The 57,671-nt window shown below is 37.5% G+C and carries 47 protein-coding genes and 2 rRNA genes (2 of these 49 running past the window's edge); 26 read left to right on the forward strand and 23 right to left on the reverse strand.

The window, feature by feature from the left end; translation table 11 throughout:
- The 3 genes from IPJ80_08050 to IPJ80_08060 form a co-directional block, all read left to right on the forward strand.
- A 23S ribosomal RNA gene (locus IPJ80_08050) occupies positions 1 to 2,337 on the forward strand; it begins 554 nt to the left of the window's first position.
- A gap of 74 nt (positions 2,338 to 2,411) precedes the next feature.
- A 5S ribosomal RNA gene (gene rrf, locus IPJ80_08055) occupies positions 2,412 to 2,524 on the forward strand.
- Positions 2,525 to 3,058: 534 nt separating this feature from the next.
- Positions 3,059 to 4,612 (forward strand): SulP family inorganic anion transporter, encoded by a 1,554-nt coding sequence (locus IPJ80_08060; GenBank protein MBK7913439.1) that lies wholly within the window; start codon positions 3,059 to 3,061, stop codon positions 4,610 to 4,612.
- Between the two features lie 14 nt (positions 4,613 to 4,626).
- On the opposite strand, the gene IPJ80_08065 is transcribed toward IPJ80_08060, so the two are convergent.
- Positions 4,627 to 5,769, reverse strand: a complete 1,143-nt coding sequence (locus tag IPJ80_08065; GenBank protein MBK7913440.1) for a T9SS type A sorting domain-containing protein — start codon at positions 5,767 to 5,769, stop codon at positions 4,627 to 4,629.
- 79 nt (positions 5,770 to 5,848) lie between these two features.
- Here IPJ80_08065 and IPJ80_08070 point away from each other — a divergent pair, with 79 nt between their 5' ends.
- From IPJ80_08070 to IPJ80_08080, 3 genes are all read left to right on the forward strand, one after another.
- Positions 5,849 to 6,877, forward strand: coding sequence for an alkane 1-monooxygenase (locus IPJ80_08070; GenBank protein MBK7913441.1), 1,029 nt, complete (start codon positions 5,849 to 5,851; stop codon positions 6,875 to 6,877).
- A 115-nt stretch (positions 6,878 to 6,992) separates the two neighbouring features.
- The gene (locus tag IPJ80_08075; protein ID MBK7913442.1) at positions 6,993 to 8,306 is read left to right on the forward strand and encodes an adenosylhomocysteinase; all 1,314 of its coding nucleotides are present in this window, start codon (positions 6,993 to 6,995) and stop codon (positions 8,304 to 8,306) included.
- Between the two features lie 26 nt (positions 8,307 to 8,332).
- Positions 8,333 to 9,328, forward strand: coding sequence for a DUF2279 domain-containing protein (locus tag IPJ80_08080; protein ID MBK7913443.1), 996 nt, complete (start codon positions 8,333 to 8,335; stop codon positions 9,326 to 9,328).
- A gap of 42 nt (positions 9,329 to 9,370) precedes the next feature.
- Here the strand turns inward: IPJ80_08080 and IPJ80_08085 are convergent, their stop codons facing one another.
- The 3 genes from IPJ80_08085 to metF form a co-directional block, all read right to left on the reverse strand.
- Positions 9,371 to 9,658, reverse strand: coding sequence for a hypothetical protein (locus tag IPJ80_08085; protein ID MBK7913444.1), 288 nt, complete (start codon positions 9,656 to 9,658; stop codon positions 9,371 to 9,373).
- 113 nt (positions 9,659 to 9,771) lie between these two features.
- Positions 9,772 to 11,034, reverse strand: coding sequence for a fumarylacetoacetase (fahA, locus tag IPJ80_08090; GenBank protein ID MBK7913445.1), 1,263 nt, complete (start codon positions 11,032 to 11,034; stop codon positions 9,772 to 9,774).
- 18 nt (positions 11,035 to 11,052) lie between these two features.
- Entirely contained in the window at positions 11,053 to 12,009 is a 957-nt protein-coding gene (gene metF, locus IPJ80_08095) for a methylenetetrahydrofolate reductase [NAD(P)H] (GenBank protein ID MBK7913446.1), read from the reverse strand.
- Between the two features lie 263 nt (positions 12,010 to 12,272).
- Between metF and IPJ80_08100 the strand changes: the two genes are divergently transcribed.
- Positions 12,273 to 14,537, forward strand: coding sequence for a CotH kinase family protein (locus IPJ80_08100; protein ID MBK7913447.1), 2,265 nt, complete (start codon positions 12,273 to 12,275; stop codon positions 14,535 to 14,537).
- 3 nt (positions 14,538 to 14,540) lie between these two features.
- Here IPJ80_08100 and IPJ80_08105 read toward each other — a convergent pair whose 3' ends face one another.
- Entirely contained in the window at positions 14,541 to 15,176 is a 636-nt protein-coding gene (locus tag IPJ80_08105) for a carboxypeptidase-like regulatory domain-containing protein (protein ID MBK7913448.1), read from the reverse strand.
- A 121-nt stretch (positions 15,177 to 15,297) separates the two neighbouring features.
- Between IPJ80_08105 and IPJ80_08110 the strand changes: the two genes are divergently transcribed.
- A complete protein-coding gene (locus IPJ80_08110) occupies positions 15,298 to 16,650 on the forward strand; it encodes an alkaline phosphatase family protein (GenBank protein ID MBK7913449.1) in 1,353 nt (450 codons plus the stop codon).
- Positions 16,651 to 16,668: 18 nt separating this feature from the next.
- On the opposite strand, the gene IPJ80_08115 is transcribed toward IPJ80_08110, so the two are convergent.
- The 6 genes from IPJ80_08115 to IPJ80_08140 form a co-directional block, all read right to left on the reverse strand.
- Entirely contained in the window at positions 16,669 to 17,205 is a 537-nt protein-coding gene (locus IPJ80_08115) for an inorganic diphosphatase (protein MBK7913450.1), read from the reverse strand.
- Positions 17,206 to 17,480: 275 nt separating this feature from the next.
- Entirely contained in the window at positions 17,481 to 18,260 is a 780-nt protein-coding gene (locus IPJ80_08120; GenBank protein MBK7913451.1) for a sterol desaturase family protein, read from the reverse strand.
- A gap of 250 nt (positions 18,261 to 18,510) precedes the next feature.
- Positions 18,511 to 19,053: a GNAT family N-acetyltransferase gene (locus IPJ80_08125; protein MBK7913452.1), complete on the reverse strand. Its 543-nt coding sequence runs from the start codon at positions 19,051 to 19,053 to the stop codon at positions 18,511 to 18,513.
- Positions 19,054 to 19,090: 37 nt separating this feature from the next.
- The gene (locus tag IPJ80_08130; GenBank protein MBK7913453.1) at positions 19,091 to 20,983 is read right to left on the reverse strand and encodes a type IIA DNA topoisomerase subunit B; all 1,893 of its coding nucleotides are present in this window, start codon (positions 20,981 to 20,983) and stop codon (positions 19,091 to 19,093) included.
- Between the two features lie 249 nt (positions 20,984 to 21,232).
- On the reverse strand, positions 21,233 to 21,829 hold the full coding sequence (locus tag IPJ80_08135; GenBank protein ID MBK7913454.1) for a hypothetical protein: 597 nt from the start codon (positions 21,827 to 21,829) through the stop codon (positions 21,233 to 21,235).
- Positions 21,830 to 21,835: 6 nt separating this feature from the next.
- Positions 21,836 to 22,252 carry a BrxA/BrxB family bacilliredoxin gene (locus IPJ80_08140; protein MBK7913455.1) on the reverse strand — a complete coding sequence of 139 codons (417 nt, stop codon included), beginning with the start codon at positions 22,250 to 22,252 and terminating at the stop codon, positions 21,836 to 21,838.
- A gap of 193 nt (positions 22,253 to 22,445) precedes the next feature.
- Between IPJ80_08140 and IPJ80_08145 the strand changes: the two genes are divergently transcribed.
- The 3 genes from IPJ80_08145 to IPJ80_08155 all read left to right on the forward strand — a co-directional run bounded on the left by IPJ80_08145 (position 22,446) and on the right by IPJ80_08155 (position 26,656).
- Positions 22,446 to 23,705: a DUF5103 domain-containing protein gene (locus tag IPJ80_08145; GenBank protein MBK7913456.1), complete on the forward strand. Its 1,260-nt coding sequence runs from the start codon at positions 22,446 to 22,448 to the stop codon at positions 23,703 to 23,705.
- Positions 23,706 to 23,814: 109 nt separating this feature from the next.
- Positions 23,815 to 25,236: a TolC family protein gene (locus IPJ80_08150; protein ID MBK7913457.1), complete on the forward strand. Its 1,422-nt coding sequence runs from the start codon at positions 23,815 to 23,817 to the stop codon at positions 25,234 to 25,236.
- A gap of 4 nt (positions 25,237 to 25,240) precedes the next feature.
- Positions 25,241 to 26,656 (forward strand): efflux RND transporter periplasmic adaptor subunit, encoded by a 1,416-nt coding sequence (locus IPJ80_08155; GenBank protein ID MBK7913458.1) that lies wholly within the window; start codon positions 25,241 to 25,243, stop codon positions 26,654 to 26,656.
- A gap of 41 nt (positions 26,657 to 26,697) precedes the next feature.
- Here IPJ80_08155 and IPJ80_08160 read toward each other — a convergent pair whose 3' ends face one another.
- The 8 genes from IPJ80_08160 to IPJ80_08195 all read right to left on the reverse strand — a co-directional run bounded on the left by IPJ80_08160 (position 26,698) and on the right by IPJ80_08195 (position 35,620).
- Positions 26,698 to 28,212, reverse strand: a complete 1,515-nt coding sequence (locus IPJ80_08160) for a GH3 auxin-responsive promoter family protein (protein ID MBK7913459.1) — start codon at positions 28,210 to 28,212, stop codon at positions 26,698 to 26,700.
- A gap of 508 nt (positions 28,213 to 28,720) precedes the next feature.
- Entirely contained in the window at positions 28,721 to 29,635 is a 915-nt protein-coding gene (locus IPJ80_08165) for a lytic transglycosylase domain-containing protein (GenBank protein MBK7913460.1), read from the reverse strand.
- Between the two features lie 46 nt (positions 29,636 to 29,681).
- The gene (locus IPJ80_08170; protein ID MBK7913461.1) at positions 29,682 to 31,496 is read right to left on the reverse strand and encodes a M2 family metallopeptidase; all 1,815 of its coding nucleotides are present in this window, start codon (positions 31,494 to 31,496) and stop codon (positions 29,682 to 29,684) included.
- Between the two features lie 186 nt (positions 31,497 to 31,682).
- A complete protein-coding gene (locus tag IPJ80_08175) occupies positions 31,683 to 32,441 on the reverse strand; it encodes an ATP-binding cassette domain-containing protein (GenBank protein MBK7913462.1) in 759 nt (252 codons plus the stop codon).
- Positions 32,438 to 33,181, reverse strand: a complete 744-nt coding sequence (locus tag IPJ80_08180; protein ID MBK7913463.1) for an ABC transporter permease — start codon at positions 33,179 to 33,181, stop codon at positions 32,438 to 32,440. The genes IPJ80_08175 and IPJ80_08180 overlap by 4 nt, the downstream gene beginning before the upstream one ends.
- Positions 33,181 to 34,638: an aldehyde dehydrogenase gene (locus IPJ80_08185; protein ID MBK7913464.1), complete on the reverse strand. Its 1,458-nt coding sequence runs from the start codon at positions 34,636 to 34,638 to the stop codon at positions 33,181 to 33,183. The genes IPJ80_08180 and IPJ80_08185 overlap by 1 nt, the downstream gene beginning before the upstream one ends.
- Before the next feature lie 15 nt (positions 34,639 to 34,653).
- Positions 34,654 to 35,283 (reverse strand): PspC domain-containing protein, encoded by a 630-nt coding sequence (locus tag IPJ80_08190; protein ID MBK7913465.1) that lies wholly within the window; start codon positions 35,281 to 35,283, stop codon positions 34,654 to 34,656.
- Positions 35,267 to 35,620, reverse strand: a complete 354-nt coding sequence (locus IPJ80_08195) for a PadR family transcriptional regulator (GenBank protein MBK7913466.1) — start codon at positions 35,618 to 35,620, stop codon at positions 35,267 to 35,269. Before IPJ80_08195 ends, IPJ80_08190 begins: the two co-directional genes overlap by 17 nt.
- A gap of 260 nt (positions 35,621 to 35,880) precedes the next feature.
- Between IPJ80_08195 and IPJ80_08200 the strand changes: the two genes are divergently transcribed.
- Together IPJ80_08200 and IPJ80_08205 are read left to right on the forward strand one after the other, a co-directional pair.
- Positions 35,881 to 36,747 carry a hypothetical protein gene (locus tag IPJ80_08200; GenBank protein MBK7913467.1) on the forward strand — a complete coding sequence of 289 codons (867 nt, stop codon included), beginning with the start codon at positions 35,881 to 35,883 and terminating at the stop codon, positions 36,745 to 36,747.
- Positions 36,748 to 36,750: 3 nt separating this feature from the next.
- Positions 36,751 to 37,653 carry an ROK family protein gene (locus IPJ80_08205; protein ID MBK7913468.1) on the forward strand — a complete coding sequence of 301 codons (903 nt, stop codon included), beginning with the start codon at positions 36,751 to 36,753 and terminating at the stop codon, positions 37,651 to 37,653.
- A gap of 485 nt (positions 37,654 to 38,138) precedes the next feature.
- Here IPJ80_08205 and IPJ80_08210 read toward each other — a convergent pair whose 3' ends face one another.
- Together IPJ80_08210 and IPJ80_08215 are read right to left on the reverse strand one after the other, a co-directional pair.
- Positions 38,139 to 40,424, reverse strand: a complete 2,286-nt coding sequence (locus IPJ80_08210; GenBank protein MBK7913469.1) for a CotH kinase family protein — start codon at positions 40,422 to 40,424, stop codon at positions 38,139 to 38,141.
- Positions 40,425 to 40,632: 208 nt separating this feature from the next.
- Positions 40,633 to 41,211 carry a nitroreductase gene (locus IPJ80_08215; protein ID MBK7913470.1) on the reverse strand — a complete coding sequence of 193 codons (579 nt, stop codon included), beginning with the start codon at positions 41,209 to 41,211 and terminating at the stop codon, positions 40,633 to 40,635.
- 61 nt (positions 41,212 to 41,272) lie between these two features.
- Here IPJ80_08215 and IPJ80_08220 point away from each other — a divergent pair, with 61 nt between their 5' ends.
- The 7 genes from IPJ80_08220 (at position 41,273) to IPJ80_08250 (ending at position 52,081) form a co-directional block, all read left to right on the forward strand.
- Positions 41,273 to 41,935 (forward strand): metal-dependent transcriptional regulator, encoded by a 663-nt coding sequence (locus tag IPJ80_08220; GenBank protein MBK7913471.1) that lies wholly within the window; start codon positions 41,273 to 41,275, stop codon positions 41,933 to 41,935.
- 13 nt (positions 41,936 to 41,948) lie between these two features.
- Positions 41,949 to 42,941 carry a zinc ABC transporter substrate-binding protein gene (locus IPJ80_08225; GenBank protein ID MBK7913472.1) on the forward strand — a complete coding sequence of 331 codons (993 nt, stop codon included), beginning with the start codon at positions 41,949 to 41,951 and terminating at the stop codon, positions 42,939 to 42,941.
- Positions 42,941 to 43,678, forward strand: coding sequence for a metal ABC transporter ATP-binding protein (locus tag IPJ80_08230; protein ID MBK7913473.1), 738 nt, complete (start codon positions 42,941 to 42,943; stop codon positions 43,676 to 43,678). Before IPJ80_08225 ends, IPJ80_08230 begins: the two co-directional genes overlap by 1 nt.
- A gap of 140 nt (positions 43,679 to 43,818) precedes the next feature.
- Complete coding sequence (locus IPJ80_08235; protein ID MBK7913474.1) at positions 43,819 to 44,847, forward strand: PorP/SprF family type IX secretion system membrane protein; 1,029 nt, start codon at positions 43,819 to 43,821, stop codon at positions 44,845 to 44,847.
- A gap of 21 nt (positions 44,848 to 44,868) precedes the next feature.
- Positions 44,869 to 46,971: an OmpA family protein gene (locus IPJ80_08240; GenBank protein MBK7913475.1), complete on the forward strand. Its 2,103-nt coding sequence runs from the start codon at positions 44,869 to 44,871 to the stop codon at positions 46,969 to 46,971.
- Positions 46,972 to 47,427: 456 nt separating this feature from the next.
- Complete coding sequence (locus tag IPJ80_08245) at positions 47,428 to 50,601, forward strand: SusC/RagA family TonB-linked outer membrane protein (protein MBK7913476.1); 3,174 nt, start codon at positions 47,428 to 47,430, stop codon at positions 50,599 to 50,601.
- Positions 50,602 to 50,620: 19 nt separating this feature from the next.
- Complete coding sequence (locus IPJ80_08250; GenBank protein ID MBK7913477.1) at positions 50,621 to 52,081, forward strand: RagB/SusD family nutrient uptake outer membrane protein; 1,461 nt, start codon at positions 50,621 to 50,623, stop codon at positions 52,079 to 52,081.
- A gap of 22 nt (positions 52,082 to 52,103) precedes the next feature.
- On the opposite strand, the gene IPJ80_08255 is transcribed toward IPJ80_08250, so the two are convergent.
- The gene (locus tag IPJ80_08255) at positions 52,104 to 52,520 is read right to left on the reverse strand and encodes an SET domain-containing protein-lysine N-methyltransferase (protein MBK7913478.1); all 417 of its coding nucleotides are present in this window, start codon (positions 52,518 to 52,520) and stop codon (positions 52,104 to 52,106) included.
- A gap of 54 nt (positions 52,521 to 52,574) precedes the next feature.
- On the opposite strand from IPJ80_08255, the gene IPJ80_08260 reads away from it, so the two are divergent.
- Positions 52,575 to 53,507, forward strand: a complete 933-nt coding sequence (locus tag IPJ80_08260; GenBank protein MBK7913479.1) for a ribose-phosphate pyrophosphokinase — start codon at positions 52,575 to 52,577, stop codon at positions 53,505 to 53,507.
- Between the two features lie 73 nt (positions 53,508 to 53,580).
- Here the strand turns inward: IPJ80_08260 and IPJ80_08265 are convergent, their stop codons facing one another.
- Positions 53,581 to 53,946: a four helix bundle protein gene (locus IPJ80_08265; GenBank protein ID MBK7913480.1), complete on the reverse strand. Its 366-nt coding sequence runs from the start codon at positions 53,944 to 53,946 to the stop codon at positions 53,581 to 53,583.
- 309 nt (positions 53,947 to 54,255) lie between these two features.
- Between IPJ80_08265 and IPJ80_08270 the strand changes: the two genes are divergently transcribed.
- The 5 genes from IPJ80_08270 to obgE form a co-directional block, all read left to right on the forward strand.
- A complete protein-coding gene (locus IPJ80_08270; GenBank protein ID MBK7913481.1) occupies positions 54,256 to 54,924 on the forward strand; it encodes a 50S ribosomal protein L25 in 669 nt (222 codons plus the stop codon).
- A 73-nt stretch (positions 54,925 to 54,997) separates the two neighbouring features.
- The gene (locus tag IPJ80_08275; protein ID MBK7913482.1) at positions 54,998 to 55,774 is read left to right on the forward strand and encodes an amidohydrolase; all 777 of its coding nucleotides are present in this window, start codon (positions 54,998 to 55,000) and stop codon (positions 55,772 to 55,774) included.
- 122 nt (positions 55,775 to 55,896) lie between these two features.
- The gene (locus tag IPJ80_08280; GenBank protein ID MBK7913483.1) at positions 55,897 to 56,448 is read left to right on the forward strand and encodes a C40 family peptidase; all 552 of its coding nucleotides are present in this window, start codon (positions 55,897 to 55,899) and stop codon (positions 56,446 to 56,448) included.
- 32 nt (positions 56,449 to 56,480) lie between these two features.
- Positions 56,481 to 57,059, forward strand: a complete 579-nt coding sequence (locus tag IPJ80_08285; protein ID MBK7913484.1) for an adenylate kinase — start codon at positions 56,481 to 56,483, stop codon at positions 57,057 to 57,059.
- Between the two features lie 5 nt (positions 57,060 to 57,064).
- On the forward strand, positions 57,065 to 57,671 hold the 5' portion of the coding sequence (gene obgE, locus IPJ80_08290) for a GTPase ObgE (protein MBK7913485.1). It continues 395 nt past the right edge of the window; only the first 607 of its 1,002 coding nucleotides appear in the window; the start codon lies at positions 57,065 to 57,067; its stop codon lies off the right edge, out of view.

The following is a 57,671-nucleotide window of genomic DNA, read 5'->3' on the forward strand; positions in this document are numbered from 1 at the left end:
GTAGGAGTAGCGCCTCGGCGCTATGACTGCGTGCCTTTTGCATAATGAGCCTACGAGTTGCTCCTCACTAGCAAGTTTAATCCGCTAAGCGGAGAAGGCGTAGCGAAAGCGAGTCTTAACAGGGCAAATAGCTAGTGGGGGCAGACGCGAAACCGTGTGATCTACCCATGAGCAGGTTGAAGGGGCGATAATCTCGCCCTGGAGGACCGAACTAGTTGACGTTGAAAAGTCTTTGGATGACTTGTGGGTAGGGGTGAAAGGCTAATCAAACTCGGAGATAGCTCGTACTCCCCGAAATGCATTTAGGTGCAGCGTTGGAGTGGAGTGTCACGGAGGTAGAGCTACCGATAGGGCTAGGGGGTTTCATCACCTACCAACCCCTGACGAACTCCGAATGCCGTGACATATATCCAGCAGTGAGGCGGTGGGTGCTAAGGTCCATCGCCGAGAGGGGAACAACCCAGACCATCAGCTAAGGTCCCTAAATATACGTTAAGTTGAATTAAACGAAGTGGAGATGCTATGACAGCTAGGATGTTGGCTTGGAAGCAGCCATTCATTTAAAGAGTGCGTAACAGCTCACTAGTCGAGCGTTTCTGCGCGGAAAATGATCGGGCATCAAACGTATTACCGAAGCTATGGATTGATATCGTAAGATACCACTGGTAGGGGAGCATTCCAGCGACAGTGAAGCTATATCGTGAGATGTGGTGGAGTTTCTGGAAAAGAAAATGTAGGCATAAGTAACGATTATCACGCTGAGAAAGCGTGACGCCGTAAGAATCAGGTTTCCTCGATCTATGCTAATCAGATCAGGGTTAGTCGGGTCCTAAGGTATAGCTGAAAAGCGAAGCCGATGGAAAGCCGGTTAATATTCCGGCACTTGTATAAATTGCGATGGGGTGACGGAGAAGCGTAAAGCCCGCCAACTTACGGAATAGTTGGTTGAAGTGCGTAGGTGTTGATCCGGTAGGTAAATCCGCCGGTGAACTGAAACACGATAGTACACGGATCTCCTCGGAGTGAAGTGATAGTGGCTCCAAGCATACTTCCAAGAAAAACCTCTAAGCTTCAGATTTGTACAACCCGTACCGCAAACCGACACAGGTATTCGAGGAGAATATCCTCAGGCGCTCGAGTGAGTCATGGCTAAGGAACTAGGCAAATTAGTCTCGTAACTTCGGGAAAAGAGACTCCCACTGAAAAGTGGGACGCAGAGAAATGGCCCAGGCGACTGTTTAACAAAAACACAGGACTCTGCAAAATCGAAAGATGACGTATAGGGTCTGACACCTGCCCGGTGCTGGAAGGTTAAGGAAGGAGCTCAGCGCAAGCAAAGGTTCTGACTGAAGCCCCAGTAAACGGCGGCCGTAACTATAACGGTCCTAAGGTAGCGAAATTCCTTGTCGGGTAAGTTCCGACCTGCACGAATGGTGTAACGATCTGGGCACTGTCTCAGCCATGAGCTCGGTGAAATTGAAGTATCGGTGAAGATGCCGGTTACCCGCCACGGGACGAAAAGACCCCGTGCACCTTTACTACAACTTCACATTGTGCTTGAATATAAGATGTGTAGGATAGGTGGGAGACTTTGAAGCGGTCACGCTAGTGATCGTGGAGTCGACGTTGAAATACCACCCTTTTTATATTTAGGTTCTAACCCTGTAACAACAGGGGACAGTGTGTGGTGGGTAGTTTGACTGGGGTGGTCGCCTCCTAAAGAGTAACGGAGGCTTGCAAAGGTGCCCTCAGCATGGTCGGTAATCATGCGTAGAGCGTATTAGTATAAGGGCGCTTGACTGAGAGATCGACGGATCGACCAGGAACGAAAGTTGGCTAAAGTGATCCGGTGGTTCCGCATGGAAGGGCCATCGCTCAAAGGATAAAAGGTACGCCGGGGATAACAGGCTGATCTCCCCCAAGAGCTCATATCGACGGGGAGGTTTGGCACCTCGATGTCGGTTCGTCACATCCTGGGGCTGGAGAAGGTCCCAAGGGTTCGGCTGTTCGCCGATTAAAGTGGCACGTGAACTGGGTTCAGAACGTCGCAAGACAGTTCGGTCTCTATCTGTGGTGGGCGTTGTAACATTGAAGGGAGCTGACTCTAGTACGAGAGGACCGAGTCGGACGTACCGCTAGTGTATCTGTTGTGCCGCCAGGTGCAGCGCAGAGTAGCTATGTACGGACTAGATAAGCGCTGAAAGCATCTAAGCGCGAAGCTATCCTTAAGATGAGTGTTACATGGGGTCGTAGAAGACGACTACGTTGATAGGCTATAGGTGAAATCGTAGTAATACGTTCAGCCGAGTAGTACTAATTACCCCTAAACTTCCTTTTTTTTTCAAAATCTTCTGCTCTTTTTCTCTTCCAACCTTTTTTTTAAAAAATATCCCGCATCGCGGGAAAAAGTTTTAGGTGGCTATAGCGAGGGGGTTCCACCTCTTCCCATTCCGAACAGAGAAGTTAAGCCCTTCTGCGCCGATGGTACTAGACGCAAATCTGGGAGAGTAGGACGCTGCCGTTTTTTTTCAAAAGCCCTGCACTTTGGTGTCAGGGCTTTTTTTATTTTATGCCTTATCCAAAATATATGATTCCCACTCTTTGAATCATCATTGCCTCCTTGGAAATTCTTTTGCATTCCATTTCAAATTTCTGACGAAACGTATTGTCTATAACGTTCTCTTAAACTCAAACTTTTTTTGTTGACAATACCAGTGTTATTAAATAATCTTAACTGAATTTCTTCCACCCGGATTTTTGTTTGCAGTTTGCTGAACAACTAATCTTAATGGACAACACATAAGTCTTTCTACATTCAAATTCCTTGAAGTAGTTTCTTACTTAATTGAATAAATTCAATTAAGATCTCATCCAAGGCTTTAATCAATCATTAAATCATTTCTTTCTTAAACATCATACTTTATAATCAAAAACTAAAATAGTTCGTCAAGCGATTTAATTTCTCCTAATCTACCGATCCTGCATTCAAACTCAGCTCGTCTAATTCTTTTCGCATTCAATCATTCTTAACTTTGCGTAATCTGTAAAGCTTCTTTGTATGAAAAAAGCTATTAAATACTATAAGATCATGTGGTTTAAACACGATCTGCCTGCAGGGCTTTCTGTGTTTCTGGTTGCACTCCCACTTTGCCTGGGGATAGCATTGGCCAGCGGAGCCCCACTCTATGCCGGATTGCTCTCTGGAATTATTGGCGGGATGGTTGTACCACTAATTAGTAATTCTCAGTTGGCTGTTTCCGGTCCTGCCGCAGGACTCACGACTTTGGTTGCAGCTTCCATTGCATCCATGGGGGATTATAAACTATTCTTATTGACCGTTGTCATCGCAGGCGCTTTTCAAATCGTGCTTGGCGTATTAAAACTTGGATTGATTGCAAACTATTTTCCTTCTTCTGTAATTAAAGGAATGTTAGCCGCTATTGGAATTATCCTTATCATGAAACAAATTCCACTGGCAATTGGCTATGACCAACCCGATTTCTGGACCAGCGGATTCTTAAATTTATTTACGTCCAATCATTTTTTAGGTAATATTCAAAATTTTTACAATCACAGTACACGTGCTGCTGTATTAATCGCCCTAAGCGGTATTGGTATCTTGCTATTTTTTCAACATCCCAAAGTAAAAAAATGGAAAGTAATTCCTGCTCCTCTGGTTGTTGTGTTGCTTGGAATATTAATCAACAGCTTTCTAAATGATTATATTCAAACGCATGCTTTAAAGCAAACTCAATTGGTTCAGATTTCTAATAATCTATTTGAAAGCATCTTATTTCCTGATTTTTCAAAATTGTTTGACTCGCTTCAAATTTGGAAAGATGGAATCCTGATCGGATTATTGGCAAGCCTGGAAACGCTGTTATGCATTGAAGCAATTGATAAGTTGGATAAAAAGAATCGTATTACACCGATCAATCAGGAATTACTGGCTCAAGGTGTTGGAAATATAGCCTGTGGTTGTTTAGGGGCTTTGCCAATAACAGCTGTCGTGGTACGGGGTGCAGCCAATGTTGATGCAGGCGCGCGAACAAAAATGGCTGCATTTACTCATGGCTTGTTTTTATTGTTAGCAGTCTTGTTGATTCCATTTGTTTTGAATAAGATACCTTATGCATCGCTATCGGCTATCTTGTTGGTAACAGGATTAAATTTAACTAAACCAAAATTGTATCGCAACATGGGGAGTTTAGGTTGGAAGCAATTCATTCCTTTTAGCATCACGATTTTAGTAATCTTGTCTACTGATTTACTTATTGGAGTAAGCATTGGATTACTTCTATCAATTTATTTTATAATTCAAAATAATTTTAAAGCAGAATATAAAATTACCAGAAAAACAATAAACGGAATTGAATCTGAATACATCAAACTAAATACAAATGTCAGCTTTTTAAATAAAGTTAAATTACGCCAGGTACTAGATGAAGTCCCAGAATATTGCGTTCTGACTATCGATGGTGGGGAATGCAATTTTATTGACTACGATATATTGGAAATCATTTCTGAATTTGAAAATAAAGCACACGACCGCCACATTGAATTGCATTTAATCGGGATTGAAAAAGTCAATGTAACTGCACTTCATGGTTAATATGAATCAAAATATTATTGTTTAATAAATCGCCTGGTTTGTTTAGTTGATCCTTGTATAAAATTTATAAAATAAATTCCTGGAGGCAAATTCGTTATTTGTAATTCATACGGAGAAGTATTTAAGCATTTTGAAAGATAACTCTGTCCGACGCTGTTAATCAGTTCGACTTTCATCGGTAAATTTGAATTGCTTTGTGTAGAAATCAATATCTTATCATTAGCCGGGTTTGGAAACAACTCAATATTAAAATTGCTTGCATGTTTAGTTGAAACCAGACTTCGTTTGTACTTGCTAAAAAATTTCCAAATTTCGAGACTCGCATTGATGTCTTGACACGTTGTACCAATTACAAAAGGGGAACCGGGCCAGGTATGCGCACCGTTTATTATTTTGTAATGTTGAACTTCATTCGTTCCAGGATAAATGTATAATTCTGCAGTTGCTCCATCTGTTTTGTTGATATCCGGAACCGATGTTTTAATTAATTTTTGTTTGTCCAAACCATTTTTTTGAATCCAAAAATCCAATACTTCAGGGATAGCCAAAACTCCGGTTGTTCCATTATAGTTGACAACTGCATCGGCATCTCCATGAATCTCCATAACGGGAATGGGTTGCGCATTTTTGCAAAGTGCCTGTGTCAACAAAGTCATAGAACCGGTTACAGATGCAATGGCAGCAAAGCGATTGCTGACACATGCCAAATGATAACTCATAAACCCCCCATTTGACATCCCGGTACTAAAGATTCGATCCGGGTCAATGGAATAAACCTTTGAGAGGGTATCAATGATCGCATGAATAAATCCAACATCATCTACATTGCTGTTGCCAACTAATCCAACATTCCAGAATTGCTGGGTGGTTTGTGGAAATACAGTACCATTTGGATGAACTAATATAAAACCAGCGGTATCCGCTATTTTTCGAAAATCTCCGTAAAATTCTTGTTGATCTCCATTGGATCCGTATCCATGTAAATTGAATACAAGGGGATATAATTTTGATTGATTAAAATTTGCCGGCAAATAGTAGGAATAAGTTCGGGTAAGGCCATCATGCAGCAAATTAGTGCGAATTGTTTGTTGCGATTGAAGCTGTAGGCTGAGATGTTGCAATACCAAGCATAAAATAAAACAAGTAACTTTGTTCATACGTATTAATTAAGATTAAATAAAGATAGTTTATTTTATCAGGATATTTATACCTTCCAAACGAATTAATCCATATTAATTGAAATACCTATTTGCAATTTTTATTCCAATACTAGGGTTCACGGGCCTTTGGTTTCAATCCTGGTTGGCACCGGGTAGCTTTTATCTTGGATTTGTATTTATTCCAATACTTGAATTCTTTTTACCAATTAATTCAACGAATGAAACTGCAAACATCCGAAAACAACAAAACAATGCGATCTATTTTGATATCCTGTTGTACTTAAACCTTCCATTGCTTTATTTCCTTAATTTTTACTTTTTATTCATGTTGCAATCACAGCAACTTGATTTTTGGATTTGGATTTTGCTGGTATTAAATTTGGGAATATGTACGGGTGTTATGGGGATTAATGTAGCACATGAATTAGGGCATAGACCCGGGTTGATCAATAAACTCTTTTCCCAGGCATTATTATTACCGGCTTTGTATATGCATTTTACTGTCGAACACAATTTCTGGCATCATAAGTATGTAGCAACTTCCAAAGACCCTTCTTCAGCCAGATTCAATGAATCCCTTTTTCATTTTTGGATTCGGAGCATTACAGGTGTATATAAAAAATCAATCTTTCTGGAATCGAGAAGACTTACACAATGTCAACTACCATTTTTTCATTGGAAAAATCAGTTGCTTGGCCAACTGGTGTTGCAGTTTTGTTATTTGGGTGTCTGCTATTTAATAGCAGGTCTGTTGGGTCTGGTCACAGCTTTGGGAATTGCGCTTATTGCAATCCTATTATTAGAAGCCATCAATTATATAGAGCATTATGGACTTCAACGAACCCTTTTGGACAATCATCAATTTGAACGTGTTTCGAATTTTCACTCATGGAATTCAGACCATGTTTTAGGACGTATATTCTTATATGAATTGACCCGCCATCCGCACCATCATGAAAAAGCAGATGTTAAATATCAGCATTTGGAAAGCAAGCTTCAGAGTCCACAATTGCCTTTTGGTTATCCGGCCAGTATTTTAATTGCCTTGATTCCACCGCTTTGGTTTAATTTAATGAATCCCCGAATTGACCCCTATATTCGATAATATTTTGTACAACAATATTCAGCAAAAGCTGTTATTAAATAGCCATTAACACGCAAGGAGTCAAGTTCTTATTTTATAAGAAATTTATTAATAACTTTGCGCAAAATTTGAATATATGGAGCAAGTAGCAACACATTTAAAGTATCGGGTTAAAGACATAAGTTTAGCAGACTGGGGTCGTAAAGAAATTGAGTTGGCTGAAGCAGAAATGCCAGGACTCATGTCCCTTCGTACTGAATTTGGCCCATCCAAACCATTAAAAGGAGCACGCATAGCAGGATGCCTGCATATGACCATTCAAACGGCCGTTTTAATTGAAACCTTGATTGAATTAGGAGCTGAAGTAAGTTGGTCATCCTGTAATATTTTCTCAACACAGGATCATGCAGCAGCAGCAATCGCTGCTAGAAACATTCCAGTCTTTGCTTGGAAAGGAATGAATGAAGAGGAATTTGAATGGTGTATCGAACAAACATTATTTGCATTTAAAGATGGTCAGCCATTAAATATGATTTTAGATGATGGAGGAGACTTAACCAATATGGTTTTGGATCATTATCCAGAGCTTATCGGCGGCATTCGTGGAATTTCTGAAGAAACAACAACCGGAGTATTGCGATTATATGACCGTATGAAAAACGGCAACCTTCCTTTACCATGTATTAATGTAAATGATTCAGTTACAAAATCTAAGTTTGACAATAAATACGGCTGTAAAGAATCCTGTGTTGATGCCATTCGCCGTGCAACAGATATCATGATGGCTGGTAAAGTTGCTGTTGTTGCCGGTTACGGAGATGTTGGAAAGGGATCAGCTGCTTCTTTACGCGGTGCAGGTTGCCGGGTAATCGTAACTGAGATTGATCCGATTTGTGCGTTACAAGCAGCCATGGATGGATTTCAGGTATTAAAAATGGAAAATGCAGTTAAATTGGCAAATATTGTCGTGACTGCTACAGGCAATTGTGATATCATTTCTGAAAAACATTTCAGGTTGATGAAAGACAAAACCATCGTATGCAACATTGGACATTTTGATAATGAAATTGATGTGGCCTGGTTAAAAAATACCTATGGAAAAACACATGTCGAAATAAAACCTCAGGTTGATAAATATACAATAGATGGAAAGGATATTATTTTATTGGCAGAAGGTCGCTTAGTCAATTTAGGTTGTGCTACAGGACATCCATCTTTTGTAATGAGTAATTCATTTACCAATCAATGCATGGCTCAATTGGAATTATGGCAACATGCAGATCGTTACGAAAACCAGGTATACACCTTACCAAAAAGCCTGGATGAAAAAGTGGCCCGTTTGCATTTAGCACAAATTGGTGTAGAATTAGAAGAATTAAATACCAAACAAAGCGATTACATCGGAGTTAAAAAAGAAGGTCCATACAAAGCGGAATATTATCGCTACTAATTGCGAGTCGTATTGACATAAATTATATGAATATTACAACCAGACTTAAACAGAGCGCTTTAAGTCTGGTTTTTTTTTGTGGAATACTAACTTCTATTCAAGCTCAATCTGGTTTTCAAAATTTTTTTACTCCATCTGATACGTTTAACAAACGTCGGGTATTGCTTGCAAGTGGATTTACTGCTGCAACGTATTCTGCATTTTCAATCGGTTTATTTAAAGCCTGGTATTCGAAATCGGAACAAACTTCATTTCATACCTTCAATGATTTTGGTGAATGGAATCAAATGGATAAAGTAGCGCATGGTTTTGATAGCTATTTCCAAACTGCTTTGTGTTATCAAGGCGCACGGTGGACTGGACTCAGTAAAAAGAATAGCTTGATTTTGGGAAGTTCAATTGCAATGTTATTTCAAACCACAATTGAAGTTTTGGATGGCTTTAGTCCTGAATACGGGTTTAGTTTGCCTGATGTTTGTTTTAATGTGATAGGTTCCGGACTATTTGTTGGTCAACAAGTGCTTTGGGATGATCAAAAATTTAAATTAAAGCTTTCAGCATATCCAAAAAAATACTCAGACCAGGAAATTATTGGAAAGTCTGGTCACACGACCAGCTATCAATCTCGAGCCAGGGATTTATATGGTAGCGGGTATTTCAATAGTGTGTTAAAAGATTATAATGCTCAGACTTTTTGGTTATCGTTCAATCCGGGCTTGTTTTCACATAAAGTCCGTTCTGTTTGGCCAGCATATTTGAATGTCGCTATTGGCTATGGATCCGATAATTTATATGGTGGATTTAAAAATGAATGGGTAACTCCGAATGATCACTACATTTTAGAATCAGAAAAACGAATCCGGCAATACTATCTTTCTTTGGATTTGGATTTGAGTAAGCTAAAAGTTAAGAATCATTTTCTTAAGACCGGATTAAGCATTTTCAATATTATTAAAATACCAGCTCCAAGCCTGGAAATAAATTCAAAAGGAAAAGTAAAAGGCCATTGGTTGTTTTTTTAAAATCGCTTATTTATAATCCCAAATCGGAGCTACAAGAAAATATTAATTTACGGTAATTGATTTTGTTCTTACACAAGCATTTCCATCTGTAACGGTAACGCTATACAATCCTGGCTTAATCACATCAATTGAATTACCAGACGCACCAGTTGACCAAACAATTTTAAATGGCCCCAATCCATTAAATGTTTGGACCGTTAGTAAATTGTCCTGAGTATCGTGTGTAACTTCAATATAGAAATGAGCACATAATGGACTTTCTTCTTTTTTACAGGTAAATGAACTTATAAAAAAGTAAATAAGCAATACAGAGATTATTTTAATTTTCATAGCTCAGATTTTGAACTGGTAGATTTAGGAATAGTAATAAAATTCAAAGCGACATGAACGCCAATCAAATATAGTGCGTATTTAAATAAAAACAAAATGCACGACCTGTTGTCTTAGGCTACGATCCGGCCTGAAACTTCACCAAAACCAATGCGATACTGGGCATGTTGTGCAAATCCCTTAATAACTATGGTATCCCCATCTTGCAAAAAACTTCGGGTAGTGCCATCTTTCATCAACAAGGGTTTTGTTCCTTTCCATGCAAGTTCTAACAGGGAACCATAAGATTCCGGAGTCGGACCTGAAATTGTTCCTGATGCACAAATATCACCTATTTGCATATTACAGCCATTAATGGTGTGATGTGCCAACTGCTGGGACATGCTCCAGTATAAATACTTCGAATTTGATTTACAAATCAGATTTTCTGTACCGTCCGGAGTGATTAAGTAAACAGCTAATTCGATGTTGAAATTCGATGGCTTATCAATTTTTAAATAGTCTAATAAGGGGACTGTTGGCTCAGGTCCATTGGTGCGGAAAGGCTCTAAAGCATCTAAATCAACCAACCACGGGGAAATGCTGGAAGCAAAATTCTTGGCTAAAAAAGGACCCAATGGTACATATTCCCAACGTTGAATGTCGCGAGCAGACCAATCATTAAATAAAAGTAAGCCTTGAATGTGTTGTTCTGCATAAGCTACTGGGATGGAATCACCCAATTTATTTCCTTTGCCAATTACAAAAGCCATTTCCAACTCAATATCTAATTGTCGGGTTGCATCCAGGATGGGAGCTTCTCCGTCTTTTAATAGGATCTGTCCTTTAGGACGTTTAATGTCTGTTCCGGAAACAACAATAGAAGAAGCACGACCATGATAACCAACCGGTAAATTTAACCAGTTTGGGAAAAGGGCATTCGCCGGATCGCGAAACATCATTCCAACATTAGTGGCATGTTCGCGACTGCTGTAAAAATCGGTGTAGTCACCTGCTTTTACCGGTAAATGCAATTTGACTGAATCTTTAGGATATAAATGGTTTTTAATTAGAGATTGGTCTTTTGTATTTGCTTCTGAAAAAAGTTGAACCAAATCCTTTCGAATTTCGCGGATGCTACTTTTTCCTTTTTCTAATAATTTATTCAGAGAATCACTTGCTAAATCAGAAATTTCCAATCCTGGACATTGGATGAATCCATCAGAATACAAACCAAATAAATCGATAATCTGGTCACCGATAATTGAGCAAACTTTTGGGATTCCATCTGATATTGAAAATATTCCAAGCGGTAAATTTTGAATGGGAAAATCTGAATCTTGTGGATAAGGTATCCAGGATTTTAATAAAGGATCAATGACTAGCGGTGAATTCATTCATTTATTTTTTATTATTTAAATAACGCGTTCCACAATTTTGCGAACGGTTTGACTGTCTCCCATAGTATAAAAATGGATACAGGGTGCGCCATTTTTAATCAATTCTTTACATTGATGAATGCACCATTCAATCCCAGCTTCCTTAACTGCTAAATCGGTTTGTGCTTTATTTATTTCTTTAACCAAATCATCGGGGATGTTGATGTAAAAATTTCTTGGAATTGAACCTAATTGGTAACGTTTTGTAAGTGGTTTAATTCCCGGGATGATTGGAATATCGATTCCTTCTTTACGACATTGACTTACATAATCAAAATATTTTTGATTATCAAAAAACATTTGAGTCACAATATAATCTGCACCCGCTTCCATTTTTTTACGGGTATATTTCAGATCTGATTTCATATTGGGTGCTTCAAAATGTTTTTCAGGATAGCCTGCAATCCCGACACAAAAATCAGTTCGGGATCCATTTTCAATGGAAGGATCTAAATAGACGCCTTGGTTCATTCTGCCAACCTGTTGAACTAAATCAAGCGCGTATTCATTTCCTCCAGGTTCCGGAATAAATTTTTCATCAAATTTTCGAGCATCTCCCCGTAAGGCCAACACATTGTGAATATTTAAAAAATGCAATTCAATGAGGGCATTCTCTGTATCCTCCTTGCTAAAACCTCCACATATTAAGTGTGGAACTGCTTCAACACCATAATGGTGCATAATGGCTGAACAGATTCCAACGGTACCAGGCCGTTTCCGGATAGCTATTTTTTGATAGTATCCACTGGGTTGGATGTTGTATAAAAACTCTTCCCTGTGATACGTAACATCAATAAAGGGTGGTTTAAAATCCATTAAGGGATCCAGACTTTGAAAAATAGCATTAATACTCCCTCCTTTTAAGGGCGGCAATACCTCAAATGATATCAAGGTTTTGCCATTAGCTTGTTTAAGGTAATCTGTAACTTTCATATAAAGAATATCGGCAAAAGTAATACCATTTTAATTATAAAAAACCCTGGATTGTTTATTCCTAAATTATTGAATGTCAAATGATTCAATTGTTGTATAGCTCGATTGAAATTCTTTGTTGCAGCCAGATAAATTAAATCAAAAGGGGAATGCAATTGTGCCGGTAACCAACCGGTAACCGCATAATTTCGTAAGAGAATGGTATATTTGTAAGCTCGATTAGGCACTTCCTTATTTAATTAAGTTTTCTAAGTTTTGTTGAAATGAAACCAGTACAATTTGTTTTACTAAGCATCTTTTGCCTTTTTTTACCCCATACCCTACCGGCACAGGATGACTTTTATAATGTGGAGAAAGTCCAGGAGATATCCTTGTTTTTTGGTTACAGCAATTGGGATTATCGATTGGATACAGCCAAGGCAGGTAAGGAAAATTACATTCTAGCTGATTATTGCATGATTAACGGGGTTCGATATGATAGTGTCGGCGTTAAATACAAAGGAAACAGCAGTTACAATGCAGGTCGGATAAAAAATCCACTGCATATAAAATTGGACTTTGTAAAAAATCAGGATTATCAAAACTATGAAAGTATAAAATTGGGGAATAATTTTTCTGATCCTTCTGCAATACGTGAAGTCATTTCGTATCAGATTTTATCTCAGTACATGGATTGTTCGGTTGCAAATTTTGCGCGAGTCTATATTAATGGATCTTTAATGGGATTATATACCAACGTTGAAACCGTCAATAAAAAATTTTGCAGCGAACATTTTGGATCTTCCGATCATGTATTTGTAAAAGGCAATCCGGATCGACCCGGAAATAACTCAACCAGTAATTTGAAATTCAATACCTATGACAGCAGCAAATATTTGATTTATTATGGCATGGAAAATACAGTGGGTTGGTATAAACTCATTGCATTGATGGATAGTCTTCGGATTAAAACCAGTAACATTCCAAAAATTGTTGATGTAGATCGAAGTTTATGGATGCATGCGTTTAATAACGTTATGAGTAACTACGACAGTTACACGGGTTCCTTTTCACAAAATTATTATTTGTATGAAGACGATTACGGTCGCTTTTTACCGGTTATCTGGGATCTCAACATGTCCTTTGGAGGTTTTCCGGGAAGTGGTGGTTCTGTCGATAAATTGTCAATCTTATATCAGTCGACCAATGCAGATCGTCCACTGATTTCAAGTTTGTTGAGTAATGCTACATACAAACGGATGTATCTGGCCCATTTAAAAACGATAGCAGAGGAAAATTTTACAGGAAATGGGTTTGAAACAAATGCTAAGTATTTGCAGTCCATCGTTGACACGCTGGTAAAAAATGATCCCAATAGTCTTACAAGCTACACCCAATTTCAAAGCTCACTGACTGCAGCAATTTCAAGTGGTGGCGGACCAGGAAGCGGATCGCCAGGACTTCTTACCTTGCAAGCTGCCAGACTTGCTTATTATAAAACCACTCCGGAATACAATTACATCCCACCAGTCATTGGTAATTATACGGCCGACATTCAAAATCGATTTGTTGGAGATTCAATTTGGGTTTCAGTAAAACTTTCAAATCAAAACAATGCGTTTGTTGGTTATAGAAAAAATAAATTCAGCCCTTTTGTTTATCAAACCTTATACGACGATGGACTCCACCAGGATGGGATTGCCGGCGACAGTATTTATGGTACATATATTATTGCACAAACCCGTAAAACACAATTTTATATTTATGCAGAAAATAATTCCATTGGTTTGTTTTCACCTCGCAGAGCAGAATTTGAATATCATACCTTGGAAGTAAATGAAAAATTAACGGATATTCAAAAGGGCGATGTGGTTATCAATGAATTTATGAGTTCAAATCAATCGACTGTATTAGATACTACGGATGATAAATACGAAGATTGGATTGAATTGTATAACAACACAAATCAAACTGTTGACTTAAGCAAATTGTTTCTGACAGATGATGATTCCAATATGGAAAAATTTGAATTTCCATCAGGCATTTCGATTCCGTCTAAAGGAAGACTCATTGTTTGGTGTGACGAAGACAGTCAAACACCTAATGGCGTTCATGCAAATTTTAAATTGTCTGCCAGTGGAGAAAAATTAATATTTACCCGGCAGGATGGCTTGGTTATAGACAGTGTCAGTTTTGGAGCAATACCTACAGATCAATCCATGGAGCGATGTCCGGATGGTACCGGTTTATTTAAAATTACTTCTAAACCGACCTTCAATTTACCAAATTGTGGCATTGTCGCCAATGAAGATGTTAAGCATTTGTCTCCATTATATATCGCCCCTAATCCTGCACATCACTATTTTGAAATTGTAAATCCGGATGACATTCCAATTAGAGAAATTAAAATTTACAACCAGTTAGGACAGACGGTAGCAAGCACAGTTGGAAATAAAGTCGATGTTTCCAATTGGCAAGCAGGCATTTACTTTATTGTTATAGTGGATTCTTCCTTAAAAAGTTACAATCTGAAATTGATAAAAGAGTAAAGATTATTTCTTTTTCTTTTTAAAGTCGCCCCGTTTGAGCGCTTTAAAAAATTCAATCCAGGCAATCGGACTGAAAATTTTCTGCGGCTGGAATTGACCATCGTAATAGGCTTTTTGAGCTTCCTGAGCCATGTAAAGACTCATATGCGCCCGAGGGTCTGAAGGAACACCGGGTTCGATTTTAGCCAATACATCGGATGCAATATTTTTCTGTGCTATTTCTTTCATTTTATTACTTACATCCATTTCCAAAAACTCTTGTTTAAAATGTTGTTTTGATGGAATTGGAAATACTATGGCTCGTTCTAATTGAAAGGTATCCGGTTGTAAAGTAAGCTCTAAATAAATTTGATTCTCCTCGAAATCTACGGGTATAGATCGCAACACTTTTTTATATCCAACATAATTAAATTGAATGGTATCGCCTCTTTGTACTGCAATTGAAAAAAAACCTTTATCATCGGTAAATCCACCCCGTCGGGTTCTTAATATTCCAACGCCAACATAAGGCAATGGCAGAAGTGCTTGTTTGTATTCTGAAAATACCCGCCCTGAAAATTGGATCAAACTTTGATCTTGCGCTACCAGTTTAATGGGTACAAACAAACCCAGTAAGCTGAATGCCAATGCAAATTTCAAAAAGTTAGAACATTTTGTATTTAGGGATGCGGTATTCACTGAGTGGCTAAGATAAATATTGATTAGTTAAAATGGCTTGTTAAAATGAAGTCTATCTTTGTTCTATAATGACCCGATTCTAATGAAAAAGTTGCATTTTTTATTGTTTATATGTTTTATTTCCTCAGAAATAAGGAGTCAATTGATCAGCGGACCGATGCTGGGTCCGGTAGAATTGCGAACCGCCTCCATCTGGTGCGAATCTAAGCCGGGAAGTATTTTAAAACTAGAATATTGGCCCGAAGATGCTTTGGAACAAAAGAGAAGTCTCTCCCCGGAATCTTTTGTAAGGTTTAAGCACCAGATTGATAAATTTAGTCTGATTGAATTGCAACCTGGGACAAACTATCGCTATCAGTTGATTGTAAACAATAAAACAAGACCTGCCAACGCTTCAGGACGTTTTAAAACCCAGATCCTGTGGAATTACAGGTTTCCCGCACCCGATTTTAGTTTTTTAGCCGGCAGTTGTGCCTACACCAATGAAACGGTCTATGATCGTCCGGGTAAACCCTACGGAGGGGATTCGAGTATTTTTAATCAAATGGCTAAGGAGGACGCTGCATTTATGCTGTGGCTTGGAGACAATTGGTATTATCGTGAAGTGGATTATGGCAGTAACTGGGGTTTGTGGTATCGCGCGTCCAGGGATCGAAGCAGACCTGCCCTGCAGCCTTTCTTAAAAAAGATGGCGCACTATGCGATTTGGGATGATCACGATTACGGACTCAACAATGACAATCAATCATTTATTTATAAAGAGGAAACGCGTATGGTGTTTGATCAATATTGGTGCAATCCTCAGGTAGCAGACCAGGGAGGGATTTATACCCGGTTTAGTTACAATGATGTAGATTTTTTCTTAATGGATGACAGGAGTTTCAGGACTTCGGATTACATGAAGGACAGTATCAACGGGCAACCAAATCCAAATAAACAGATGTGGGGAAAAGAACAGTTGAATTGGCTTAAAAATCAATTGTTGACCAGCAGAGCGCCTTTTAAGATAATTGCAAATGGTACACCAATTCTGAATCAATACAACAACCATGATTGCATGGTCCATTTCGTTTTGGAACAACAGGAATTATTACAATTTATTGAAGACGAACAAATCAATGGAGTGATTTTTATAACCGGTGACAGGCATCATAGCGAAATTTCCAGGAAAAAATTGAAAAATGGATATTACTTGTATGATATTGTCAATTCTTCCCTTACTGCTGGTCTGCATATTTTAAGCGAAAGGGAAATTAATAATCCGGATTTATTAGCTGATAAAACGGTCAATCAAAATAACTATACCCGTTTTCTTATAAATGGAAAACCAAATGAACGAACTTTAAAATTAGAATTTAAAGACCTTAATGGAAATGTATTAAAAGATTGGCTTGTAAATGAAAATGAATTAAAATTTATTACTGAATCTAAATAATTTAAATTGTGTATTTTATTACATAGCCTGAGGAAATTTTTCCTGATACATAATAAAACTATCCAGGATAATTTGTTTTGCCAGGGTATGGTCAAGAAAATCTTCTACCAAAACTGTTTTATGTTCTAATTTCTTATAGTCTTCAAAAAAATTGCGCAATTCAGAAATAAAATGTTTTGGCAATTCAGAAATGTCGTTGATGTGATTTACACTGGGATCCCCTGCACATACTGCAATTATTTTATCATCGGCATCGCCCTGATCCACCATGCGCATGACTCCGATTACTTTTGCTGAAACCAAACATAGTGGCACAAATTCTAATTGTGAAAGTACCAATATATCTAAAGGATCTTTGTCTTCACACAAGGTCCTGGGTATAAATCCATAATTAGCAGGATAATATACCGAGGAATACAATACACGGTCTAATTTTAATAGCCCGCTGACTTTATCTATTTCATATTTTGCGCGAGTCCCTTTAGGGATTTCGATGATTCCATTTACAAGTTCAGGCGTATGATCACCGGGACTGACGTCGTGCCAAGGGTTCATGTTTTAATTACGAATTACAAATTACAAATTACGAATTCGTGTAATGATACAAATTTATAGTGATTTCTTAATAATTAAATTTCTTAAATTCAATTACGAATTACGATATAAGGAGTCTGTTTGATTTAGCATAAAATATAAAGCAAAAGCTAAACTCCAAATTTTCTATTCTTAAAAAGCTCATTTCGTAATTCGTTCCACGAGCACGCGGGATGTCCGCTGCGCTGCCATAATTCGTAATTTGAAATTCGTAATTCGTAATTTTTGATTTGTAATTATTTCTTAAAAGGGAGCATCATCTGGTAGCCAATGCTTTGTTTAGAATCTTCTTTTAATTCACTCAAACCATATTGGATGTCTTCGGGTCTGGTTGGTTTCCAGGTGCCGAATATGCGATCCCAGAATGTAAAAACATCTCCAAAGTGTGAATCCGTTAATGGTCGTTCGTCACTGTGGTGAATTTTATGCCAGCCGGGAGTAGCAAAAATATAGCGTGCCGGTTGTTCGATCCAATCCGGCCATTTAACATTGCTGTGCTGTAAAATAATTAGGGGCAGTGCAATGCTTCCATAAACTATAAAGGTGGTCATAGATATGCCAAAAACAGCGACTGCCGCTGCTTGATAGATGCCTTGGGTTAATACAACTTCAAACGGATGAAATCGCAGCGAACTGGTAGCATTTAAATTGGGATCGGAATGATGGACCCGGTGAAATCTCCACAACAAGGGGATTCGATGGGAAAGATTGTGCACGCCATAACTCCCAAGATCAATCAGAAGCAACCCAATCAGGACCTCTGTCCAATTCGGTAAATTGACTTGATTTAATAAGCCGAATTGATGACTGGCTGTCCATTCCACACTGGCCAAAACGCCCAGGCCGAGTAAACCATTTACAACAAAACTAATCAGGGTCATTCCTGCATTTCGGAGGTCGTGTTGTTTTTGATTTGGTGCTTTTTGTAAATATGGCCATATGTTTTCGACACCATACATCAGGATCAACATGCCAATTAAAATTACAGGCTGTAGGTTTGCAAGTAGCTCTATCATATTATTTGTTTAATAGACAAACTTACGAAGCAAAGTTTTTTTTGGATTTAACCCAGATTTTTTTTAACTTTCTATTACGAGCCAAAACTCCTTCAAACTCAAGTGCTTACTCATATTTTTATCCTCAACATAAAATTGATTATGCCTGCGGTAAAAATATACTGTGAGCACTTGATTTTATTGGACTTTTGACTCTCACTACGAAACTTAAAGAAAAATCTGGGTTTAACCGAGATTTAAAATCCCATTTTTATGGGATGCGATCGAGCCATTGTGCTTGGGTGATTTGATACCAGTTTTCCAAAACTTCATTTTCAAAGTATTGATTTATTAATTTCAAACCACATTTTTGAAGTACTTTGTTGGAAGCGATGTTTTCAGCTTGAGCAGCGGCGCAAATGGATTCTAAATTCATTTTACCAAATCCATAGCTAAGGGAAGCTTGTGCAGATTCAGTGGCATATCCTTGACCCCAATATTTTTGTATGAGGCGATAACCAACATCATAATAATTATTCTGTTGATTTCTGGTTTCTTTGACGAGTTTTAATCCTGACCAGCCTATAAATGCGTTGGTTTTTTTCTCGATGACGGCCCAGCGACCAATGCCATTTTCTTCATATTGCTGACGGACAAACTGGATGATTGGTGGGATCTGATTTATTTCTTTGATTGGATTGTTTCCTAAATAACGATGCACTTCCGGATTGGAATCCAATTCATACATCCCTTCCACATCCGATTCCAAAAAATCACGGAGGATGAGGCGATCGGTTTCAATATAAAATATCATTGCCTGTTTGTCAGCTTGAAATTGATCCGCTGCGGGATTATGCGATGAGTTCTTCTTCGGTAGCCATTTCAGTATCAGCACTGATTTTATCCAGATCGACTCGAAGATTTTCGATTATAAAATCCTGCCGATCTCCGGTATTTTTACCCATATAATATTCCAATATTTTTTCAATGTGTGAATCTTCATGAATGATAACCGGTTCTAAACGTATGTTTGAACCAATAAATCCTGAAAATTCATCCGGACTGATTTCTCCTAATCCTTTAAATCGGGTAATTTCTGCTTTACCCCGAAGGGCATTGATAGCATCAGATTTTTCCTTCTCAGAATAACAGTAAAAGGTTTGTTTTTTATCCCGCACCCGAAATAAAGGCGTATCTAAAATAAATAAATGTCCATTGCGTACCAATTCTGGGAAAAATTGTAAAAAGAACGTCAGCAACAGCAAACGAATGTGCATTCCATCCACATCCGCATCAGTTGAAATCACTACTTTATTGTAACGGAGATTTTCAATTCCGTCTTCAATGTCCAGGGCATGTTGCAATAAATTAAGCTCTTCGTTTTCATAAACGATTTTCTTGGTCATTCCAAAACAATTCAAGGGCTTACCGCGTAAACTAAACACTGCTTGTAATTCCGGATTTCTGGATTTGGTAATCGAACCACTGGCTGAATCTCCTTCTGTAATAAACAAGGTGGTGTTTTCAGCAAGTTCAGGTTTTAATTTAGTATCTGTCAGATGGTATTTACAATCGCGTAATTTTTTATTGTGCAAATTGGCTTTTTTTGCACGTTGGTTAGCCAATTTTTTAATTCCGGCTATTTCTTTGCGCTCGCGTTCGGATTGTAATATTTTACTGAGTAGTTCTTTAGCGGTTTCTGTGTTCTGATGCAAAAACAAATCCAATTCTTTACAAACAAAATCTGCTATAAAGTTGCGCAAAGAAGCTCCTTCCGGACTGATCCCGGTCGATCCCAGTTTGGTTTTGGTTTGAGATTCAAATACGGGTTCTTCAATGCGGACTGCAATCGCACCAATTGCACCGGCATGAATGTCTTTGCTGTCAAAATCTTTTTTGTAAAAATCGCGGATGGTTTTAACAATGGCCTCTCTGAAATAATTGAGGTGTGTACCCCCCTGAGAAGTATATTGACCATTTACAAAACTATAATATTGTTCGCCGTATTGATTGCCATGAGTCAACACACATTCAATGTCCTCGCCTTTTAAGTGGATGATGGGATATTGTAAATGCTCGCCATCTGTACGGCGTTCCAACATATCTTTCAAACCATTTTTTGATATGTAGGTTTTACCATTAAAATGGATGCGCAATCCAGCGTTGAGGTATGCGTAATTCCAGATACGACTTTCTACAAATTCCTGAACAAAACGAAAACGGGAAAATATTTTTTCATCCGGTTTAAAACTGATGATGGTCCCATTGACTTCATCGGTTGACTTTAGATTGTTGTCCTTGATTAAATTGCCACGCTCAAATTCTGCAATTTTGGTTTTACCATCCCGGATGGATTGCACCTTAAAATAATTCGAGAGTGCATTTACTGCCTTGGTACCCACTCCATTCAATCCGACTGATTTTTTAAACGCTTTGCTGTCGTATTTTCCGCCGGTATTGATCTGGGAAACACAATCAATTACTTTGCCCAAGGGAATTCCCCGCCCGTAGTCGCGCACCGTTACAATGCCATCTTTGATATCGATATCCACTTCCCGGCCATAACCCATGACATATTCATCAATGCAATTGTCTATGACTTCTTTGAGTAAGATATAAATACCATCATCAATGTTGCTGCCATCGCCCAATTTGCCAATATACATCCCCGGGCGGAGGCGAATGTGTTCTTTCCAGTCGAGGGACCGTATGTTTTCTTCGGTATAATTATGGGCTTGAGCCATGGCTGTTATTTTCTGATCTAACTGCAAAGTTAAAACATATTATGAATTATATTAATTTGATCTGAAGCTTTGCTTTGAAAAGATGCAAGCGGGCAATTGAGAAAATTATAAATTAATGCATGCCAATCGAATCAAGAAAAGCATATATAATAATTTTAAATGCTAGAAAAATTAGGTGATTCTATCTAAATTAGGTGCAAAATATTTGGATAAGAATGATGCTATAGAATTAATTCAATTCTGCATTTTTTATTTCTTCCCCGTCTCCTTTTTCATCAATTCAATTTCCGCTTTCATTTCTGATTTAAAGGCATTAAAATCTGCGGCGATTTGCGGATAAATTTCCGGTTTAGTGTCTTCATCAAAACTGGCAATAGCTGTCAATTTGGTGAGGATGTTTTTTTCGTTCTTTACAACCGCAATGTAATTGCTTAAATATTCAGATTCTACTTTTTTAGCCATGATATCGGCTTTATTGACCCGATTGATCTGATCTTTCAATTCGGGGTTATATACTTTAGGTTGGTCTTCTGAATTCACGGTTGTTGGTGGCATCAGGGCTTTGCTCCTGGATGATACCCGGTTGCTTAATTCGCTGTGTTCTTTTTGAATGCTTACCAATGTTTTACTAAACAGCGAATTCATATAATCCGGATTGTTGGATTTAATGGCCTTATTCCATTCCTTAATCTGTTTATCCAGGTTTTTTACATCCTGCATTTCTTTTTTAAGATCTTTCTTGCTGTATTTTATTTTTATAGCATAAGAAGAATCTTGAAAATTGGAATTCGCAACTAAATGACCAGCAAACATGCTGATTAAAAGAAATGGGAGTATAAAACGCATGGTGTATTAATTGCAATATTGAGAAAATGCAGCACTGAGGTTATCGGCAATCATTTGTGCGGATCGACCTTCTATCTGATGTCTTTCCAACATGTGCACCAATTGCCCGTCTTTAAACAGGGCAATAGAAGGAGAAGAAGGAGGATATGGCAACAAGTATTCTCTGGCTTTTGCAACAGCTTCACGGTCCACACCTGCAAAAACGGTCACCAACTGGTCTGGTTTATTTTCATTGTTAAGGGCAATGCGTACACCCGGACGGGCATAAGCGGCTGCACAACCACATACTGAATTGACAACCAACAAAGTGGTTCCTTTTTGTTCCTTAAAGGCCTGATCCACAGCTTCAGCACTTTCAAGGGAATTAAAGCCGGATTCAATCAGCTCTCGGGTCATTGGGATGGTTAATTCTGGTGGATACATCTTAAATTGTTTTATTCAGATAGCTTTAAACGTCAAAATGGGCTGCTTTGTTCTATTTTTGATCCATTATTTCTGCACTAAATGGGAGAATTTGAAGCCATAGAGCCCTGAAAAAAATACCAGAATTGCAGTTTTTGTCGTTTAATTTTCTAATGAATTTCGTTCGTCTGTTGTCCCATAATAAATTGAATTGATGCGTTTTACCCTGATTCTTGGTTGCTTATTGGTTTGTAGTCTGATTGGAAATACTCAACAGACCGAATTTGATCTGAGTCCGCAGGATACCGTTTATGACAATCGGGTAAAGACCATTCAGTTTTACAGATATAAACCGGAAGAGGAATTAATGCCATTTCTTGTTCTGAATGTTAAAGAGCATTTGCAGTTAACTTTTGATATGCTGGAAGGAGCACCCAGTGAATTGTATTATTCTTTCTTTCATTTTGATCAAAATTGGCTGCCAACAGATTTACGACCTGAAGAATACTACAAAGATTTTCAAGAGCAACGAATCACTGAATATGCTTCTTCCCGAAAAACCATCATTCCGTATATCCATTATATCTTGCCTGTACCCAGTGATGGATTTTTGGTCAGCGGAAATTATTTAATCTGTGTATCAGACCGTTTTAAAAATGTTTTATTCACACGGCGCTTTTTCATTTCTGAAAATAAAGTTCTGGTGAGCTTGAAAGTGAAGGATCCTGTTAATGCAGAAATTTACAGAAGCCATCAGGCACTGGAACTATCGATCAATACGAATAAATTATCCATTCAAAATAACGAACAGGAATTGCAGGTTCAAATATTCCAAAATGGTGATCCCAATACACGCCTGGTTCGAAATAAACCCAACAGCGTATTGGGTGATTTATTTTATTTTAATAAACCAGATGATATTTTATTTCCGGGCAAAAAGGAATTTAGACACAAAGACATTCGAACCATTCAATCCACTACCCAGGATATTTTATTTTGGGACGAAATTGACCAGGTGTATCATTGTTGGCTAAAGACCGATGAGGTCAGAGCGCAAAAATTATATTTATCGGATGATGATATCAACGGACGGTTTTTAATTTTAAACAGGGATCAGGATCAGGCAGAACTTACTTCTGATTATTTTAAAGCGCACTTTACTTTAAATCGAGCGGTACCTTACGATGAACCCGTTTATGTCTATGGGGGTTTGTCGGACTGGCAATTAAAACCGGAATTTAAAATGGAGTACGATCCCAGTCGCAAGGCTTATTTTGCATACATCTGGCTTAAAATGGGTTATTATAATTTTATGTATGCCCTGGAAGATGCCAATGGATTACCGGATACGGGTCCACTGGAAGGCGATTGGTACGAAACTGAAAACGACTATTATGTATTGGTTTATTATAAAGTCTTAGGCAGCCGCTATGATCGATTGTTGTTTATTGGGGAATTTAATTCCAATCGTTGAGGGCGGTCCATCCTTAAAAGCTGGTTTTTCGTCCGAAATATTCGTTAATTACTCGATTCTATGGACGAATGCTTGCAAACTCCTTTAATTTTGCTATCATTTTAAATAAATGCGCTATAACTATTTAATCCTATTTATTTGTTTGTTTCAGGGACTTCAAGCTCAGGAGCAATGGAATCTCGCCAGTTGTGTTGAATATGCCTTAAAAAACAATGTAGGCTTACAACAAAGTAAAATTGCTGTGGATGAAGCTGCCTTGACAGTAAAAGAAAATAAACACAAGCAAATTCCTGATTTAAATGGAAGTATCAATGGAGGGATCAGTTTTGGTCGAAACATTGATCCAACCAGCAACAGTTTTACCACTGAGAATATTATTTCTGCCAACTATACATTGGCATCCGGTGTAACCTTATTTCAAGGTGCATTGATTCGCAATTCGATAAAGCAAAGTAAGCTGAGTCTGGATGCAAGCACGAAAGAATACCAACAAGCAACCAATGATCTTGCTTTGACCATTGCGACTTATTATTTAAATGTATTATTGAATGAGGAACGTTTGGAAATGGCAGAAAAAAATACGGAGAGTGTTAAACTGCAATTAATCCAAATGGAAAAAATGATCCAGTCAGGTGTTAAGCCGGAAGCGGATGCCATTGAAATTAAATCGCAATTGGCAAGAATGGAACAAACGCAAGTCAGTGCAGAAAATGGCTTGGATATCGCCTGGTTGACTTTAAAGCAAGCGATGCGATTGGATCCTTCCAAGAAATTGATTTTAGAACGTCTTACTGAAGAGCAACTGAATGGGGTTCAACTTGAAAATTATACTTTTGAGGCCCTTTCCGAAACAGCTGCGCAATCACAATCAGGCTTGCAAGCTGCCTATAAACGATTGGAGGCTGCCAGAATGGGTGAAAAGATCGCAAAGGCTTTGTATTATCCTTCGCTTTTTTTAAACGCAAGTATTGGTTCCCGTTTTTCAGATGCTGCAATTAGGCCCTTAGATTACAGCACTTCCAGAATATTGGTTCCAGGTGTTTACATTGATGGAAAATCTGTATTGTTCGAACAAGATTATCCAACAGTTAAATCAACCGAGGTCATTCCATTTAAAGATCAATACGATCAATTTTTGGGATATGGAGTCGGTTTAAATTTAAATATCCCAATTTATAATCAGCGAAGTACTAAAACGCGTGTACAAAAAGCTGCATTGGCAACCAAATCTTCTGAGTTGCAAGCTGAATTGCAAAAGGAGAAATTAAATCAGGATGTATACCAGGCAATTGCCAATGTCCGCGCAGCTAAAAAAGAGTTTGAAGCATCCAAACGCGCTTTGGAAGCAACGAGTTATTCAGCTGACAAAACGCAAAAGCGATTTGAGCTGGGACTTGCAAATGTATTTGAATTAAATTTGAGTCAAACAAATTTGCAAAATGCACAAAGCACCCTGGTCATTGCAAAATATGATCTGGTTTTTAAACAAAAGGTCCTGGATTATTATGCAGGGAAACCCATAAAACTATAAACGTATGAATCAGAAAAAAGGACTGCGCTGGTGGTGGTGGTTAGCAATTATTTTAATTCCAGTTTTAATTGTTGCTGCTGTTTTTAAAGCAAAAAATAAACCAAAAGGCGAAGAAGTTAATTTGGAAAAAGTACAAACCCGTGATATCGTAGAGACAGTTACTGCGAGTGGTAAAATTTTTCCTGAAACCGAAATAAAAATTTCATCAGATGTTTCAGGGGAAATAGTTGAGTTGTATGTAAAAGAAGGTGACAGTGTAAAGGTGGGACAAATTTTGGCCAAGGTCAATGCAGATGCATATACTTCAGCAGTGGAACGAAGTTCGGCTGGTGTCAACATTGCCAGAACACAAGCCAGTACAAGCGGTAATTCCATTGAAAATGCGAAGCAACAAAAGACGCAAGCAAAATTGCAATATGAGAATGCAAAAAAAATGCATCAGAGAAATCAGCAGTTGTATAAAGATGGAATTATTTCTTTAGCAGACCTTGAAAGTTCGGAAACTACTATGAAAAATCTGGAAGCAGGTTTTAAAGCAGCAGAAATTATGGTTGAAAATGCCATCAAAGGATCGGAGTCTGCAAGTTTTCAAGTAAAAGATGCTGAGGCTTTGTTAAAAGAACAGCGTACGAATTTGGGTCGAACAATTATTAAAGCTCCAGCAACCGGTATCATATCAAAATTAAACGTTGAACGCGGTGAACGGGTTGTTGGAACCATGCAAATGAGTGGAACGGAGTTAATGCGGATCGCAGACTTACACGCAATGGAAGTTCAGGTTGAAGTAAGCGAGAATGATATTGTGAATGTAAAAACGGGTGATGAAGCTACTATTGAGGTAGATGCATATCAAAATAAAAAATTTAGCGGGCATGTGACCGAAGTAGCAAACAGTGCAAATAATATCAGTTCGATAGCAGGCAATTCTTTATCCACAGATCAGGTTACCAAATTTGTGGTTAAAATTCGCATTGAGAAATCATCTTATGCAGATTTAGTTGTAAATAATCGGGCACCGTTTCGTCCTGGAATGTCTGCAACTGTAGAAATCAATACCCATGAAGTTAAAAATGTTTTGAGTGTACCCATTCAGGCAGTCATTGCGTATGATCCCAATGAGGAAGTGCGGAAGGCGAAAGAGAAAAAAGACAGAGAAAATAAAAGTCAACAGCCAACAGCACAGGCAGAAGTAAAGGAAGTGGATGATTCACCTTATCGGGAAGCATTGTTTGTGGTGCATGGGGATACGGTTTCACGGGTAGATGTAGAAATTGGGATTCAGGATGAAAATTACATTGAAATTAAATCAGGAATTTCAGAGGGAGATGAAGTCGTTATTGGACCCTATGTGGCATTATCCCGCAAACTTAAAAATGGTTCAAAGATTCACCGTAAAGTAGAAGACAGCAAGAAAGAATAAATTGCAGAAGATTCTTTTAATTAGGTGTCTTTAAAATCAGATTAGATAAATTTTTTCAATTCATCCAGGTAATCCCTATGATTGGCTAGTCTGGGTACTTTTTGTTGTGCGCCGATTTTGTTTCGGGATTTCATCCAATTAAAAAAAGTTGATTTGGGAGCTATTGATAATTTTAATCGTTCGAGAGCCAGATCATGATATCGTTTCGCTTCATAATCTGAATTGACCTTTTTCAAATTATTATCCAATGCATTGGCAAATGCATCTGGATCTTTTGGGTCATTTTCAAATTCAATGATCCATTCATGTCCTCCTTTGCCGGAGGCAGTTAAAAATACAGGAGCAACTGTATATTCAACCATCTTGACTCCAAATTCATTGCAGGTTGCGGTCAAAGCTGCGTCGGTATTTGCAACCATGACTTCTTCACCAAAAACATTAATAAACTGTTTGGTACGACCTGTTATCACAATTTTGTAGGGATACTTTTGTGTAAATTTTACAGTATCTCCAATTTTATATCGAAACAAACCGGAATTGGTGGTAATGACCATTGCATAATTTTTGTCCAATTCCACCTCTTCAAGAAAAATTGTTTTTGGATGTTCTTTATCCCATTCTTCCATTGGAATAAATTCATAAAATACCCCATTGTCCAACAACAATAACATATCATGACTTGATTTGTCATTTTGCACTGCAAAATAGCCTTCAGATGCATTGTATGTTTCAATATAGGTAAATGTATCTGAAGGAAAAAACTCACGAAAGGGTTCACGATAAGGAACAAAGCTTACAGCACCATGCACAAAAACCTGCATTTTAGGCCAGACTTCAAGCATGTGTTGTTTCCCGGTTTGCTCTAATATTTTTTTAAACAAAACAACAGCCCAGGTGGGTGTTCCGGCTACCATTCTAATGTCTGCATGGATGCTTTCTTTGGCAATGAGATCCAGTTTTTTTTCAAAATCCGGAAGCAGCGCGATTTCTTTTTCTGGAAACAGCCGATTTACTGCAAGTGGATTAATCCGTTGATAAATAATCGCAGAGACATCACCTACCGTACTTCCAGGAAACTCTTTTAAATCGGAGCTGTAGCTTCCTGAAAGTAAAATACTCTTGCCTTCTATAATTTTACAATCTTTGACATTGTCATAAATAGCTGCAAGCAATCTCCATCCTCCTTTGGTGTGACAATCTTTATGATTGGGATCGGTTATAGGAATGTATTTACTTTTATCGCTGGTGGTACCGGATGACTTTGCATAATATTTTATTCGCCCTGGCCATAACACATTTTGTTCTCCGGTCATCATCCGATGAATATCATGTTTTATGCTTTCATAATCTTGCAATGGAAGCATATTTTTCCAGTCTGAAGTTTTTTTATACTTACTAAATCCGTATCGAATGCCCCATTCAGTATGTTCGGTTGTTTTGACTATTTTTTTTAATTGATTACTTTGGACTTCAATAGGAAATTCCATGAATTTCTTCATTTCTGAACGTGGAAGTTTCAGATATTGACTCCATAAGACATTAAGAAGCTGACTCATTTGTTTGAAAATGCTGGTGGCAAAAATAGTAAATAGAAAGCGTAAGGCGAATGTTGCAACCAAAAGAAATGTAAAGCATTGAAAATCAATTATATATAAATTAATTTAAAAATTAGAATGCAATCGTTGGAAAAATTTCTCGCAATGAAGCTGAGAAGCTAAGAAGCAAGGAAGCAAGGAAGCAAGGAAGCAAGGAAGCAAGGAAGCAAGGAAGCAAGGAAGCAAGGAAGCAAGGAAGCAAGGAAGCAAGGAAGCAAGGAAGCAAGGAAGCAAAGAAGCAAAGAAGCAAAGAAGCAAAGAAGCAAAGAAGCTAAAAAGCTTTAAAGCTTTAAAGCTTTAAAGAATAACTAACAAATATCGGTTATCCACTGATTATTTTCACGCAGAGAACCAAAAGCGCAAAGGGGTAAAGAAATGCAATAGATTTTGCTATCAACTAACAACCATCACCTATCAACTAACAACCATCACCTATCAACTAACAACCATCACCTATCAACTAAATAAATTATTTAGGAATTTTTATTTCATATTGTTTACCGGGTGTAATCTGTAATTCAGATTTTATTAACCATGGATTATACAATTTTAATTGGCGATAGGTAATGTTGTGTTCATGAGCAAAATCTGCCAAATCTGGAATGGAAGTGCTTACCGTTACTAAATCATACTTTGTTAATTCGGGGTAGCATTCATTTTTGCGAATGAAGAATCCAAATTTTTCAGGATTTGCCATAATTTCCTTCATGGCAACGATACGAAAAACATATCGATTCGTTTCTTCGCTTAAATTAAGGTCGTAATAATTGTTTTCTTTTTGTTCGGCCAATGCTTTTTGTAGCGCAGTGGGTCCCATGTTGTAAGCAGCTGCAGCCAATGTCCAGGTGCCAAAACGCTCTTTCATTTTTCGTAAATATTTACAAGCAGCCAGGCTGGCTTTTTCCGGATGATTTCGTTCGTCAACAAAGGCATTTACTTCGAGATCCAATTCTTTGGCGGCTTCTTCTTTAAATTGCCAGATTCCTTTTGCTCCTGCATAGGATACTGCATTTCGCAAGGAGCTTTCTGCAACGGCCAGGTATTTCATATCATCCGGAATTCCTTGTTCTGCAAAAATCCGTTCGAATAGTGGAAAAAAACGCTGGGCCAGTTTAATATGCAACAAGGTGTGACTGTGCATATAGCTATTTAGCAATAACTCGCGTTCCAATCGCTCCGACACATCAAAATAATCTATAGGGATGTTTTCTCCTGCGAAGTCATACTTATCTGCCAATTTAATCGGATGAATCGTTTGTGGAAGGGGATCGTAGCGATTATTAAAAGGTAAATCCTCTGAGCTGTGTAAAATGAATACTGCCAGTGCTCCCAAGAGCATCCCTCCAGCAACTAGACTTAGTTTAATCCAAACCGGTTTTTCCATAAAATTTAAACGTTGGATTTGTAAAGATAAGTATTTGCCATTGCAATTAAATAGATTCCGGAAGGGTATAATTTCTTCCTTTATTAATTTCTTTTAAATAAACCATTAGTGGTTCAAAATAGCGCAACATCGCTTTTGCATTTAAATCCTCTCCTGTATTGTCTTTCAATAATTTTTTCCAGTCTTCAGTTGCACCTTTTGAAAGAATGTGGTGTAAGAATTTACCAATTTCTTTATTTCCAAAATAATTAGTAGCCTGTGGCTCTTGCTTTAATATAGTTTGAGCTATATGGTCGTGCATTTGAAATAAAAGCACAAAGGACAATGCATAATCATAATATTGAGCTGCATCATCATTGATATGTGTTTTCGTTGCAGCATCACAATAGATTTCATCACGCGCAGCAGGAGGAGCAATTCCCTGAAACTTTTGGACATATTCCCACCAACTTTTATTCCATTGTTCTGGAGACAAATTGTTATGATATAAATCGTGTTCAAAATGTGTCATCACACCGGCACTCCATGGAATAAACACAATGTAGTTTAAGGCTTCTTTTAGTAAAATTTGTGTTTGATCAATTTTTGTTTTTTCATCTACCAAGCCCAGATTTTGGAGAAAGGGTTTTTGCATCGCAGCTAAACCCATCATGCTTCCAATTGCTTCATGATACGCGCGATTGGCTCCTTTGCGCAATACAAATGGAATACCAGGTTTTGCATATTCTAAATAATAGTAGATATGACCTAATTCATGATGCGTGGTTTCATACCATTCGGAATTGGCTTCAATGCTCATTAAAGAACGAACGTCTTGATTGAGATCCAAATGCCATGCAGATGCATGTGTATTCTTTTTGTATTGCGTCCCGGGAGCCAACGCATAGAGATCAGATTTTTGATAAAATGTTTCCGGTAGACTGTCAAAACCAAGACTTACATAAAAACGTTCTGCTTGTTCAACACACCATTTATCTCCTTTGGCTTTTATGATTTTATCAAGATCAAATCCTTCCACATCAACCAGTGCAGACCAATCCTGTCCCCAACGATTTGGAAGCCAATGTGCCGGCAACAAGTCCGGTACATTTTTTTCTTTGTATTTTTTTGCAAGTTCGTAACGTGCATAGGTATGCAATTCCCGATATAAGGGCCAGGCATCCCGAATCATGTTTCGACAATCAACCATCATCTGATCTGCATCCATGCCATATTCTGAAACCTGATAATTAAAATAATCAGAATATCCAATCGCCTGTACCGTTTTATTTCTAAGATCCCGGAGATTGATTAAACCCGGTTTTAATTCCTTTCCAACTTCTTTACTTGCATTCCAGGCAGCGAGTCGTTCTTTTAAATTGGTATTTGATTTCAGAATATCATCAATTTTATTTGGGTCTACTTCCTTTCCGTTCAATTGAAATTTAAACCCATACATTTTTTCAGTTTGAGCAGTACCCGCAGCGATTCGTTGTGCGACCAATTCTTTTGCAATGGCGGGATTATCACCTGCAGCATACAAAATAGTTTCTAGCTGCGTTATTTGCAGTGTTTCCAAGGAATCTTTCAATGCTAAATATTTTTTACACGCGTTGATATTTTCTTCACTCCCGGTAAATTTTGCTAATGCTTCATTGGCTGCTTTGGTGCGAGTGGCATTGGTTGTATCTCCTTCAACTATATGTGTTTGGGATATCCACTCTGCTTCAGATGCGATGGTATATAATTTTTGAAATTCTGTATTATAGCTATCTAAAAAGGTCTGTACTTCCTCTTTGACTGGAGGAGCAACAGGTGTCTGAACAGTTGGTTTACATGAGCAGATAGCCAGAATGGCGATGGCCGTGATTTGAAGTTTCATTTTGTTTGACTTAAAAACTAAAAATTGAAATAAATATAAATGAAATTAATAAATTATCGTACAGTTTCTTTCTTCTACTATAAATATATATTGAATAACAGCTAAACCTAGCTTCAATTCCATTTTACAAATTCAGGAAATATCCTCAAGCTTCCTAATAATTAAAATTTGTAATTAGGTATTGATTTACATGCTCATTTTTGCTTTCAACCTTTGTAAAAATGGAGAGGCAAAAATAAATCCCTGTAATATTTCATTCTTACTGCTTAATACTTCTTCCTTCGTACCGGTCCAGGCTAATTGACCTTCATGAATTAAAATGATATTATCACCAATTTCCATTACACTGTTCATGTCATGGGTATTGATTACAGTAATTATATTTTCCTCTTTGGTAATTGCATAAATCAATTCATCGATAACCAGAGATGTTTTTGGATCCAATCCGGAATTGGGTTCATCGCAAAATAAATATTTTGGTTTTAACACAATGGCTCTAGCAATTCCTACCCGTTTTTGCATACCACCCGATAACTCCGAGGGATATTTTTTATTATTTCCGGTAAGGTTTACCCGTTCGAGACAATAGTCAACGCGTTTGTCTTTTTCTTTACGTGTCATGGTGGAAAACATATCCAAAGGAAATCGAATATTATCTTCCACATTCATAGAATCAAACAATGCAGACCCTTGAAACAACATGCCAATTTGCATTCGCAATTCACGAGTTTGTTGTTTATTTAAGGAATAAAAATCAATTTGATCATAAAATACATTTCCAGCACTTGGCTTAATCAATCCGATCAATATTTTTAGCAGTACTGTTTTTCCTGCACCGGACCGACCAATAATCAAATTGGCTTTGCCTTGTACAAATGTGCATGACACATCATTGAGTACAACCTGTTCGTTAAAATTTTTAAAGATGTGTTCAGCTCGTATCATGAAGTCATCAACATAGCAATGATATAATCGGAAAGTAAAATGAGAATATTGGAATACACAACGGCTCTGGTACTGGCATCCCCTAATTCAATGCTTCCCCCTTTTACAAAATAACCCTGATAGCATGGCACTGTGGTTAAAATAAATGCAAAGACAATGGCTTTGACAAACATCATCCACACATTATAGGGCACAAAAAATGAACGCAATCCCCGGATATACTCTGCATGTGAAAACCAATTGGTAGGAACCACCGCAAGATAACCACCTATAATACTAATAAAAGCACCAATGCATACCAACATTGGTATGACAATCAATGCAGCGATGACTTTGGGTTGTAATAAGTAAGACGCTGTATTAACCCCCATGATTTCCATGGCGTCGATATGTTCTTTTTGACGCATGCCTCCAAGTTCAGCTGCAAGATTGGATCCGACTTTACCAGCCAACAGCATGCAAGAAAAGGTTGGTGCCAATTCAATTATCGTCATGTCGCGAACGATGTAACCAACATAATATCTTGGGATCAGGGAATCCCCCATTTGGTAAGCAAATTGGACAGCTGTAACTGCACCGATAAAAATTGAAATGATTCCAACGATGACAACCGACCCGATGCCGATGCTATTCATCTGCCGAAGAGTTTCCTTCCAATACATGGAATAGCGCTCCGGTTTATGAAAGGCTTGTCCCAACCATTGGATATATCTCCCAAAATGATAAACAGCTGAAAACATTAAATGGGGTTTGAATTATAATTGATACAAACATTTTTAGGTTCGGTAAAAAAACGCATGGCTTCAAATCCACCTTCTCTACCTACACCGGAATCATTCATCCCTCCAAAAGGAGTTCGTAAATCCCGTAACAACCAACAATTAATCCAAACAATGCCCGTATGAATTTGTTCGGCCATACGGTGTGCCCGATTCAAATTAGTTGTCCAAATAGTCGATGCCAATCCGTAGTCACTCGCATTGGCAAGCGTCAGTGCTTCTTCATCCGATTTAAAGGATTGTATGGTAACCACAGGCCCAAAGATTTCTTCCATGTTGGTCCGGCATGCAGGTCCCAAGCCTTCAATTACACAAGGTTTTATAAAGGCTCCTCCTTCACACCTCCCAGCTAATTTAATTTGATTTCCTCCAGTTAAAATGGTCCCACCTTCCTGTTTTGCCAATTCAATATAACTTAATACTTTATTCAAATGATCCTTTGATATCAGGGAACCCATTTTACAATCAGAATCCAAAGGATCTGAAGGCAACATTTTAGCTACCTTCCCAAGAAAATCTGCTTTAAATCGGTCGTAAATACTTTCTTCAATTAATATTCTACTGCCACATAGACAAATTTGTCCGCTATTGGAAAATGCCAAACGGACGACTTGCTTCAGGGTGTGTTCATAATCACAATCAGCAAAGACCAGACAAGGATTTTTACCCCCTAATTCAAGACTTAGTTTTTTAAATCGCGGAGCTACCTGTGTTGCAATGTGGTTTCCGGTTTTTGTTCCACCGGTAAATGAAATCGCTTTTATTTCTGGATGTTGAATAATGGCTTCACCAGCTTCTGTACCAAAACCATGAATAATATTTAAAACGCCATCCGGCAAACCGGCTTCTTTACAAATTTTACCCAAAAGATAGGCAGTTGTCGGACTCAATTCAGAGGGTTTTGCAATTACGCAATTTCCGGTAGCGAGTGCGGGAGCAATTTTCCATGTAAAAAGATAGAGTGGTAAATTCCAAGGAGAGATACAGCCCACGATGCCAATGGCTTGTCTGAGCGTATAATTAATCGCACGATTCGGCATCTCATGAGCTTCCGAGGCAAATTGCATGGCAGCTGTAGCAAAAAATCTAAAATTGGATGCAGCTCTTGGAATATCGATTTGTAATGAGTGGCTGATTGCTTTGCCTGTATCATTCGTTTCAGCCTGTGCTAATGCTGTTAAATTGGATTCAATGCCTTCTGCAATTTTGTTGAGAATTAGAAAGCGCTGTTCCTGAGGGCATGCAGACCAAGCTGGAAATGCAACTTTTGCTGCCTGGACGGCCCTGTCTACATCATTTTTATTACTTCTTGGAATTTTTGAAATGATTAATCCGGTAGCCGGATTCACATTGTCTAAATACGCTGAATCCGCAGGGGCACAATACGATCCATTAATAAAATTTTCAATAAACTGCATGGATAGCAAAGATAGTTAGCGACGCCGTTTCTTGCGCCACTTATCCCGCCACTCGTCAAAACGATCTGTTAAATCATCGATTTCTTCTTCTACCTTATTTGCGATATTGTGAATATTGATGGGTTTACCTTTCATTGCAAGGCGATCTGCAGCGGTAACTGCTTCAGGAACAATAAGCATCAAGATCAGATAGGTCACTATTCCAAATCCGGCAAAACCTAATAAAACAAAGGTCAATCTCACCCAAACCGGATCATCAATACCTATATAATGTGCAATTCCAGAACAAACACCGGAGATTTTTTTATCGTAAGGATCTCTAAATAGTCGTTTACCTAGACTGTATTCACCATATGTCGAAGTCCGGGGTTCTTCATATTCTGGCTGACCTTCAAAACGTTCTTCTGTTCCCATGACTTGAATCATTTGCTCAACATGCTGAAGGGTTACAATCGACATGCCTTTCATGTATTCTTTAAAAAGTTCTGCAATCCGGGATTCAATATCCCCCATGATTTCATGATGGCCTTCCGATTTTGAAAAATGGCGATCCAGCTGAACCAGGTATTGATCTAATTTGAAATAGGCATCTTCATTGACTGCAAATGGAAAGCCTCCGACATTGATGTTATGTATTTTGTTCATTTTCAGTTTTTATAATTTTAATAGATTGATTAACACTTTGTACAAACTGATGCCAGCTTTGCAGCAACACATTTAAAGCTTGTTTCCCTTCTTCCGTAATGGTAAAGTACTTTCTGGGTGGTCCGGCATTGGATTCTTTCCAATGGTATTCCAGCAGTCCGCTATTTTTCAACCTGCTTAAAATTGGGTAAAGGGTGCCTTCAACTACGATCAAATCAGCTGATTTTAAGCGATTTATCATATCAGAAGGGTAAGCTTCTTCTTCATTGATAATGGAAAGAATGCAAAGATCCAGGACTCCTTTTTTCATTTGTGCGATGGCATTTTCAATTTTCATACTGCAAAATTAATACTATAACAGGTACTGTGTATAACATAGTTCCATTTTAAGCACAATTTTTTTATTTTTTTTTAAAATAAAAATAAAGTATTGATATTCAAACATGTACAATTATTGAATTCGCTTTTAGTCGTGTGGATTTACTTCAAGATCCTCAGGTAAACACTTAATTATTGGCTATAAACTCGAAATTGAGTTTTGTAAGTTTATGAATTAGTTGCCTCAGCATTTGTTTTTTAAGATAATTTTGACGCTCCATGCAATTTGAAGTCCGAAAATTTCTATTCATCATCAATCCAAAATCTGGTGCCCAAAGGCGCTATGATTGGGAATACATGATTGAAAAACATCTAAAAGCTGATTTATTTCTAATTTTAGAATCAGTAAGTCCGGCTCATAGTGATGAATTGGTGCGTCAATATTCAGAAGATACCAGCGTGTGTGTGGTAGCAGTCGGAGGCGACGGCACTGTCAGTGAGCTGGCTAAAATGGTTTATAAATTTGATTTGATGCTGGGCATTATTCCAATTGGTTCAGGAAATGGATTGGCTAGGCATTTGAAAATTTCAACCAATCCTGCAAAAGCACTTGCTCGATTGACTACTGGAAAACCAAAACATATTGATTTAATAAAAGTAAACAATCGGTATTGCTGCAATACCTGTGGAATTGGCTTTAGTGGATTGATCAGTCGTTATTTTGGAAATAAAGGCAAACGCGGATTTACAACGTATTTTAAATTAGCCTTAAGATTACATAAAGAAAGCAAGTGCTTTGATGTGGTACTTAATGACAAATTGTTTAAAGATGTTTGGTCTATTGAAATTGCAAATTCATCTCAACTTGGAAACAATGCCATTGTATCTCCTTTAGCCTCCGTAAGTGATGGAATCATGGATGTATTAATTATGAGCAAACCAAAATCCTGGCAAATTCCCGGATTAATATACATGGTATTCAGTCGGAATATCTTAAAATCAAGTTTAAGTCATTTTATACGTGCCAGTGAATTAATTGTACAACTACCTGTTGAACAAGAACATCACATTGACGGAGAACATCGTGGATTAATTTCTGAATTAGAAGTAAAAATTCTTCCTTCTGTATTAAAAGTTATTTTATAAATCATGTCAGATTTACTTTGGGGAATTGATTTGGGCGGAACAAAAATTGAAGGGGTCGCGATTCAAATAGAACCAGAATTAAAAGTTGTTGAAAGAATGCGTGTCCCTACTGAAGCAGATCAAGGTTATGATCACATTCTATCTCAGATAAAAAAGCTAATTAATCAGATCGGTGAAAAAACAAATTCATATCCTGCGTTTCTTGGAATAGGGACTCCAGGCATTGTTGATCAGGAAACCCATCTCATTAAAAATAGTAATACACTTGGATTGATTGGCAGACCTATGAAAGAGGATCTTGAAAATCTTTTGGGAATTAAAGTGAAGATGGCCAACGATGCAAACTGTTTTGCAATGGCGGAAGCACAATTGGGTGTCGTACCTGACTATGTTAAAAATCCAGAGGTCGTTTTTGGTGTTATCATGGGTACAGGCGTTGGAAGCGGCATTGTGGTCAATGGTAATGTAATTCATGGTAAACACGGAATTGGTGGGGAATGGGGACATAATATTTTGGATGAAAGCGGTGATTTGTGCTACTGCGGTAAAAAAGGCTGTGTAGAAACATTCATTTCCGGTCCGGCTTGTGAACGACATTATGAAAAACTAAGTGGTGAAAAAATAAAAATGGCCGAAGTCTATGCACGATATCTTCAAGGCGATCATTTTGCCGTTGAAACCATGGAACGATTCATCTACTATTTTGGTAAAGCAGTTGCCGTAGTAATTAATATCATTGATCCAGAAATTATAGTATTTGGTGGTGGATTGGGAAATTTAGATATACTTTATAATCAGGGACGTGAAGAAGTCAGAAAATATATTTTCAACTACGAGTTGAAAACATTATTTGTAAAACCCAAACTAGGTGACAGTGCCGGGGTTATTGGAGCAGCTTTGCTTTGAGCAATTCTGCAATTTTCCAATGTTGCAATTTTCCAATGTTGCAATTCTGCAATGCTAAAATGTAAATGAATTAATACAAATTACTAATGATAATCAATAGTTGCCGAAGGCGTCCCGCCGAGGCGTGAGGGGAGTTGCTTACACATGGGTAAAAGGAAAGGAAGTCTATAGTCTGTAGGTAAATGCGGTTTTAATGTAATGCTGCAATTTTGCAATGTTGCAATTCTACAATGCTAAAATATAAATGAATTAATAAAAATTACTAATGTTAAGCAAAAGTTGCCGAAGGCGTCCCGCCGAGGCATGAGGAGAGTATATTTTTTGGTCTGCAGAAAGGAAGTCTGTAGATTTTATACTCCTCCAGACTTAATAGTCTAATAGCTTTTCAGCCTAATAGCTTATCAGCTTAATAGCTTTTCAGCTCAATAGCCTTTCAGCTTAATAGCTTATTAGCTTATCAGCTAAATATCTTATCAGCTTTAATCCTACAGTTTAATTATTTTTTCGGTAAACCATTGATTCCCGATTCTGATATGGAAAGAATACAAACCACTTGGTAATGAATTTGTAGAAAATTCAAATTCACTTTGGCCCTGCAGGCTGTTATTTGAATTTATGACTTGCTGTCCTACCGAATTTATTAGTTGAAATGAAAAAACTTTGTCATCCTCTATCTTTAATATGATGGATTCAACAAATGGATTAGGATAAATTCTGTATCCCTTATTTTTTAAATCCTTGTTTAAAACTACGCAGGTATTTTCTTTATTGAAACTGGGAAGGCTGGTTGTAATCCAATTCGTTGGACAAAAGGCATACGACTGATTATCTGGAATTTCCGGGAAACTGATTGAATCAACCAGGCTGCTGTCGGAATTATAAATGTAAACTTGTTCGCCTGATTTGGATAATTTAAAATTTGTATGCAGTCCGGGGTCTTTACCATCTTCATCAGCCCATACTATCAAATAAGATTTGGCAGGAATGCTGGTATCAGGAAATGCCCACTTTAATTTATTATCAACATTGTCTGAAAGAAATAAACCTAAACATTTGATTTCTGAATCAGTGGTATTGTATAATTCTATCCAATCTTCATAATTACCAGATTCATCCGCTATAAAATCTGTATTCGATGCCATAAGTTCGTTTATACGCAAAGCACCAGCTGAAATATTTGTTACAGAAACATTTAAATTGTAAAATTCATATTCTGCACGAACCGGTGAAACACTTGCGATGTATTCATTTTCAGCATACAAATAATATTGTAAATTCAAATGATTTCCAATATCCACAGTGGTGGCATACATGCCATCACCGGCAGCACCATCCAAATGCAAACCATCATCGTACATGGGAAGTTCGATAAATTTTTCTGTCTTATCAAAGCGGTAAAAAAGAGAGGCGGCTGTGCGGTTCTGTATTCTTGCTGATATGGTAACTGGTGAATTTAATATAAGAACCGATGGGCTATTTGAAATTTCTGAAATAACTGGTTTAATAACATTTAATGCAACATGAGAATTTAAAAAATTGACACGCGCATTAGTCAATGAAATTAATCCCGGATAGGTTTTTGCCATTCCGGTACCTACTGAATAATCTGAGTACAAATTGGAACGAAATGCAGCCTCTGTAAAAAACTTATTTTTATCATTTGCAACAGAACTTGCAATCAAATTCTGAAATGCCAAACCATCTGATTCGTATCCATTGCTTGTTTTTGCTTCTTCGAGTATTGTGTATAAATGTGCCAGGTAGCGTTTTTTAAATTTTGGAATGGAAAACAATTTAGAAATCAACGGCCTTTCTGCATTGTTAAGGTGAAGTAAAGGATCCAGTTGTTGCATCTGCATTACAGTCAGCGATGAACCGGTTCCGGCATTGGTAAATGCACCATAAAACTCATTGAAATCCCATGGAATGGTATTGAATCTTCCAATGTTATTTTGATACACCAAATAATTGTGCCCGGAACCAGAATAGCTATCCAGGTTGACATAAAAATTATTGAGTGCCAGCATCCATAAAGCCCGATCGACATCTAAGCTGGTTTCAATGTTTGTTACATTTTGTCCCAGTACTTGCATCATTGAAATAAATTCTTTCCAACCAAAGTCAGATTCTTTTTCATAACTGTTTGCATAGCAAGCAGAGTCGGAAGTTACATACTTTAAAGCGGAGCCCGTCATTCCGGGTGGACAAGTTCCGGGCAATTGAACTTGTTTGTCAGCGCGGTCGCATTGAAAAAATGAACCTGATGTTGAATAGAAATGATTGGATAAAAAAACATTGTCCACATCTTCTACATTGGTGTAGAGTCCTAATAAAACATCATTCACATAAACATTGATAAAATTGGCTTTAGGTGCCGGAAGATATTGTCGGGTAATCTGATAGCCCAATACTTCTCTTAAAAAACTAGGATCCATAAATCCGCTGGAAAGTTTGAGTGTATTGTATCCATCATATTTCTGATCAAGAATATAATCTAATTTAATATTAAAGGGATTTTTAGCACGAGTAGGATTGTAACTGCTGTTTCCTTTGTATCGGATGCCCACGCTGTCAAACGAAATGCCATTGAGTATTACTTTTGTTGCTAACAATCGGGCATCTGAATCAGCAGCACGCAATGAATCCAGTTTTTGATCCCAATTGGAATAAGGAAAATATATTTTTAATTCCTGGATTTGATTGGGTGCGTATAATGACTGTGAATTAAGCTTAAGGCTAAATAAGATGAGGAAGGTAGTTAGATATTTCATATTGGTAGGAAAGTAAATTAGACTTTATTTTAAGATAGAAGTTTAAATAGTATTTAATGATTAGATCATGTGACCAAATACAAAGGAAACTCAATAAGAAACTCTAAAAATGCTCATCTGATTTTGCACAAAACATTAAATCAGGCTGTCTTCCTTTGTGCCCATTTCTACCAGCCATCGTAAGAGAAAATTCCCAAACGCATTTTCCTTATCCCATTTTTCTCAAGATTTCTGACAGCGGTTTTCTGTTTGGAACCGGAGCTTCATAATCAGACCAACCCATAAAAAACAGACCCAGACAAAATTCATTTTCAGATAAACTCAAAAATTCCTTCATGTGATGGATGGCATCCGGACTGCTCCAATAAGATCCAATTCCTAATGCGGTACAACTCAACCAAATATTTTGAACTGCACAAGCCAGTGCTGCCGTTTCTTCCCATTCCGGTATTAAGGAGGCAGGACTTCTTTGGATACAAATTGCAAGTACTGCTGCCGATTGAAGTGGTTTTTCTCCGGCTTTTTTAAATTTTACCGGATCAAAATTTTCAGCACTTGTATTGAGTTTGTATCGATTCGAAAGAAATTCAGACAAATCATTTAATGCGTCATTTTCAATCAGAACAAAGCGCCAGGGTTCTGTTTTCTTGTGATTGGGCGCCCAACGGGCATTTTCAAGAATGGCTTCGAGGATTTCAGGGGAGATCTTGCCCGGTTTATAATTCTGAGGAAAAATCGCCCGGCGACTGTGTATTAAATCAGTTAATAGTTTAAATTTTTCATTCATCTTTAAAAATTAATTTGGTCTTATTTAATATTTAATTTAGCTTTGTCTAAAATTTCATTTTATGTTTACCCAGGCTGAAGAAAATTACCTCAAAGCAATCTATAAAATTACTCAAAATACTGCTGATCAAACAGTTAACACAAAGGCCATTGCAGATGAGTTGGGTACAACCAGTGCATCTGTAACAGACATGATTAAGAAACTAACAGACAAATCGCTCTTAAGTTATGAAAAATATTACGGAGTTAGTTTGACCAAGGAAGGCCAGAAAATGGCCATCAAGTTGTTGCGGAAGCATCGATTGTGGGAAGTATTTCTTCATGACAAGTTAGGTTTTAATTGGGATGAGGTCCATGATGTTGCCGAACAACTAGAGCATATTCAATCTCTCTTGTTGATTGAACGCCTGGATGCATTTCTGGATTATCCCAAATTTGATCCCCATGGGGATCCCATTCCCAATGAAAATGGAAATTTTACCTATCGCAATCAGGTTAGTTTGTCATCAATTAAAGAATCCGGCAAGCAACTAATCATGTTGGGTGTTAAACGACACCATTCGGAATTTTTAAAATACCTGGATAGTATTCACTTAAAACCCGGTGCCCAACTTAAGATTTTAAGTATCCAGGAATACGACCAGTCGATCAAACTTCGTGTAGAAGACCGGGATGAAATTTTAATAACGCAACAAGTTTCCCAGGATATTTTAGTAAAACCTTGAATGAATTTATAACATGAATAAAATAAGCATATATCTTTTTTTACTGTGTGTTTTCAGTGCGCTTGATGCAAAACCAAGAATTCTGGCTACTGCTTCTATGTGGGCAGATATGTCGCGTGTTATTGGAGGCTCCTACATTGATGTGGAAACAATCGTTCCGATTGGATCAGATCCTCATTTGTATGAACCTACTCCGAATGACGTTCGCAAAGTCAATGAAGCCGACCTGATTTTTATCAATGGATTTACTTTTGAAGGCTGGCTTCAAAAATTAATTAATTCTTCCGGAACCAAGGCAAAATCTATAATTATTACAGATGGGATCACTCCCATCACCAATCCGCATTTTAAAAATTCTACCGATCCACATGCCTGGATGGACGCGTTGCATGGAATTATTTATGCCGAACACATTGCCAAAGCCTTGATTGCATTTGACCCTGAACATGCAGCAAACTATCAAAGTAATTTTGAAGCATATAAAAAAGAATTGGAAGCATTGCATCAATACATTCTCAATAAAATAAATTCCATTCCACCGCAGCAAAGGATTTTAATTACCTCTCACGATGCCTTTCATTATTTTGGAAATCGCTATGGATTGCAAGTAGAATCCCTCATCGGGACTTCTACTGAAGCAGATGTTCAAACCGGTGATTTTATGCGGGTCAATCAACTAATTAAAGATCGTAACATTCCTGCAATTTTTATTGAAAGTACAATCAACCCAAAATTAATGGAACAAATCAGTCGTGAAAATAATATAAGCATCGGAGGTAAATTGTTTGCAGATTCATTGGGAGATGAAAATAGTCCGGCCAATACGTATATTAATTTATTAAAAAACAATGCCAATACCATTGCAGATGCTTTAAGTAAGAATCTGGTAACGACAAGCATTAATAATCCTGATGAAAAATCAAAAACCAGCATTTGGTTTTTTCTGATACCCATTGCAATCATTGCGGTGGCACTTTTTGTAGTTTTGAAAAAAAGATCAAACTGATGTATTCAATTGAAATCAATGGCTTATCAGTTGCGTATGAACATAAGCGGGTTCTCAGCAATATTTATTTAAAAATCGAACCTGGTTTTATATATGGTTTAATTGGTCCAAACGGTGCAGGAAAATCAACCCTTTTTAAATCAATTTTAAAAGAAGTCGAACCGAATGCAGGTGAAATAAAAATCTTGGGTTCTGTAGCAAAAGACATGCTGATTAAAATCGCGTATGTCCCTCAACGGGATGAAGTAGATTGGCAATTTCCTGCAACTGTTTATGATATTGTTTCTATGGGGAGATTTCCGCATAAAAGTCTTTTGGACCGACTCAATACAACCGACCGAACTATAATTCTAGAAGCGTTGGATCAACTGGATATTATAAAACTCAAAGATCGTCAGATTGGGGAGTTGTCTGGTGGACAACAACAACGGGTTTTTTTGGCAAGAGCCTTATGTCAGCAATCTGAGATCCTGTTAATGGATGAACCTTTTGTTGGAGTTGATATAAAGACAGAGAATAAAATCATTGATATTTTAAAAGAACTCGTTTCAAAGGGTAAAACAGTCTTAGTGGTGCACCATGACCTGGATAGTGTAATGATGTATTTTGATCGGGTCATTTTAATCAATCAAAAATTGATGGCCTATGGAGATACCAAAACCGTGTTTACGAAAGAAAATATTTCTGCCACCTATTCAAGTCAATCCAATTTATTGCAATTCTTGAAAACAGATTGATTTTAAGTCCAGCTAAGGGTTTAAACCCTGCCTTTTAGGAATTTTAGTAATTTCCTTGAATTGTTAAAATTCGAATTCTTTCTCATCACAGCCTAAACCAACGGCGAAATTGCAGTATATTTCGACCTCAATTGGGATGTATGAAGCAAAACCTTAATCTGGCTGTATTTCTGGTAAGTTCGCTGTTCTGTTCAAGTCTGTTTTCTCAAGATTTGCACTTTACGCAGTATGAATTTGCCCCTATTCATGTTAATCCGGCCAATACCGGAGGTTTTTTTGGAACCTTTAGATTGAGTGGCATCTATCGTGACCAGGGTGCATCTATCGGAAGTGCGGGCTCTTTATACCGGACGCCGCTATTTGGAATGGATGTCAATTTTGGGTTTGCATTCCGTGCTAAAGACTGGACCTCCCTGGCGATTTCGTTTTTTCAAGATCGAACCGGTGAAATTAATCTTGGAAAGGGTGGTTTTCTGGCATCCGGAGCTTATCACCTTGGAATTGGTAAAGGGGATTTAGCTATTGGCGCACAATTTGGAGGAGTCAGCCTAAATGCCAAGAATCCAGAAAAAGCAAATTTTTTAGATGAATTAGATTCTGGAGCAACCAGCTCTCCGGATGATTCCAAATTGCAATCTGGCAAAGCAAATTATCAAGATATTTCCGGTGGCTTGGTTTTTACAACACCCATTTCAGTCAAAAAACATTTATTTAAAATAGGATTGTCATCTGCACATATTACACAACCTAATTTTAGCTTATCCGGCGGAACGGGTTCTTATAAATTAAAAATGCTTTGGTCCGCTCATGGATCTTTAGAATATCACCTCAATGAAAAAGTGGATTTAACACCCATGTTTTGGTTGAGAAATTTGGATAAATTTAATGAAACAGTCGCTCAGTGTATGGCCAGTTATTTATTTAACGTTGAAAAGAAAGTTCGTCTGAATGCCGGTCTTGGATACCGATTTGGCGATGCACTCCAAATCATGGCTGGAATGAATTATGGCAAAATTAAAGCACAAATAGGCTACGACAAGACGGTTTCCGATTTAACAAAAGCACAGGATCCATCTGGTTTTGGTGCTATCGAATTGGGGATTATGTACACGGGCAATATTACAAAAAAGCCAAATCCTAAGCCTAAAGTTTTCTGCCCACGTTTTTAATATAGTTTATAATCGAAACCTATGAATCCAGTTAAAATATATTTCAGTTTAATTGTTTGTGGTCTGCTGTGGGCTGTCAATCCATCCTATGCACAACCTGCAACCGGAAATACAAAAGATGCATTAATTAAATCCGGTGATGAGCAAATTGAGAAAGGGCAGTATTATAGAGCATTGGAACAATATGAGAAAGCATATAAAAATGCAAAGGAAAAAGATATTGCCGTTAAAATAGCTTATGCCCATTTTGTTTTGAGAGATTATGCAAAAGCTTGTAATTGGTATAATCGGGTGCTTGCACGTGATAAAACAAATAAGTATTTTGAATCTCGTTATCACTATGGACGTGCATTAAAAATGAATGCATCTTATACAGAAGCTTCGGAAGAATTTAAAAAGTATATTGAATCTGGCACAGATGAGAATTTGAAAATGCTAGCTCAAAATGAATTAAAAGGGATCGAGTTATTGGCAAGCCTAAAAGAAGATCTAAGCCTGGAAGTTAAAAACGCAGGAAATGTCATTAACACACCTGAAAACCAAAACGGCCCCGTAATGGATAATACGGGAGTATTGTATTTTAGTTCATTGGAAGGAAAGACAGCTAAAGCATCTGCAAAAGATGCAAAATCCGGAGGAGAAGGCAAAGAAAGTAAAGATGAAAAGAAAGAAGAACCCAAAGAAGAATCTGATTTTTCATTAGTTTATAGCAGCAGTTTTACGGAAGGCAAAGGCTGGGATAAACCGGCTGCTTTAGGTGAATTAATCAATCGGGTGGGCTACCATACTGCCAATGTAAGTTTTTCAAAAGATGGCAATACAATGTATTTTACCCGAACGATCTCTGATGGCGGTCATATGGAAGAAAGTAAAGTGTATGTTTCAACACGGACTGCAACAGACTGGAGTCCTGCACTAGAAGTAAAAGGTGTCAATGGAGATTATCTGGTACGTCATCCTGTAGAAGGAGAATTGTACGGATCCAAAGTTTTAGTGTTTTCTGCCAATATACCGGGTGGCAAAGGCGGATTTGATTTATATTACTCTAATAAAATAAGTGATACCGAATTTTCAGCACCTGTAAGTTTGGCTAGTTTAAATACACCAGGAGATGATATATGCCCCTTTATGCACGAAGGCACCATGTTTTTTAGTTCAGATTATTGGCCAGGTCTGGGTGGATTTGATATTTTTAAAAGTAAATGGAATGGATCGGATTGGTCAACACCAGAAAACATGGGGCTTCCTGTAAATTCCAGTACGGATGATCTTTTTTATAAACTAAGTCCTTCCGGAGATCGCGCATATCTTACTTCCAATCGGCCCGATGCACAGTCCAAATCATTAAAAAGCAAAACCTGTTGTGATGATATTTATTTTATCAGCAAACGTAAACTGGTTATTGATTTAACTACAGTAGTAATTGATGAGAAGAAAAAACCAATTAAGGGAGCCACTGCCCAGCTGATCGAATTTACCGGCGGAAAAGAAGGTACTGCCCAATCTAAAACCAGTTCGGAATCCAATGAAATTTCTCATCTATTGGATAAAGACAAAGCCTATAAAGTGGTTGTTACAAAAGAAGGGTATTTTCCGGAAGAATTTTCGGTCAATACCGTAGGAATTGAAAAAGATCAAAGTATTAAAAAACAAGTCGTTTTAAGGGTAATGCCACCGGAATCCGATGTGGAAATCATTACCATCAATGAGCCTATCCGACTAAATAATATTTATTATGATTTTGATGATGATAAGATTTTACCAGATGCAGAGAAAGATTTAAAAGTGTTGAAGGACTTAATGGATAAATACCCGGATATGGTGATTGAATTGAGTTCGCACACCGATTCCAGAGGAGATGATGCGTACAATGAAAAATTATCACAGCGTCGGGCAAATTCTGCCAAGAAATTTTTATTGTCAAAAGGCATAGTTTCATCCCGGATTGTTGCCAAAGGATACGGTGAAGAAAAAATATTAAATCAATGTACCAATGGGGAAGATTGTACAGAAGAAGAACATCGGTTCAACAGACGTTCAGAATTTAAAATTATAGCTGGTCCAACCAGTATAGAAATTAAAAAAGAAGTATTAAATAAGAAATCTAAACCTGCTAAGAAGTAGTACAGATATATCTCGTTCACAATTTCAACAACAGCCTCAGCAATTCATTTTGTTGGGGCTGCGTTTTTAAAATCTGCAATAAACCAAACTCATATTAAACTTTTTTATCAATAGTTATGGGTATTTCATCAATAAAAGAAGTCGGTTAACTAAATAATATGTGGATTGGTGTAATTTTTATTAAATTCTTAGAAAGTTAGCAATAATTTTGTTGGCGTTTAATACTGTAAGTATGATACAATTATTAATCCAAAATGGACTTTAGCATTTGTTAGAAATCAAAAAGAACTATAAGAGGACCAAGAGCGGACAAGAAATTTATGTGATGGTGTAATAATAACCTTAACGAGTGTGAATTTCAAATGGCTTAGGGACTTTAAAAGAATTTTAGCTTGTAACAGAATGCTTTTAGCAATTCAGAAATAAATTATAACTGCCGATTTAATTTTATACATTATGATTTTTATTAATAAATCAACTTCATTCCTTCTGACTTTATTTTTTGCTTTTAACTGCATAATTAGTTTAAATTTAAAAGCACAAGATATTCAGCTGAAGGGCATAGTCAGAGATGCTAAAAATAATGCCAATCTTGAAGCTGTGACCATTTTAGTCAAAGGTACAACTTCAGGCTGCACAAGTAATTCATTAGGAGAGTTTAGCTTATTGGTTGAAAATAAATTTCCTTTAATCCTTATTGTCCAATTTATAGGTTATGAAAAACAAGAAATAAGTATTCGTGATGCGGAACCTGTTTTAATATTCTTGCAGGAGAATAAAACTGAATTGGAGGAAGTTTTGGTGGTAAGTGGTTATACACAACAAAAGAAATCTGAATTTTCTGGTGCTGTATCCAGTATTGGAACAAAGCAATTGGAATGCAGACCTGCAGTAAGTTTTGATCAATTGTTGGGAGGGCAAGCTCCGGGAATTGATGTCATTCAGCCAAGCAATATATTGAATAATACGCCTGTTATGCGCGTTAGAGGAATAAATACCATTACTTCAGGTTTATTTCCACTTGTAGTGGTCGATGGAGTTCCGGTATTTGTGGGTTCTATTGGAGGATTAATAGGGAATAACCCTTTATCAGATATCAATGCCAATGATATACAATCTATAGATGTATTAAAAGATGCATCTGCAGCAGCAATATATGGATCACGTGCTGCCAATGGCGTCATGGTCATCACAACAAAAAAAGGGAAGAAGGGTAGGGTTAAAATGAATTATGATACCTGGTTGAGTCGCAGCACTCCATACAATTTACCGGAGTTATTAAATGCGGAAGATTATGTAATGATTAAGAATGAAGCAATGGTTAACTCAGGTCGTGCTCCCGGATATGCATTGATGTATAACCAAGACAGCAGCATTGTGAATACAAATTGGTATGATGTAGCTTACAGACCGGGAATTTCCCATTATCATAACTTCAGTGTTTCAGGAGCTAATAATTCAACCAGTTATTATTTTTCTGCTGGGTATACAAATCAAAATAGTTTTATAAAATACAATAATTTCGAAAGATATACTACCAGACTAAACATAGAAAACAATTTGAATGAATTCCTAAAATTAGGAGCAAATTTATCTTATAGCAATTCATTGAATACGGGTCCAAATACAGGAGCCGTTTCAAGTAATACCTTATCTTCCTCTTCTTATAATTCGGAATATATTACCAACGAACCATTAGGCCGTATGACTTACGTTCTGCCACCTAATGTGCCTGTTTACAGACTAGATGGATCTTACAGCATTCAAAATGGGGTCAGTGTAGGTTACGGCAATAACAATCCGAGTACCATTGGAACAATAAATGCTTATAATTTAGCAATGGTTCAAAAATTAGATGTCAATACTTCAGAGAATAATGCTTTTATTGGAAATGTATACGGCGAAGTAAAATTATGGAACAATCTTTTATTCCGTTCTAGTTATGGAATTAATAATCTTCAATTAGAAAATAAATCTTTTTTAAATCCAATCCATGGCGGTGGTGCATCTGCTAATGGAGTAGCAACCAACTCCATTGGTAAATTTTACAGATTTGATTGGGTCAATACATTGGCTTATCAGTTTAATATTGGTTTGAAGAATAACTTTAATATCTTGTTGGGAAATGAAAGAATTAAAACAACTATAAATGGCTGGGGTTCTCAACGAAGCAATATAACCGATCCGGATTATAAGAACTATCAGGGAGGATTTGTAAACAGTGCACCTATAGCTAATATATTGACAGAAAACGCTTTACTGTCTTACTTTTCAAACATCAACTATAATTTTAATAAGCGGTATTTCCTCAGTTTCAATTTAAGAAGAGATGGCTTGTCTGCATTAGCTAAAGGAAATAAATATGGAAACTTTGGGGGCGTTTCTGTTGGATGGGATATACATAAAGAAGCTTTTTATAGATCCTTGGGAATTCAGAATGTATTAAACAGTTTTAAAATTAGATTCAGTTATGGTTTGGTAGGTAACAGTGAAATTGGAGACTACCCCGCAATTGGTGCTTATACCTCTTCTACGTATGGTGGATTTCCGACTTTAATTTATGCTCAAGCAGGCAATCCAAATCTAAAGTGGGAACGAAGTACAAAATTAAATGTAGGTTTTAATTTTGATATATTCAGTGGGAGGATGCATGTCGAATTTGATTTTTATAAAAATTTAATGGAAGATCTTATATTAAAAGCACCACAAGCTCCATCGGCGGGTATTCCAGGAAATTTTATCAATGCCAATGCAGGGAGTATGTTTAATAAAGGAATTGAGTTGGCAATAAGCGGTACTATTATAAAAGCAAACAAATGGGAATGGATTGTCAGTGCAAATTTTTCAACTTTAAAAAACAAAGTAACTTCTCTAGTGAGTGATGTATATGTGCCCAGTATCTTCGGGGTGCAAAACATGACTCGTGTTGGATATTCGATAGGATCTATTTTTGCTGTTCCTACTATTGGTGTCAATCCGGATAATGGATTGATGATATTTTTAAATAGCGAAGGGAAACAAGTTCAGTATAATCATGTGGGATCACCCCGGTGGACTTATCTTGATGGGACACCTGCTCCTGCAATCGATAATTATAAAGATGGAGTTATTCAAGGACCTTCATTACCAAAATATTTTGGAGGTATCAATAATACGATTAGCTATAAAAAATTGGATTTGAGTGTAAACATAACTTATGTAGGAGGTAATAAATTATATAATGGCACCAGAGCAACCAATTCAGATCAGCGTTATTTTAACAATGGAACATTTATTAAAGATCGTTGGACCAAGCCAGGGCAAATTACTGAGATTCAAAAATTGTATTACGGAGATAATGTTTCAGCAGGATTTTCATTTTCTGCAACATCAAAAGTTGAAAAGGGTGATTATATTAAATTGAAAAACATTGTTTTGGGATTTACATTTTTAGAAAATAATCGATACACAAGGGGTAAAATATCATCGGCCCGCATGTATTTCCAGGCAGGAAATGTATTTACACTTACCAAATACAGGGGCTCTGATCCTGAAGTATCTATTAATGGAAATTCGATTCATTCTGGAAAGGATCAAAACATTCCACCGAATGCACAGACTTTGACTATTGGTTTAAATGTTGGATTTTAAATTTATTAAAATGAATTTTATGCAGCTTAATTATTTCAAATTTATTAAGAAATTGATTTTTATTTTTCCTATAGTATTTAGTTCTTGTGAAGGAGATTTTTTGGATACAAGTCCAAATACCAGTATTGATCAGGCAAACGCTTTTAGTACTCCGGAAAAAATTTTAGCACAGGTAAATGGTTTATATGGACAATTGCAAAACCAGAATTTATATGGAGGTCGTTTTATTGTATTTAACGAACAACGAGGAGATGAATTTGGTCAAAACGATGGGAATGCTGCAACGGGATCTGCAGTTTGGAATCAAAACGTTGCCTCAACTAATGAATACATTAATAATGTCTGGGCTGTAGCCTATTCCACAATAAATGCTGCAAATATTTTAATTAAGCAATTGACGCAAACTCAAATCATTTCAGATAGTTTGAGCAAGCATTATATTGCAGAAGCGAAATTTGTTAGAGCATTGAGTTTTTTATGTTTAGTTCAAACATATGCTAAGCCTTTTAACCTGGATAAAACCGCCTTAGGAGTTCCCATCAGATTGCAAGCTATTACTTCAGAAGGGTATAATGATTTAGCAAGAAGCTCGGTGGAAGAGGTTTATAAACAAATTCTGCTTGATCTGGATGAGGCTGAAAAAGATTTACCACTTTCATACAATACTCCTTTACTAAATGTTGCCAGGGCCCACAAAAGTTCAGCAATCGCTTTAAAAACAAGGGTATTTTTAAATCAATCCGATTTCCAACGACTCGTATTAGAGGCAAGTAAATTGGTTTCCAATACGGTTCCATTTCAATACATTGCGCCGGGAATTAGTCATTCGTTGGAACCATTCGTAACAAATTTGTATACGGGATCCTATGTAGGTTCTGAAGCAATTTTTAGCATTCCATTTGCAAATTCAAATACGGAAACACCTGCTTCCCAGTATTCATTAGCCTATAATTATTTAGGGCAACCAATTATATTTTTGGCCAGCGCTGGAATTGTCAGTGATTCAGCTTTTATAAATGCAGAGGATGGACGTAGCAAATTGGTTGGTATAAATCAGGCAAAACTTAAAGTGTTAAAGAAATTTGCAATTACAACGGCTCCATTTAGAGATTATGTGCCCGTTGTACGCTATGCTGAGGTATTGCTAAATTATGCAGAAGCAGCAGCTCAACTCGGAGATTTAAATTTGGCTTTTAATTTACTTCAATCGGTAAGGCATCGCTCCAATCCAAATTTTCAGTTTTCAGCAGATGTTGCCAGTTCAAAGGAAAATTTAGTCAGTGCTATTTTAAGAGAACGTAGAATTGAATTTTTAGGGGAAGGATTAAGGTTGCAGGATTTGCAAAGGCTTGTTAAACCATTGCCCGCAAAAACCGGAAGCATCGGAACCGCTCCAGAAGTATTGCCAAATGCTAAAAACTATATTTGGCCAATACCCAGTGCTGAATTGTCAACAAATAAATTGTGTTTACCAAATTAATGCATCCGAGAAAAATAAAGAATTAAGCAGGTTTAATTCGTTTGACTCGTTTTCCTGTTTTATCAAACCACAATTCGTCTTTGCAATCCGGATCACCATGATAATTGAAGGTGATTTCTTTTCCGGCAGGGATATCCTTTAATGCAAATACTTCGATTGAATCGCTGGCTACATCAAACACATATTCTGCATTGGGTTTGTAAGAGTGATTGTACAGAGAACCATATCCCAAGGCAATGGCTGCTTCTTCGTCGTGATCTCCCCAGACAAAGTAATAATCGTGTAATTCAGTTTCATGGATAATGTCAACTTCATCCGGTGGAATCCGAATTACAGGACAGACTTCAATTATGGAGCCGGAACTGATATCATCCGCGCTGAATACGCCACGTCCTTTATTTCGGACTTTTGCGACATAGAGACCCGGTATTCTTTGCATGGTTTTAGCTTTGCCTGCAAAAGTATTAGCTTTGCCCTTGTTTTTATATTTTTTATGCAAGACGTTAAATTATTTTCAGGTACTTCTTCCCATTATCTTGCGGAAAGTATCGCCGATTATTACGGGTATTCATTAGGTAAATTGGATCTCCAGCGGTTTAGCGATGGAGAAATGCAACCAGTTATCAATGAGTCTGTGCGAGGCATGTTCGTATTTTTTATCCAATCAACCCATGCCCCTTCAGAAAATTTATTTGAATTGTTGTTGATGATTGATGCAGCCAAACGGGCCAGTGCCAATTATATCTCAGCAGTAATCCCTTATTTTGGGTATGCCCGTCAAGATCGCAAGGATAAACCCCGGGTACCGATTTCTGCCAAACTAGTCGCAAATTTATTGCAGGCTGCCGGAGCCAATCGCATCATGACCATGGATTTACATGCAGATCAGATTCAGGGATTTTTTGACATTCCGGTAGATCACCTAAAATCTGAAGCCATTTTTATGCCTTACCTGGAAGGCAATCTTAATAATAATGTTGTTTTTGCCTGTGCGGATGTAGGAGGAGTAAAGCGGGCCAGAGCCTATTCCAAACATTTTGGGCGCGACCTGGTAATATGTGATAAATACCGTAAAAAAGCCAATGAGGTCGAAGGAATCACCGTAATAGGTGACGTTAAAGACCGGGAAGTAATCCTAATTGATGATATTGTAGATACCGCCGGCACGCTTGGTAAAGCTGCACAGGCGTTGATTGATAAAGGGGCTGTTAAAATCAGATCCATTTGCACCCACGCCGTATTATCTGGTAAAGCAATTGAAACCATCGAAGCATCCCGAATTGATGAAATGATCGTCACCGATTCAATTCCGCTCAAAAAACAGAGTCCGAAAATTAAAGTCCTGAGTTCAGCAAAATTGTTTGCAAAAGCCATTCGAAATACTCACGAACATCGATCCATTGAGGCTTTGTTTGTGGATAAATAGTTTAAAAATGCTGCAATGCTGCAATGGTATAATGCTGCAATGAAAGTAAACTGCAATGCTATAAATAAATCGCTTAAGTTTCTTTAATTGATGTCTTGCTTCTTGGCTGTTTAGAAGTTGAAATAATTTTGGCAAGCAGTCGGATGAGTTCACTGACCTTATTTTGTAATGAAGTTGGATCTGGATAATTTGTACTTAATTGACAAATTGCTAACCAATAAGATGTTTCATCAGCCTCTTTCATCGCGATCACCATTTTAGAAATAAAATCAGCTCTACTATGTGGGTTCTGTGCCTCTCGAACATTGGCTCCAATTGAAGTTCCGGATTTTAATAATTGATTTGCAATTATAAATTTTTTATCCTTTTCCAACAATTCACAATAAGCCACAATTTTTAATGCAAAATCAAAGCTTAAATCTAATATAGGATTCTTCATAGGGTGTAAGTCAAAATTAGGTAAATCATGCTGATTTCAAAAAAGTTTTAGAACAATTTTATTGATTTTAAGTGATGTAATTTCATTTTTAATTTAATAATTGAGGCAACATCAATCCTTCAATTTATAAATTCATTAACAACATTTGAAATCCATTTTATTTGATTCAAGGTTTATTCTCCTCTCAAAAATGGGTTTGCAAACCCATTTTAGAGAACCAATTGAAAAACATTGGAACATAGTAGCATTGTAGAATTGCAGAATTTATCTTAACTTTGCGCTCCCTTTTGGGAAATTAATGTATAGAATATGGAAACAGTAGTTTTAAATGCCAGTCCGAGAACCGCTTATGGTAAAGCAGCTTCAAAAGGCGAAAGAGATAAAGGTTTGATTCCCTGTGTTTTATACTCAAAAGGGGAGAATATTACCTTTAATGCCAATCCAACTGAGTTAAGACCTTTGTTGTATTCTCCGGATTTTAAAGTAGCTGATATCCATTTAAATGGGCAGGTTCACCGCTGTATTTTGAAAGATGTTCAGGCTCACCCGGTAACGGACAGTATCATTCACCTTGATTTTTTAAAATTGGTGAAGGGAACTACTGTTAAAGTTCAGGTGCCTTTGAAATTGATGGGTTCTGCTGTCGGTGTAAAATCAGGAGGAAAGCTGATTCAAAGAATGCGTACCATATTGGTAAAAGCTAAATCTGAAAATATTGTACCAGAAGTTACGCTTGATGTAACAAAATTGGATTTGGGTCAGACGATGAGAGTAAAAGACATTAATCTTGTTGCTGGGGTTGAAATTTTAAATCCAGCAAGTACACCCGTTGTAGGAGTTGAAATACCAAGAGCACTTAAGAGTGCTGCTGCTGAAACTGCGGCTCCTGCAAAAGCTGCTGCACCAGCCAAAGCCTCAGCTCCTGCTAAAGCGGCCGCTCCTGCTGCTGCCAAACCAGCTGGTCCAGCTAAGAAATAAGGAATCTAATTAAAGAAATGTAAACAAAGCCGGGTCTTGATCCGGCTTTTGTATTTTTGACAAAATCCTTGTCATGTCTAATTTAAGAATCAGCCTCTGTCAAACAGATTGTTTCTGGCAAGATGCATCTGCCAACAGAAATCATCTTGAAAAAAAAATAGAGACATTAAATTCTTCGACAACAGATCTCATCATATTGCCGGAAATGTTTTCGACGGGTTTTTCGATGGAATCAGAAAAATTGGCTGAATCGATGACAGGACCAAGTATCGGGTGGATGCAGAATCTATCAAATCAATTAAACCTGGCCTTGACCGGAAGTTTGATAATTGAAGAAATGGGCCAATTTTACAATCGCCTGGTTTGGCTTGAAGCCGGTATATCAAGTCCTAAAATTTATGATAAAAAGCATCTCTTTAGTTTAGCCAATGAGCACAAGCACTATCGCCCTGGTACACAAAAATTAATTCTTGAATACAAATCCTGGAAAATAGCCTTGTTTATCTGCTATGACCTTCGATTTCCAGTTTGGTCGCGAAATGTGGAGGGAGTGGATTTAATGATTTATGTAGCCAATTGGCCTAATAAGAGAAGTTTAGCCTGGAAAAGTCTGTTACCGGCGCGCGCTATAGAGAATCAGTGCTATGTAGCAGGAGTCAATCGGATCGGAATGGATGCTAATCAAATCTTCTATTCAGGAGATTCTGCCGTGTACGATTTTGAAGGAAGGCAAATTATGGATCTTGGTAGCCAGGATGCAATTCAAACCATTGAATTAAGCCAACATGAATTGCAGGTTTATAAACGAGCTTACCCATTTTTGAAGGATGCCGACAAATTTCATATTTAAAAGGGGGATTTTCCGGTTCGTTTAGGTCATCCAAAGCATTTAATTAAATTAATGTATTACAAATTATTGTAATACATTAATTATTCGTATTTTGGCGTTTACATTAAATACCTCGGGTATTTATGAAAACTACGACCCAAATACCGATCCTATTAAAATGGGCAGTGTGGAGCTGCTTTATATTGCTTTTTGGTCAATGCCAGCCAGCGCGTCCGTCATTACAAGCGTATCGCCTGAACAAATCCGGGCATGTAGACGAGGAACAATTACGGACTGAATTGGTATCCTTTGCCAGATCGTTTATTGGCTGCAAATATAAAAGAGCCGGAAAAGATAAATCGGGGTTTGATTGTAGTGGATTTGTAAAATATGTATTCAATGAATACCAGATTCAAATGGCGGCTAGTGCACACGAACAAGCCCTGAATGTAAGCGCTACCCGGACAGATGAAGCCTTAAAAGGAGATCTCGTCTTCTTTAGCAATCAGAATAAAATCGTCCATGTTGGAATCATCACTGATAACAAAAAAGACCGGCTTATGGTCATTCACAGTACATCATCCAAAGGAGTTATAGAAGAAAATATACTTAAATCTGATTATTGGATCCGCCGAATGCATAAAGTATGCAGTTTAAATAACTATCTCCATCAGGCCGCTGTTTCGCTTAAATGAGCTTATTGTATCTTTGCGGCTCAAAATTTTTTATGATTCAATTTATTTTGTTTGGACCTCCAGGTTCTGGAAAAGGAACCCAGGCTGCCAAATTAGCAGACAAATACGATTTATACCATATTTCAACGGGTGATTTGTTCCGTTCTGAAACTGCAAATAAAACCGCTTTGGGCCTCAAAGCATTGGAATTTATGAGTCAGGGTCAATTGGTTCCTGATGAAATTACCATTGGAATGCTTAAAAACAAAATGAGTTCATTGCAACAAGTCAGTGGCTTTATTTATGATGGCTTCCCACGCACCAGTCCGCAGGCAGATGCCTTGGATTGCTTATTGGAGGAATCCAACCAGTCTATTGATTTACTATTATCCTTACAGGTGCCTGAAGATGAAATTGTGAAGCGCATTTTAAACAGAGGGAAGACATCGGGCAGACCGGACGATAATGATGAAGCAATTATCCGAAAACGGATCCAAGTTTATTTAGATGAGACGTCTATAGTTTTTGAGCATTATGCTAAAACAGGAAAGTCAAAACATATCAACGGAATGGGTACTATTGATGAAATTTTTGAAAGATTATGCCATGAATTGGATCAAATCTGTAAATAACCCTAATGGCCGAACAAAACTTTGTTGATTATGTGAAAATCTTTTTTCGATCTGGAAAAGGAGGGGCTGGATCTGTTCATTTTTTTCGCAGTAAACACAATCCGAAAGGGGGACCTGACGGAGGGAATGGTGGTCGTGGAGGAAACGTGGTCTTGAAAGGAAATGCTCAACTTTGGACCTTATTGCATTTAAAATACAGAAAACACATTTTTGCTTCTGACGGGGTGAATGGCGGTGAGAACAATTGCACCGGTGCAGATGGAGAAAGTGCCATCGTAGAGGTTCCTTTAGGTACTGTGGCCATCAATCCCGATACCGGCGAAAAATTATTGGAAGTAACTGAGCATGATGAAGAGAAAGTGCTGATTCCCGGTGGTCGGGGTGGAATGGGTAATACCTTTTTTAAATCTGCCACACATCAAGCACCTGATTATGCACAACCAGGAGAAGCTGCTCAGGAGGGCTGGATTGTTTTGGAATTAAAACTATTGGCTGATGTCGGACTGGTAGGCTTTCCAAATGCTGGCAAATCAACTTTATTATCTGTTTTAAGTGCAGCCAAACCTAAGATTGCCGATTATGCCTTTACAACCATCGTTCCGAATCTTGGCA

Source organism: Saprospiraceae bacterium, from assembly GCA_016714025.1.
Lineage (GTDB): Bacteria > Bacteroidota > Bacteroidia > Chitinophagales > Saprospiraceae > Vicinibacter.

Coding starts and splice junctions, on each gene's coding strand:
- IPJ80_08065 (MBK7913440.1), bottom strand. CDS start 5,769: ATGAACAAAGTTACTTGTTTTATTTTATGCTTGGTATTGCAACATCTC.
- IPJ80_08075 (MBK7913442.1), top strand. CDS start 6,993: ATGGAGCAAGTAGCAACACATTTAAAGTATCGGGTTAAAGACATAAGT.
- IPJ80_08220 (MBK7913471.1), top strand. CDS start 41,273: ATGTTTACCCAGGCTGAAGAAAATTACCTCAAAGCAATCTATAAAATT.
- IPJ80_08080 (MBK7913443.1), top strand. CDS start 8,333: ATGAATATTACAACCAGACTTAAACAGAGCGCTTTAAGTCTGGTTTTT.
- IPJ80_08155 (MBK7913458.1), top strand. CDS start 25,241: ATGAATCAGAAAAAAGGACTGCGCTGGTGGTGGTGGTTAGCAATTATT.
- IPJ80_08180 (MBK7913463.1), bottom strand. CDS start 33,181: ATGTTTTCAGCTGTTTATCATTTTGGGAGATATATCCAATGGTTGGGA.
- IPJ80_08270 (MBK7913481.1), top strand. CDS start 54,256: ATGGAAACAGTAGTTTTAAATGCCAGTCCGAGAACCGCTTATGGTAAA.
- IPJ80_08240 (MBK7913475.1), top strand. CDS start 44,869: ATGAATCCAGTTAAAATATATTTCAGTTTAATTGTTTGTGGTCTGCTG.
- IPJ80_08085 (MBK7913444.1), bottom strand. CDS start 9,658: ATGAAAATTAAAATAATCTCTGTATTGCTTATTTACTTTTTTATAAGT.
- IPJ80_08130 (MBK7913453.1), bottom strand. CDS start 20,983: ATGGCTCAAGCCCATAATTATACCGAAGAAAACATACGGTCCCTCGAC.
- IPJ80_08200 (MBK7913467.1), top strand. CDS start 35,881: ATGCAATTTGAAGTCCGAAAATTTCTATTCATCATCAATCCAAAATCT.
- IPJ80_08160 (MBK7913459.1), bottom strand. CDS start 28,212: ATGAGTCAGCTTCTTAATGTCTTATGGAGTCAATATCTGAAACTTCCA.
- IPJ80_08225 (MBK7913472.1), top strand. CDS start 41,949: ATGAATAAAATAAGCATATATCTTTTTTTACTGTGTGTTTTCAGTGCG.
- IPJ80_08205 (MBK7913468.1), top strand. CDS start 36,751: ATGTCAGATTTACTTTGGGGAATTGATTTGGGCGGAACAAAAATTGAA.
- IPJ80_08125 (MBK7913452.1), bottom strand. CDS start 19,053: ATGATATTTTATATTGAAACCGATCGCCTCATCCTCCGTGATTTTTTG.
- IPJ80_08175 (MBK7913462.1), bottom strand. CDS start 32,441: ATGATACGAGCTGAACACATCTTTAAAAATTTTAACGAACAGGTTGTA.
- IPJ80_08100 (MBK7913447.1), top strand. CDS start 12,273: ATGAAACCAGTACAATTTGTTTTACTAAGCATCTTTTGCCTTTTTTTA.
- IPJ80_08110 (MBK7913449.1), top strand. CDS start 15,298: ATGAAAAAGTTGCATTTTTTATTGTTTATATGTTTTATTTCCTCAGAA.
- IPJ80_08190 (MBK7913465.1), bottom strand. CDS start 35,283: ATGAACAAAATACATAACATCAATGTCGGAGGCTTTCCATTTGCAGTC.
- IPJ80_08185 (MBK7913464.1), bottom strand. CDS start 34,638: ATGCAGTTTATTGAAAATTTTATTAATGGATCGTATTGTGCCCCTGCG.
- IPJ80_08285 (MBK7913484.1), top strand. CDS start 56,481: ATGATTCAATTTATTTTGTTTGGACCTCCAGGTTCTGGAAAAGGAACC.
- fahA (MBK7913445.1), bottom strand. CDS start 11,034: ATGAATTCACCGCTAGTCATTGATCCTTTATTAAAATCCTGGATACCT.
- IPJ80_08235 (MBK7913474.1), top strand. CDS start 43,819: ATGAAGCAAAACCTTAATCTGGCTGTATTTCTGGTAAGTTCGCTGTTC.
- IPJ80_08265 (MBK7913480.1), bottom strand. CDS start 53,946: ATGAAGAATCCTATATTAGATTTAAGCTTTGATTTTGCATTAAAAATT.
- IPJ80_08170 (MBK7913461.1), bottom strand. CDS start 31,496: ATGAAACTTCAAATCACGGCCATCGCCATTCTGGCTATCTGCTCATGT.
- IPJ80_08140 (MBK7913455.1), bottom strand. CDS start 22,252: ATGTATCCACCAGAATTAACCATCCCAATGACCCGAGAGCTGATTGAA.
- IPJ80_08250 (MBK7913477.1), top strand. CDS start 50,621: ATGCAGCTTAATTATTTCAAATTTATTAAGAAATTGATTTTTATTTTT.
- IPJ80_08255 (MBK7913478.1), bottom strand. CDS start 52,520: ATGCAAAGAATACCGGGTCTCTATGTCGCAAAAGTCCGAAATAAAGGA.
- IPJ80_08230 (MBK7913473.1), top strand. CDS start 42,941: ATGTATTCAATTGAAATCAATGGCTTATCAGTTGCGTATGAACATAAG.
- IPJ80_08260 (MBK7913479.1), top strand. CDS start 52,575: ATGCAAGACGTTAAATTATTTTCAGGTACTTCTTCCCATTATCTTGCG.
- IPJ80_08115 (MBK7913450.1), bottom strand. CDS start 17,205: ATGAACCCTTGGCACGACGTCAGTCCCGGTGATCATACGCCTGAACTT.
- IPJ80_08135 (MBK7913454.1), bottom strand. CDS start 21,829: ATGCGTTTTATACTCCCATTTCTTTTAATCAGCATGTTTGCTGGTCAT.
- IPJ80_08060 (MBK7913439.1), top strand. CDS start 3,059: ATGAAAAAAGCTATTAAATACTATAAGATCATGTGGTTTAAACACGAT.
- IPJ80_08275 (MBK7913482.1), top strand. CDS start 54,998: ATGTCTAATTTAAGAATCAGCCTCTGTCAAACAGATTGTTTCTGGCAA.
- IPJ80_08210 (MBK7913469.1), bottom strand. CDS start 40,424: ATGAAATATCTAACTACCTTCCTCATCTTATTTAGCCTTAAGCTTAAT.
- IPJ80_08165 (MBK7913460.1), bottom strand. CDS start 29,635: ATGGAAAAACCGGTTTGGATTAAACTAAGTCTAGTTGCTGGAGGGATG.
- IPJ80_08280 (MBK7913483.1), top strand. CDS start 55,897: ATGAAAACTACGACCCAAATACCGATCCTATTAAAATGGGCAGTGTGG.
- IPJ80_08195 (MBK7913466.1), bottom strand. CDS start 35,620: ATGAAAATTGAAAATGCCATCGCACAAATGAAAAAAGGAGTCCTGGAT.
- IPJ80_08145 (MBK7913456.1), top strand. CDS start 22,446: ATGCGTTTTACCCTGATTCTTGGTTGCTTATTGGTTTGTAGTCTGATT.
- IPJ80_08215 (MBK7913470.1), bottom strand. CDS start 41,211: ATGAATGAAAAATTTAAACTATTAACTGATTTAATACACAGTCGCCGG.
- metF (MBK7913446.1), bottom strand. CDS start 12,009: ATGAAAGTTACAGATTACCTTAAACAAGCTAATGGCAAAACCTTGATA.
- IPJ80_08245 (MBK7913476.1), top strand. CDS start 47,428: ATGATTTTTATTAATAAATCAACTTCATTCCTTCTGACTTTATTTTTT.
- IPJ80_08120 (MBK7913451.1), bottom strand. CDS start 18,260: ATGATAGAGCTACTTGCAAACCTACAGCCTGTAATTTTAATTGGCATG.
- IPJ80_08150 (MBK7913457.1), top strand. CDS start 23,815: ATGCGCTATAACTATTTAATCCTATTTATTTGTTTGTTTCAGGGACTT.